Source organism: Shewanella sp. GutCb (genome assembly GCF_002836135.1).
Taxonomy (GTDB): domain Bacteria; phylum Pseudomonadota; class Gammaproteobacteria; order Enterobacterales; family Shewanellaceae; genus Shewanella.
This window is the reverse complement of sequence record NZ_PJBL01000017.1, coordinates 173,014-223,633: the sequence shown is the minus strand read 5'-3', so window position 1 is coordinate 223,633 and position 50,620 is coordinate 173,014. Positions and strand designations below refer to the sequence as shown.

39 protein-coding genes and 1 pseudogene (1 of these 40 cut by a window edge) are annotated in these 50,620 nt (G+C 44.5%); 18 read left to right on the top strand and 22 right to left on the bottom strand.

The window, feature by feature from the left end; translation table 11 throughout:
* The 5 genes from CXF86_RS10490 to hemC all read right to left on the bottom strand — a co-directional run.
* Positions 1-1,799, bottom strand: a 1,799-nt coding sequence (locus CXF86_RS10490; protein WP_145992382.1) for a retention module-containing protein, incomplete at its 3' end; no start/stop codon positions are given.
* A 281-nt stretch (positions 1,800-2,080) separates the two neighbouring features.
* Positions 2,081-3,247, bottom strand: a complete 1,167-nt coding sequence (locus tag CXF86_RS10485) for a heme biosynthesis HemY N-terminal domain-containing protein (protein ID WP_101089761.1) — start codon at positions 3,245-3,247, stop codon at positions 2,081-2,083.
* Positions 3,247-4,398, bottom strand: coding sequence for a uroporphyrinogen-III C-methyltransferase (locus tag CXF86_RS10480; RefSeq protein WP_101089762.1), 1,152 nt, complete (start codon positions 4,396-4,398; stop codon positions 3,247-3,249). The genes CXF86_RS10485 and CXF86_RS10480 overlap by 1 nt, the downstream gene beginning before the upstream one ends.
* 66 nt (positions 4,399-4,464) lie before the next feature.
* Positions 4,465-5,193, bottom strand: a complete 729-nt coding sequence (locus CXF86_RS10475) for a uroporphyrinogen-III synthase (RefSeq protein ID WP_102038919.1) — start codon at positions 5,191-5,193, stop codon at positions 4,465-4,467.
* Positions 5,194-5,202: 9 nt separating this feature from the next.
* The gene (gene hemC, locus CXF86_RS10470; protein ID WP_101089764.1) at positions 5,203-6,135 is read right to left on the bottom strand and encodes a hydroxymethylbilane synthase; all 933 of its coding nucleotides are present in this window, start codon (positions 6,133-6,135) and stop codon (positions 5,203-5,205) included.
* Positions 6,136-6,352: 217 nt separating this feature from the next.
* On the opposite strand from hemC, the gene CXF86_RS10465 reads away from it, so the two are divergent.
* Positions 6,353-8,758 carry a class I adenylate cyclase gene (locus CXF86_RS10465; RefSeq protein WP_180961050.1) on the top strand — a complete coding sequence of 802 codons (2,406 nt, stop codon included), beginning with the start codon at positions 6,353-6,355 and terminating at the stop codon, positions 8,756-8,758.
* Between the two features lie 51 nt (positions 8,759-8,809).
* Here CXF86_RS10465 and cyaY read toward each other — a convergent pair whose 3' ends face one another.
* Entirely contained in the window at positions 8,810-9,139 is a 330-nt protein-coding gene (gene cyaY, locus CXF86_RS10460) for an iron donor protein CyaY (RefSeq protein WP_101089766.1), read from the bottom strand.
* 433 nt (positions 9,140-9,572) lie between these two features.
* Here cyaY and CXF86_RS22715 point away from each other — a divergent pair, with 433 nt between their 5' ends.
* From CXF86_RS22715 to CXF86_RS10435, 6 genes are all read left to right on the top strand, one after another.
* Complete coding sequence (locus CXF86_RS22715) at positions 9,573-9,749, top strand: hypothetical protein (protein ID WP_157822888.1); 177 nt, start codon at positions 9,573-9,575, stop codon at positions 9,747-9,749.
* Positions 9,750-9,753: 4 nt separating this feature from the next.
* Positions 9,754-10,998: a diaminopimelate decarboxylase gene (lysA, locus tag CXF86_RS10455; RefSeq protein ID WP_102038917.1), complete on the top strand. Its 1,245-nt coding sequence runs from the start codon at positions 9,754-9,756 to the stop codon at positions 10,996-10,998.
* A gap of 65 nt (positions 10,999-11,063) precedes the next feature.
* Positions 11,064-11,891 (top strand): diaminopimelate epimerase, encoded by an 828-nt coding sequence (gene dapF, locus CXF86_RS10450; protein WP_101089768.1) that lies wholly within the window; start codon positions 11,064-11,066, stop codon positions 11,889-11,891.
* Positions 11,888-12,520: a DUF484 family protein gene (locus CXF86_RS10445; protein ID WP_101089769.1), complete on the top strand. Its 633-nt coding sequence runs from the start codon at positions 11,888-11,890 to the stop codon at positions 12,518-12,520. Before dapF ends, CXF86_RS10445 begins: the two co-directional genes overlap by 4 nt.
* A gap of 12 nt (positions 12,521-12,532) precedes the next feature.
* Positions 12,533-13,444 carry a tyrosine recombinase XerC gene (gene xerC / locus CXF86_RS10440; RefSeq protein ID WP_102038916.1) on the top strand — a complete coding sequence of 304 codons (912 nt, stop codon included), beginning with the start codon at positions 12,533-12,535 and terminating at the stop codon, positions 13,442-13,444.
* Positions 13,444-14,163, top strand: coding sequence for an HAD-IA family hydrolase (locus tag CXF86_RS10435; RefSeq protein WP_101089771.1), 720 nt, complete (start codon positions 13,444-13,446; stop codon positions 14,161-14,163). The genes xerC and CXF86_RS10435 overlap by 1 nt, the downstream gene beginning before the upstream one ends.
* Positions 14,164-14,210: 47 nt before the next feature.
* Here CXF86_RS10435 and ric read toward each other — a convergent pair whose 3' ends face one another.
* Positions 14,211-14,918 carry an iron-sulfur cluster repair di-iron protein gene (gene ric, locus CXF86_RS10430; RefSeq protein WP_102038915.1) on the bottom strand — a complete coding sequence of 236 codons (708 nt, stop codon included), beginning with the start codon at positions 14,916-14,918 and terminating at the stop codon, positions 14,211-14,213.
* Between the two features lie 651 nt (positions 14,919-15,569).
* Between ric and CXF86_RS10425 the strand changes: the two genes are divergently transcribed.
* The gene (locus CXF86_RS10425) at positions 15,570-17,699 is read left to right on the top strand and encodes a multiheme c-type cytochrome (protein ID WP_102038914.1); all 2,130 of its coding nucleotides are present in this window, start codon (positions 15,570-15,572) and stop codon (positions 17,697-17,699) included.
* Between the two features lie 551 nt (positions 17,700-18,250).
* Complete coding sequence (locus tag CXF86_RS10420; RefSeq protein WP_102038913.1) at positions 18,251-21,265, top strand: UvrD-helicase domain-containing protein; 3,015 nt, start codon at positions 18,251-18,253, stop codon at positions 21,263-21,265.
* 146 nt (positions 21,266-21,411) lie between these two features.
* Here the strand turns inward: CXF86_RS10420 and CXF86_RS10415 are convergent, their stop codons facing one another.
* The 9 genes from CXF86_RS10415 to prmA form a co-directional block, all read right to left on the bottom strand.
* Positions 21,412-22,110, bottom strand: coding sequence for a glutamine amidotransferase-related protein (locus CXF86_RS10415; protein WP_101089775.1), 699 nt, complete (start codon positions 22,108-22,110; stop codon positions 21,412-21,414).
* 93 nt (positions 22,111-22,203) lie between these two features.
* Positions 22,204-23,373 (bottom strand): iron-containing alcohol dehydrogenase, encoded by a 1,170-nt coding sequence (locus CXF86_RS10410; protein ID WP_102038912.1) that lies wholly within the window; start codon positions 23,371-23,373, stop codon positions 22,204-22,206.
* A gap of 41 nt (positions 23,374-23,414) precedes the next feature.
* Complete coding sequence (locus CXF86_RS10405) at positions 23,415-24,830, bottom strand: aldehyde dehydrogenase family protein (protein ID WP_102038911.1); 1,416 nt, start codon at positions 24,828-24,830, stop codon at positions 23,415-23,417.
* 100 nt (positions 24,831-24,930) lie between these two features.
* Positions 24,931-26,298 carry a glutamine synthetase family protein gene (locus CXF86_RS10400; protein WP_102038910.1) on the bottom strand — a complete coding sequence of 456 codons (1,368 nt, stop codon included), beginning with the start codon at positions 26,296-26,298 and terminating at the stop codon, positions 24,931-24,933.
* Positions 26,299-26,467: 169 nt separating this feature from the next.
* On the bottom strand, positions 26,468-27,928 hold the full coding sequence (gene eat / locus CXF86_RS10395; protein ID WP_102038909.1) for an ethanolamine permease: 1,461 nt from the start codon (positions 27,926-27,928) through the stop codon (positions 26,468-26,470).
* Positions 27,929-28,127: 199 nt separating this feature from the next.
* Positions 28,128-29,102 (bottom strand): LysR family transcriptional regulator, encoded by a 975-nt coding sequence (locus CXF86_RS10390; RefSeq protein WP_101089780.1) that lies wholly within the window; start codon positions 29,100-29,102, stop codon positions 28,128-28,130.
* 487 nt (positions 29,103-29,589) lie between these two features.
* Complete coding sequence (gene fis, locus CXF86_RS10385) at positions 29,590-29,895, bottom strand: DNA-binding transcriptional regulator Fis (protein WP_012153658.1); 306 nt, start codon at positions 29,893-29,895, stop codon at positions 29,590-29,592.
* Between the two features lie 14 nt (positions 29,896-29,909).
* The gene (gene dusB / locus CXF86_RS10380; RefSeq protein ID WP_101089781.1) at positions 29,910-30,881 is read right to left on the bottom strand and encodes a tRNA dihydrouridine synthase DusB; all 972 of its coding nucleotides are present in this window, start codon (positions 30,879-30,881) and stop codon (positions 29,910-29,912) included.
* Positions 30,882-31,032: 151 nt separating this feature from the next.
* Positions 31,033-31,914, bottom strand: coding sequence for a 50S ribosomal protein L11 methyltransferase (gene prmA, locus CXF86_RS10375; protein ID WP_101089782.1), 882 nt, complete (start codon positions 31,912-31,914; stop codon positions 31,033-31,035).
* 498 nt (positions 31,915-32,412) lie between these two features.
* Between prmA and CXF86_RS10370 the strand changes: the two genes are divergently transcribed.
* From CXF86_RS10370 to CXF86_RS23155, 6 genes and pseudogenes are all read left to right on the top strand, one after another.
* Positions 32,413-33,117 (top strand): fumarate reductase cytochrome b subunit, encoded by a 705-nt coding sequence (locus CXF86_RS10370; protein ID WP_101089783.1) that lies wholly within the window; start codon positions 32,413-32,415, stop codon positions 33,115-33,117.
* A 149-nt stretch (positions 33,118-33,266) separates the two neighbouring features.
* Positions 33,267-33,941, top strand: a complete 675-nt coding sequence (locus CXF86_RS10365; RefSeq protein WP_102038908.1) for a fumarate reductase cytochrome b subunit — start codon at positions 33,267-33,269, stop codon at positions 33,939-33,941.
* A gap of 90 nt (positions 33,942-34,031) precedes the next feature.
* Positions 34,032-36,029 (top strand): fumarate reductase flavoprotein subunit, encoded by a 1,998-nt coding sequence (locus CXF86_RS10360; protein ID WP_101089785.1) that lies wholly within the window; start codon positions 34,032-34,034, stop codon positions 36,027-36,029.
* A complete protein-coding gene (locus tag CXF86_RS10355; protein ID WP_101089786.1) occupies positions 36,026-36,769 on the top strand; it encodes a fumarate reductase iron-sulfur subunit in 744 nt (247 codons plus the stop codon). The genes CXF86_RS10360 and CXF86_RS10355 overlap by 4 nt, the downstream gene beginning before the upstream one ends.
* A gap of 224 nt (positions 36,770-36,993) precedes the next feature.
* Positions 36,994-37,893: pseudogene (locus CXF86_RS23055) on the top strand (LysR family transcriptional regulator); the annotation flags it as partial.
* Between the two features lie 36 nt (positions 37,894-37,929).
* Positions 37,930-38,397 carry a GNAT family N-acetyltransferase gene (locus CXF86_RS23155; protein WP_308303182.1) on the top strand — a complete coding sequence of 156 codons (468 nt, stop codon included), beginning with the start codon at positions 37,930-37,932 and terminating at the stop codon, positions 38,395-38,397.
* A gap of 101 nt (positions 38,398-38,498) precedes the next feature.
* Here CXF86_RS23155 and rho read toward each other — a convergent pair whose 3' ends face one another.
* Positions 38,499-39,764: a transcription termination factor Rho gene (rho, locus tag CXF86_RS10345; RefSeq protein WP_101089787.1), complete on the bottom strand. Its 1,266-nt coding sequence runs from the start codon at positions 39,762-39,764 to the stop codon at positions 38,499-38,501.
* 234 nt (positions 39,765-39,998) lie between these two features.
* A complete protein-coding gene (trxA, locus tag CXF86_RS10340) occupies positions 39,999-40,325 on the bottom strand; it encodes a thioredoxin TrxA (RefSeq protein ID WP_101089788.1) in 327 nt (108 codons plus the stop codon).
* Positions 40,326-40,733: 408 nt separating this feature from the next.
* Here trxA and rhlB point away from each other — a divergent pair, with 408 nt between their 5' ends.
* The 3 genes from rhlB to CXF86_RS10325 all read left to right on the top strand — a co-directional run bounded on the left by rhlB (position 40,734) and on the right by CXF86_RS10325 (position 46,327).
* Positions 40,734-42,047, top strand: coding sequence for an ATP-dependent RNA helicase RhlB (gene rhlB / locus CXF86_RS10335; protein WP_101089789.1), 1,314 nt, complete (start codon positions 40,734-40,736; stop codon positions 42,045-42,047).
* A gap of 15 nt (positions 42,048-42,062) precedes the next feature.
* The gene (locus CXF86_RS10330; protein WP_102038907.1) at positions 42,063-42,977 is read left to right on the top strand and encodes a Ppx/GppA phosphatase family protein; all 915 of its coding nucleotides are present in this window, start codon (positions 42,063-42,065) and stop codon (positions 42,975-42,977) included.
* Between the two features lie 350 nt (positions 42,978-43,327).
* Positions 43,328-46,327 (top strand): TonB-dependent receptor, encoded by a 3,000-nt coding sequence (locus CXF86_RS10325; protein WP_101089791.1) that lies wholly within the window; start codon positions 43,328-43,330, stop codon positions 46,325-46,327.
* A 59-nt stretch (positions 46,328-46,386) separates the two neighbouring features.
* Here the strand turns inward: CXF86_RS10325 and CXF86_RS10320 are convergent, their stop codons facing one another.
* The 4 genes from CXF86_RS10320 to CXF86_RS10305 all read right to left on the bottom strand — a co-directional run.
* Positions 46,387-46,926 carry a thioredoxin family protein gene (locus CXF86_RS10320; protein WP_101089792.1) on the bottom strand — a complete coding sequence of 180 codons (540 nt, stop codon included), beginning with the start codon at positions 46,924-46,926 and terminating at the stop codon, positions 46,387-46,389.
* Between the two features lie 247 nt (positions 46,927-47,173).
* Complete coding sequence (gene hemB, locus CXF86_RS10315; RefSeq protein ID WP_101089793.1) at positions 47,174-48,184, bottom strand: porphobilinogen synthase; 1,011 nt, start codon at positions 48,182-48,184, stop codon at positions 47,174-47,176.
* A 43-nt stretch (positions 48,185-48,227) separates the two neighbouring features.
* A complete protein-coding gene (locus CXF86_RS10310; protein ID WP_102038906.1) occupies positions 48,228-50,099 on the bottom strand; it encodes a sensor domain-containing diguanylate cyclase in 1,872 nt (623 codons plus the stop codon).
* Positions 50,099-50,620, bottom strand: the 3' portion of a protein-coding gene (locus CXF86_RS10305) for a TatD family hydrolase (RefSeq protein WP_101089795.1). 273 nt of this gene lie beyond the right edge of the window; 522 of the gene's 795 nt are visible here — the last part of the coding sequence; the start codon falls outside the window, past its right edge — the gene reads right to left on this strand; its stop codon occupies positions 50,099-50,101. Before CXF86_RS10305 ends, CXF86_RS10310 begins: the two co-directional genes overlap by 1 nt.

The following is a 50,620-nucleotide window of genomic DNA, read 5'->3' as shown; positions in this document are numbered from 1 at the left end:
CTGGCATTAATGCCGAAGGTACCATAGTCATTGACTTGAGGGACAAAGCCCCAGCTCCAACTGGCTCCGTTATCGACATCACTGGCGGTTAACGTGCCGCCCGTGGTGAGGCTGCCTGGCTCTGGATCATTACCGCCATCCATGACGCCCGCTTCTAGAACTTCGCCAGTCGCATCGGCAATGGTGGAAGTGATCAACGGAATATCGTTGGTGCCGGCCACTGTCACTGTGACCTGTTGGCTAGCCGACAATCCGTATTCATCTGTTACTGTTATATTAAAAGATTCGGTAACGATATCGCCAAAGGCTAAGCTATCAGCTAGTTCATTACTCAGTGTAAAAGACCAGACCCCGGTGTCTTCATCGAGAGTGAATAGTCCGTATGGGGTCTGAGCAGGGCTATCCAAACTCCATGTAAGCACGGCGCCATCATCAACATCCATCGCCGTTAACGTTCCGCTTGTTTGGGCTTGACCGGTTGTCTCAATATTGCCACCGACTAAAACTCCCGCTTCAATCACGTTACCCATGGCATCTTCCAATGAGGAGGTCACTTCTGGTGCGTCATTTTCTCCGGTAATAGTAATGATTAAGGTGAGAGAAACCTGATCACCGTCGGCATCTACCAGAAGGTAGTCAAACGATTCAAATACTTGATCACCCAACGCGAGAGCCTGTATATCGGTGGATTGCTCATTGAGGGTGTAGGTATAGCTGCCATCAGCAGCAATGGTTAATGATCCATAGTTTCCTGCAATTAAGTTTTCAGTGGCTAAATCTATTGAACCTGTCGCGGTGGATACTTGTGTCACCTCCGCTAGGTCAGCTCCTAAGGTGTCGTTAGCTAAAACATTACCTAAAACGCCTTCAAGATTGTCTTCATTGATGGCATTTACATCGTCAAGACCCGATGGAGCATCATCAACAATACTGGCAGTGACGATTGCTGTTGTTATATCCCCTTGATTATCTGTTAATTGTACTAAGAATAGTTCTGATAAAATATCTGATTCACTATGGTCTAATGCACTATTAAGTGTGTAGCTGTAGGTGAGGATTGAATTAATTGGATCATAGCTAGAAATGACAAGTGAGCCGTGTTCACTGGGGATAGTGACGGGGCCAATAAAATTACCATCGACAAATACTTGGACACCGTTAATGGTTAATGCGTTTATTCCAGCTTGCACCGTGACAGAAACGCTTTCAGCTTGTGAAAGTGATGCGATTTGAGGCTCTGAGCCGTCAGAAAGATTTTTCTCAAATAACCGAACCGAACTTGTTGTAATCGTAGGCAGAGAAAACTGCTCTAAGAAGTTTGGTAATTCAGCTATACGAGTAGTTTGTACCTGTTCGAAACCGTCAGTGTTATGTCCTGCACCTGCAATAGTTTCGTCACCCGCACGGTTTACTGATACGAACCCTCCACCTTCATTTGCTGTCGGGCTTGCTTCGCCTGCAGCAGTATCGGGTAGGTTTAGAGTCGGATCTTCACCGCTTAAAATCTGTGCTTGTAACGCTGCAATTTCAGGGTCAATTGTTTCAGTTATTGTGTCAGTCGCTTCAAACCCTGAAGTCGTCACCTCGTTGTTGTCATTGAAGTCTATATGGGTGGCTGTTGTACCATCGCTGTACTGGAGTTTGAATGTTGCATCGACGGCGACATTAAACATAGTATTTTGGCGTAAGGTATCACCCACTTTTAATGAGACCATCTCACCTTGATCGTTTTGGCTGCTAATGACGCCAGAAAGCTCAACAATGGTGGCATCCTGCTTTGAAATATATGTACCCATCATGATTTACTCTACTATCTCATCCGTGAGCTAAATGGAGGATAGTCAGTACTTAGTCATTTTAAATTATTGTACTGACAGTACAAATTTCGTACGTCATTGAAGCGTTGTCAAATAAGCTAAAGTCAAGGTGGGTAAGCGATATGTTTACTGGGTTTGATACCCATTTTTAAAAATTAACTTTATCAACTAGCTAGCTTTGAATAGGGTTTTAGAGGAATTGTTTAAAAGTCAAAAAGCCACTTAAAAGTGGCTTTTATATTCAAAATAAATATAAGCGTTAGCTACATTTTTGCAGCGTTACGTCGAGTTTGTAGTGCTCTGTTAAGTTCGCCTTGATGCTCTTGAGCATCGGCGAGAGCATACAAGTTAGTTATATCATCTTGCAGGTAGCATGCTTTTTGCCACCATATTTTAGCATTGTGGTAGTCGTGATTTTGATGATAGAGCTTAGCTAAACAGATTTGGTAATCAACATTGTCTTCAAAGTGAGATTCAAGCGCGAGTAGCTGTTTTTTAGCTTCAACATCTGCCGGTAAAAGCACTTGTGAAAACGCTTCGAAGATAGGCTTTGAAGGCGCTGCTTTGAGTTGCTTTTGCAGCAACTTTATCGCTTGCTCTTTTTGACCGAAACGGTTTAATCCAATGGCGTATTCTGCAATATAGTCTGCTTGTTTTCTTTCGCCCCGAGATAACCAATGCCAGCATTTTTCCAATTCTTGCTCATTGGTTTTCGATGCGCTTTGCAGTAAGGCAATATTGGTCTCGAGCGAGAGCGTATTAAAGGCTTCTTCAGTAAGGATCTGCTTTTTACTGATAATAGGTAAGATTAACTTAAGTGCCTGCCAGTCTTGTTGTGCTTGGTATAGATCTACAGCAAGTTTTAAAACAGGGACTTTACTCTTACTGGTCGGGTTTAATTTTTCTAGCTCCTTTCGGGCTAAATCGAGCTCACCTTGTTGTAATAAATAACGGGTACGAGTAGTACTTACAGCTTTGACCGCTAACGGTTCCAGTTCCGCTTTTGCTAAATATTCATCACGAGAACTAATGTTATTTTGATGCTGAGCAGCACGGGCTGCAGCAAGTAGATTTAGCGCGGGTATCTCACCTTTTTCCGCGCCTTTAACCATGGCTTTTTCTGCGGCTGGCCAATCTTCTTCTGCTAAGGCTAGGGCGCCCATAAGGGTATGCTTTCTTGCCGCCTTTTTGCGCCATTTTTCAGGTAAAAGGCGACTACCAATAATAAGGTTAAGCACCCACACAACTACAAATTCAACCACTTGTAGCAGACTGTAAAATACAATGAGTGCGATAAAAGCAAATACAATACTGGTTTCAGCTTGGTAGTCTCCAAGGGCAATATAAAGGTATCCTTTATTGCCAGCGAGGAAAGGGCTTACACATAATCCAAGTAAAATAATGCCAAGATAGACGAGAGCACGAACCATTATTGTGTCTCCTCAGTCATCAAATCACCGTATGTCACCAATTGATTTAGTAAGTTAGATGAGTCAAAGCGCTCAATTGACGCAGTTTGAATTTTTAAGGTTTTCAGTGCGTCGAGTGTGGCTAACGCATCAATGACATGTTGATCTTCTAGGTCAAAATATTGGTAAACCCACTTTCTAGCTAATTTAACCGAGTTGCGGTAATTGACTTGATCTTGTCTGTAAAGCGCGAGTTGAGCTTGTAGTAACTTGTTACGTGTATTTTCAACTAGATACCACTGTTGATCAGGCTCTAACAGTGGTGCGGCATCTGTGGTTCGCTTTCTAATAATGACAAAGTCATCGATGAGTGCTTGCCAAGATCTGGCGAGATTTGATTGCCAGTCATCCAGTGAGCCACTTACTTCGGTGTCTTTTAGTTCTTCTGCTGAAAAATGAGTCTCAGCGCGATTTAGCGGTAAGGTTTCTAGCCCTTCAATAAGCGTATCTAGGGTTAATACAGTGCCTGCTATATCGGTATTTTTTATTGATGCGGTTGCTGCTATATCATTTGCTAATGCCTTTCTTAATGGCATTAAAGAGGGATCGCGCATTGACTTAATGCGTTCATCCGCAGCCTTCAGTAAGCTCGTTGCTGTACTTGGATCTTGCTCAAGCCATAACTTCTGCCCCGCGAGTCTGACGAGGTATTTAGCTTCTTCTGCTCGCCAGTGATTGGGGTTACGTTGAGCAATAATCGATACGCGTTCTTGCAACTGCTCTTGCTCGCTTTGAGCGGCTGAAAGGGCTAAATCTACATTAGATTTGAACTGGACTTGTTGCTGTTCTAAAAAAGCGATCCGTTGATTTGGCTGAACAAGTTCTGCTTGTATTTTTTGCTCTAAAGCCAGCGACTGTGCTTTTTGGGCTTCGAGCTGTTGATAAAGATAATACCCGCCTGCCGCCGCTGCAAAAGAGACCATCAGCAAAATAAAAAGGGTAATAATAATCCCCCAAGGAGCTGATTGATTAGATTCAATCGGCGTGTCGTTGACAGCATGCTGTGCGGTACTGGTTTGTGGCTCTGACTTCGCGTCGATAACAGGCTGCGCCGCAATGGTTGTTTCAGGGCTTGGCTCGCTAGAGCTGACGTCAGTGTGCTTGTTTTCCATTAAACAGTCCTTGAAAGCGATGATGCTGCAGTAAAACGAGTACATTACTAATGTTAGTGTGACAGGCTATAAAGATAGCGCAGTCAGCATGGCATTAGTATTAGCGGCTTTAGCATTGGTTACGGTACTTAGACCGTATGCGATAGCTTTGTCATATACTCGGGAGCTTGGGACTATAATATGACAAGTTTGCAGCCATGCAAATAGTTCATTTGGAACAGTTTTGACGAGGTTATCGAGTATATCGCCACTGGTGATGATGATAGTGTCTATACCGAAGGTTTGCCATTGTTGGCAAATATTGGAAATATCTAACTCAGGACAGCCTCTTTGATAGACTTCCCAGTAACTCAAATTGGCTTTTCGTTGGCAAAGTTCAAGCGCTAAATCTTCTCGACCACCCACGCCACGCACAATGACAATATTTTTATCATCCACATGTTTTAGTGTTGCTAAACTGAGTAACCCTTCCGTTTGTTGGCAATCAGCAGGGGCTTTTTCGGCGTTAATACCAAGTGCTTTTAAGGCTAAATAGGTGGCTTCGCCAACGGCAAAGTATTGTGCCGATGATGGCCATTTATCAGTAATTGCAGTTGATGCGAATTTGACAGCATTGGTACTAATGAAGATGAAGATATCAGCTTGCTGTAACGCGCTATCAATCTGTTGATCGTCAAGGTTTGAAGTGGGTTTTACGTGTAATAAAGGCGTCGTAAGGTAAGAGACGTTTCTTAACGATAACGCCTCTTCCATTAACTGATTACGCCCTTGAGGGCGTGTCAGTAGTACTTTCATAAATACGATTTACGCTTTTGCATATACAGCATCAAGAATTGTTTTAGCGCCTTTGGCTAGCAACTCTTCAGCAAGTGCTATACCCAGCTTTTCCGCGTCGTCTTTATGGCCAGATGAAGCCGCTTCAATAATTTGGCTACCATCTGGGTTACCGACTAGACCACGAAGATTTAATATGTCGCCGTCAAGCTCTGCATAAGCACCAATGGGGACTTGGCAGCCACCTTCAAGGCGAGTATTCATTGCGCGCTCAGCAGTGACGCGAAGACGAGTTTCTAAATGCTCAAGTGGGGCTAGTAGCGCTTTTACGCGTGTATCAGCGGTACGACATTCAATACCGACGGCGCCTTGGCCATTAGCGGGTAATGAGTCTTCAGCAGAGATAAAGCTGGTAATTCTGCTTTCAAGTTTTAAACGCTTAAGGCCTGCTGCTGCAAGGATAATCGCATCATAGTTACCCGCATCTAGCTTAGCTAAGCGCGTACCAACGTTACCACGTAGATCTTTGATTTGAAGATCTGGACGTGCTGCACGAATTTGGCATTGACGACGCAAGCTAGAAGTACCAACAACCGCACCTTGAGGCAGTTCATTAATGCTCTTAAAGTCATTTGAAACAAATGCGTCACGGGGATCTTCACGCTCACAAATGACTTCAAGACCTAAGCCTTCAGGAAAGTCGACAGGAACGTCTTTCATTGAATGAACGGCGATATCGGCTCTGTCTTCTAGTATGGCCACTTCAAGTTCTTTCACGAACAAGCCTTTACCACCCACTTTAGCAAGAGGCGTATCTAAGATGATGTCACCTTTAGTGCTCATAGGCAGCAATTCAACGGTGAGGCCTTGATGGATTCTTTCCAGTTCAGCTTTCACAAATTCAGCTTGCCACATGGCAAGAGGGCTCTTACGTGTTGCGATACGGATTACATTTTGAGACATGCAGAATATTCCATCTTAGATCTTAGTTGCACCAATGCTAACATTGCCCGAAAGCAGATGTAACGTTATGCTGCTAATTCTTTGAAGTACACCCCGTTATATCCCGTTAGAAAGTGTGATCTTGATCACGCTCGCTTGCCGTTGAACATTTTGACGTATACATTAGGCATAGCAATTTATATTAAGGAGTGGACTCAGTTTGGCAGAAAAGCTCGATATGCTCGAATGTGCAGCTGAAAGATTGGATTGTATTCGATATGCGCGAGCGAGCGCGTTATTGTCGCCACTTAAACGGTATTTGCTACGCCTAATCCCCGTTTTATTACACCATCATTCAGATAAACTCCCCGGTTATAATGGACCGCTTACGCCCAATGGGATTTTTGATTTCCATTTAAATGCGGAAGATTTTGAAGCTTGTGACACCCTCGATATTACCGTGCCGCCCAATGCCATTAAGCCTAACGCGCTTATAGAGGGTGTTTATAGTATGGGGAGCACGGCTAGCTTTGGGCAAAATTCTCAAAGTGATATTGATGTTTGGCTGATCCACAATAAGTCGATGAGTCAGAGCCAATGTGAGTTATTAGCGCAGAAAGCGAGTTTGTTAACCCAGTGGTTCGCGCAATTTGATTTCGAAGTGAATATCTATTTAGTGCATCCTCAACAATTCGTTATGGGCCAAGATGATCAAAAAGATCTGTACAACAGTATGGGCCATGAGCATAGCGGTAGTGCGCAACATTGGTTGTTGCTTGAAGAGTTTTACCGTAGTCATTTTAAATTAGCCGGAAAGGTGATTGCGTGGTGGCCACAAGCCAAAAAAAGAGCCCATTTACTATCGCTTGGTGATGCTCGGGCATTACCCGCTAGCGAATATTTTGGGGCATCATTGTGGCAGCTATATAAGGGAGTAGAAAAACCGCATAAGGCGTTGCTAAAGGTTCTGCTTTTAGAAGCTTACGCAAGTGAATACCCTCATACTCGTTTAGTGAGTGACCACATTTGGAAGCGCACTCTAGAGGGCGACTTTTCTGCAGGAAACGATGCTTATTATCTATTGTACGAGTCTATTGAAACTTATTTACTAAAGTTGGGTGATGCGAGAAGACTTGAGATCACTCGTCGTTGCTTTTATCTTAAATGCGGTGTGAGGCTCAGTTTCTCTGAACAAGCAAAAGATTGGCGTTATTACAAAATACATCAACTGGTTGAAAACTGGGGCTGGGCAGCAAGCTTAGTTGAAACACTCGATAATTGTGAGTATTGGCATTGTGGTCAGTTGCAGTGGTTTAATGAGCAACTTAATGAGCTAATGCTGGGGAGTTATCAAACGCTGTTGCACTTTGCTTCTGCGCATCGCTTGAGTGAGAGCCTGAGGATTTCAGAATTAGGTCTGTTGACCCGTAAGTTACATACCTACTTTAGTGAAGATGAGCATCAAATTATGACGCTTAATCAACTCTGGAGCCGCTCAATTACAGAAGATCATCTTTCGATTATCTATAGTGAACAGGACAAAAATTACTATTTATATCGATGTGCACCCAATCCCAAACAATTTCTGCAACACAGTGCGGTTTACCATTCCAAGAGCAAAGCTAAGTTGTTGGTGTGGGCGTCACTCAATTGCATTTCAGTGCAAAGCACTCGCTGGTATGAAGTTAAAAAGAGCAAGCGCAGAGCTGAGTTTTTAACTCGAGCGGCCAGGCGTCTTGATGGCTTGATCGATCTTGCTTCAATGAAAGTATCAAAAATGGCGCTTTGTCAGCCTTGGCATTTTAAGAAATTGGTATTTCTGCTCAACTTTAATAGTGATCCAACAGAGCAGTGGCTTGGCCAAGAGATAATGGCTGATTATTTGAATAGTAATATTTTTTCAATGGGCAAGCATAAAACCAATATGCTGGGGTCTATTGATGTTATTAGTTTAAATAGTTGGGGAGAGTGGCATTGTAATCATTTTGAAGGCGAGAAAGCGATTTTAGAAGCGCTGGCTTCAGTGACTCCCGGAATGAGAAGGGCGACGCACGAGGTGTGCATTGAGGTTATTAGCTGCTCAAGTAAGCTTCGCTCGCAAACTGAACGCAGCGTTAAAAACCTGCTAGACAGGGCGGTTCGTTTAACGGATCAAGCTCAAGATTCATCTACCTTGGTTTATCCACTCAAAGTGGGTCCCATCCGCTATGGTATCTTCTTTAATAATCGCGGTATGCATTTCGAAAACCTAAGCGATGCAAAGTCCTTTTACCAGCAGCTTTCAAAAAGAAAATTGGTTGAAATACCGCGACCTGAACTCGGCAATGAACCTTTTTCAAAGCTCCCCTCGGTTATTCAGGACTATGCCGCAAAAGGGGCGGTTCAGTACTTTTTACGCCAACGTGTAGAAGGACTCGATGTGTTTATTCTAGATGAGAATAATGCGTTAAATCATTATGTTCAAGAGGGAGCTGATGTCGAAGGCTTGGTGAGCCAGGTGAGTCATCATCACGCATTTAATGACTCAACATTAGAGAAAGAACAGTTTAATATGCCACAGTTTTTTAAATTGGAACGCGTCAAAGGCCAGCTTATTGCGTTGCCTTTTGGTGTTTCAAAGGAGGCTTACGAGGTGGAGTTTTAAGTTTGGATGGAGGTTTTATAAAAAGAGGAGTTTCCTCCTCCTTAATAAACACTAGATATCTAGCTTTAGCCCACTTTGCTTGAAAATAGATTCGATAACAAACGGCATGAATTCAGTGTCGTTACGCTGATCTAACCATTTACCTTCAATGTAGGCAAAGTGATAACCACCAAACTGCGTTGCTAACCAAATCTCATGCATTGGCTCTTGCTTATTGATCACTATCTTAGAGTTGCCGTTAAATTCTAATTGTAAGACATTACCAGAACCATCGACATCGACGTCAGCATCTTGCTCGTCAATAAGAACCTCTAACGCATTATCAATTGCTTGAAACATTTCATCGGCAAGTTGATGAAATTCGAAATCTGTTATAGCCATGCTAATTATTCCTCAGATTTTTAAGATTGCAGTTAATGTAGCTAATACTACCAATCCAATCTGCGATTACCAATCACATTAATTTTAGGGTTATTGGGTTTTGATGTATTAATACGTAATATATAAAATTTAAGTAACTGTTTAATATCGGTTTAACCCAGTCGTTCACCTGAATTGTAACACCTGTTTGATACAGTAAAATATCGATAAATAAGCGACTAGTGCCTATTAACCCATCACATGGCTATCTTTTAGGTGTTTATCTTAGTAAAACAGCCCCTAAATAACTGTAGAAACAGCGGATATAAATGCGTTATAGGCTTGACTGATAATGGCCTTGTCTGCAAACATCAAGAATAACTATTTTTGCCACACAGCAGGACATTGATATGGGTTGCTCCTGTCTTAGGTCATTGCGCTAAAGGGTCAACCGATGTTGAAAAAAATGAGGCTGTTTTTGTTGGTCGGGCTTGGTAGCCTAGTACTTTTAGGTTGTGGGCAAAAAAGTGCGTTATTTAGAGCGCCGCCGCAAGATGTTAATCAAGCAGAGCAGGATCAAAAGTCGCCAGACGTAGAGCCTAAGCCAAGCGAAGAAAGTAACAAGGACTAAAGACGTGGATCATTTTATATATCAAGCAGAAGAGCTTTACGCCGAACAATGTCAGGTGGCCGAGTTAGCTAAGCAACATGGCACACCTCTTTATATCTATTCGCGAGCAACGCTGGAGCGACATTGGCATGCTTTTGATAATGCGGTTGCTAATCATCCACATCTTATCTGTTATGCGGTTAAAGCGAATTCAAATATTGCAGTATTGAATGTGCTTGCACGTTTGGGCAGCGGTTTTGATATTGTCTCAGGCGGCGAACTTGCTCGAGTGATTGAGGCCGGTGGCGATCCGGCTAAAGTGGTGTTCTCAGGCGTAGGTAAAACGGTCGCTGAGATGGAGATGGCGTTAGAGATTGGTATCTACTGCTTTAACGTAGAGTCTGCCGCTGAACTGGAACAATTAAGTATCGTTGCACATCGAATGGGCAAGATAGCGCCGGTGTCTTTGCGGATCAATCCAGACGTTGATGCGGGCACGCACCCTTACATCTCAACCGGGCTTAAAGAGAATAAGTTTGGTATTGCGATGGAAGAGGCTGAAACTATTTTCTTACGTGCCAAAGTGTTGCCAGCGTTAGACATTAAAGGTGTTGATTGCCATATCGGTTCTCAGTTAACTGAGATTAAGCCGTTTCTAGATGCAATGGATCGCATGTTGGCTTTAATCGATCGTTTAGCGGATCTAGGGGTCGAGATTAAGCATTTCGATGTCGGTGGCGGTCTTGGTGTCACTTACGATGATGAGTTACCACCACAACCCGACGTCTATGCCGCAGCATTACTCGAGCGTTTAGGTGAGCGAGATCTTAAGCTAATTTTCGAACCCGGTAGAGCGATTGCAGCTAACGCCGGTATTTTTGTCACTCAGGTGCTATACCTCAAAGAGAACAGCGAAAAGCGCTTTGCCTTAGTTGATGGTGCCATGAACGATTTAATTAGACCGGCGTTATACAGCGCGTGGCAAAAAATTATTCCGACTATTGACCGTGGCGGCCAGACGCAAAGCTACGATGTGGTGGGACCTGTGTGTGAAACCGGCGACTTTTTAGGTAAAGATCGTCAGCTTAATGTGCAAGCGGGTGACTATTTAGCCATTCGTTCTTCAGGCGCATATGGTTTTACCATGGCGTCGAACTACAATTCACGGCCGCGAGCGGCAGAATTGATGGTTGATGGTGAGAATGCGTACGTGATCCGAGAAAGAGAAAAGCTTGCCCAATTGTGGCAAGGTGAACAATTACTACCGTAAACTCGATCAATAGAATGTAGCGTGATGGACACCGTCCGCTACGGTTACCTTTAAGGAAGTCCATCTTGATTCAATTCACTAAGATGCACGGTTTAGGCAATGACTTTATGGTTGTTGATGGAGTCACACAAAATGTGTTCTTCTCACCGGATCAGATCCGACGTCTAGCAGACCGAAATTTTGGCATCGGCTTCGATCAATTATTATTGGTTGAACCCCCGTACGATCCGGATCTTGATTTTCATTATCGAATTTTTAATGCCGATGGCAGTGAAGTGGAGCAATGCGGTAATGGCGCCCGTTGTTTTGCTCGATTCGTGAGCAATAAAGGCTTAACGCAAAAGCATAAAATCCGTGTGAGTACCTCGTCAGGCAAGATTACCTTGAGACTGGAGCGAGACGGTAAAGTCACGGTTAACATGGGCGTGCCCGTGCTCGAACCGGCTAAAATACCTTTCAACGCAAAAAAGGTGGAAAAGACCTACTTGCTAATGGCGTCCTCAGCGACTTACCTTTGTGGTGCTGTATCGATGGGCAACCCACACTGTGTGATTGACGTTGCTGATGTGGCAAATACTGATGTCGATACTATTGGCGCAGAGTTGACCCAACATGAGCGTTTTCCTAAAGGGGTTAATGTTGGCTTTATGGAAGTGGTTAACGCTGGCTATATCAAACTGCGCGTTTATGAGCGCGGCGCAGCTGAAACATTAGCCTGTGGCACTGGGGCATGTGCTGCGGTGGTGGTGGGTATTTTACAGGGTAAGCTAGACAGAAATGTACGCGTTGATCTGCCTGGTGGCACATTAATGATCAACTGGGATGGCGAAGGTAAGCCGTTATGGATGACTGGGCCTGCAGAGCACGTTTATGATGGACAAATTCCTCAATGACAGATAACACCATGAAGCAACCGCCGTTTGACGAGATCTTGATCCGAGAATACCTGCTGGATAACCCTGATTTTTTTAGCCGTTACCCTGAGTTATTGATTGCGATGCGTATTCCCCATGCTGAACGAGGAGCCGTTTCATTGGTTGAACGTCAGCAAGAATCATTACGTCAGCGAGTCGCGCAGCTTGAAGAGGAGATCACCGCTCTACTGTCAATGGCGTCACGTAACGAGCAGATCTACATGTTTAACAGTGCATTGTCGATGCAGATGCTAAAATGCGAAGATATGGGCGAGTTGCGTCAGGTATTATCAAGCGGCTTAAAAGAGCAGTTTCAATTTAGCCATGTTCGATTAATCACCGTGCATGACATCGACAGTGCGTTGTCTCATATTTGGAGAAAGCGTTTAGATTCAGGTTATTATTTTGGTCGATTAACCATTGAAGAGTCGAAACGTTTGTTTGGTTCCGAGGTCGGCTCAGTCGCTTTATCTCGTTTGTCTAACGAGTGTGGTCAAGTGATATTTGCTATTGCAAGTTCAGATCCTATGCACTTTCATCCCGATATGGATCATCTATTACTTTCTCAACTCAAGCAGTTATTGGACCATCAGTTGTCTAAAATTTAACAGAGAGGCTTTATGGCTGACAATGTATCTTCGGGCACGTCACCTTGGCTTATCGATTTTGAGCGTTATCTGAAAACCGAACGACAAGTGTCAGCCTACACAGTGAGAAATTACTTGTTTGAGCTGAAACGAGTTGAAACATTGTTTTCAGTTAATGATAGCTGGCTAGACTTACAACATGAGTCACTGCAAGCCATACTTGCTAAACTACGCCGTCAAGGATTAAGCCCTCGCTCTTTGTCTCTGACGCTGTCATCGATTAAGCAATTTTTCGATTTCCTGCTAAGAGAGCAACAGATTTCGGTTAACCCCGCACTTAACCTTAGGTCCCCGAAGCAAGGCAAACCTTTACCTAAAAATATGGATATTGATTCCGTTACCCATCTACTCGAAATCGATGCTAATGACCCATTAAGCTATCGAGACAAGGCGATAATGGAGCTGTTTTACTCCTCTGGTTTACGACTTGCAGAGCTTGCAGCACTAGATGTTGTTGATATTAAGTTTTCACAAGCGCAAGTCAAAGTGTTGGGCAAGGGCAGTAAAGAGCGCATCGTACCAATTGGTAAGTTAGCATTGGTTGCGATCACACAATGGCTTGATATTCGGCGTGCTATTGCCTGTGAGGACGACGCTCTGTTTGTGACGGCAAAGGGCCGCCGCTTAGCTCACCGTAGTATTCAAGCAAGGCTGGCTAAGTGGGGCCGAGAGCAGACGCTGGGCATTAAAGTACATCCACACAAGTTACGTCACTCGTTTGCGACCCACATGCTTGAATCCAGTGCTGACTTACGTGCAGTACAGGAGCTGCTTGGACATGCCAATCTGTCGACTACCCAAATCTATACTAGCCTTGATTTTCAACATTTAGCGAAGGTGTATGATGGCGCGCATCCACGAGCGAAAAAGGGCGGTAACAAATAATGAATATCTCTATTCGACCGCAAGCCTTTAGCGTGATTAGCTTTGATCTGGATGATTGTCTCTATGACAATCGACCCATCATTGCCCAAGCTGAAGCAGCCATGCAACAGTTTTTATTGCAGCATTATCCTCGCTCGACCCAATGGCAGTTCAGTGATTGGCGTCAGCTTAAAATGAGCTTATTGGCTGAGCAGCCAGCGCTAAAACACGACACCAGTTTAGCGCGATTGATCTTGCTACAGCATGGGTTAATCGCTCTGGGTTATTCGGCTGCAGAAGCTAAAAAAGGTGCCAAAGCTGGGTTAGAGCACTTTAGATTTTATCGCAGTAATTTTAGTGTGTCGAAAGAGGTTATCGTATTACTGACTTTGCTGAAACAGCACTATCGTTTAATCGCCATCAGTAACGGTAACGTCGATTATCAACGTATAGGATTGGGTGACATATTTGAATTTGCGCTGAGTCCGGGTAATGGATTAAAGCAGAAGCCGGCAAAAGACATGTTTGTTCACGCGGCTCAGAAGCTGGGAACCCCACTGTCCAGTATTCTTCATGTTGGCGATAGCGCCAAAAGTGATGTTGATGGAGCAAGAAAGGCTGGCTGCCAAGCAGTATGGCTAAATCCTGGTTTTGGCGCTAAAGAATACGCTAAGGCGCATCAACAGCTAGCGCATATTACTCTCTCTGATATTCAGTTACTAAAGTGCTTAATTAATTAGATCATATCGATAAGCCAGCTTAACGAGTAAGCTGGCTTAAAATATGTCTATGCCGTTAGTGCAATTGCCTGCGGAAACAAAATAGTATTTTCGATGTGAATATGTTGTTTTAAATCCGCTTCAAATTCTGCAAGAGTCGCATAACAAACTCGCCATGTGGTACAGGCATGTGCTGGCGGTTGAAAACCATTTGTAAGCTCGCTTATCTTGTCAAATACCTGCAGTGCATCATCATGCTCATGCAGCATGGCATTAATCGGGTTGCTGATATGGCCGAAACACGTTTGCGTTTGTGCTTGGCTGTACAGGCCTTGAATTGCCGGAAACAAGATCTGCTCCTCTTTCATTAAATGAGGCATCAAATCATCGACTAATGCATTGATCCAACCTGCTAGTGGCTTAATTTCACTGTGTTTCTCACCATGAGCACGGACCATTTTTTGACTGTATTCAACGAGCAGCGGAGCCTTTTCTCTAACATAGCTATGGTGAGTAGCTTCAATGTAAGTGAGTAAATCTGGCAGTGGCAACTGTGCTAGTCCTTGCTCTGTATCCACATTTGAATCTAAGCTTTGCAGCGCACTTAATACGGCCTCAGCATCTGCATCAAAACGACCTATTGCGCGTTCAAGTGAGATCCCGCCGCCACAGCAGAAGTCGATGCCAAATTGACTGAAAATATGAGCGGTACGAAAATCGTTAGCAACTAACTCTCCAACACGGGTAGCTAGCAGAACTTCTTTTGATTGAGACATGATGGCACTCCAACAACTGCAAATAATATAACATGCATATTATTTGCAGTTTATGTGCTTCACAATGATTACTTGAGTAAAATGCTCGGGTAATCACACTTTTACTCTGGAAATCTTACTTTAGAGGTATGTTGATAACTTGATTGCTAACGGTTTGGTGGCTGAGCATGCCGCCAATTCGTATTGCGTTCAGCATCAACTCTATCTTCATCTTCACAATAATTTTTTCAAATACCTAAAGACCAATACTTATTAAACTTATATCTTAAAATCAACAGCTTAACAAGTTTTTGGTCTGTTAAAAATCATCACCACTACGATTACCGCTGTTGGTAGGCTTATTGTTAGCTGTAAGTTGCAAAATGCTTATTTATTACAGTTCAGTAAAGACTTGTTGCTAACGTTGGTGTGCTTGGGGATATACATCGTGCATCTTGCAAATGTACAGTTTGGTTGTTTAGCTTTTAATCCATAACTAGGTGCTAATATATTATTTTAAATCAATCAGTTAATCTAATACTAAGTTACATCATCTCTGTCACAAATTTAACAAAAATGATCGATTATTAATCTTTAGCTCAGGTTCGATTCAGGTTCAAAGTAAAGAATACACACACCCGATATAGGGTCTTTATAATAAAAGAGATAATGATGATGAACCTCAAACAGCTCAAAGCACCTCTCGCGGTGTTTATGGCATTTGGTATCGCAGCATGCGGATCAGATGGCAAAGATGGGTCCGATGGGTCCGATGGAGTAACTCCACCGGTTTTTGCAACTACTGCTGAAACACTTAACCTTGAGTACCTGACTTACGGTATTGACGAACAAGGCGTTCGCGCTGCTACCTTTCGGTTAACCAATGAGAAGGACCAACTCGTTAAAGGTCTTGGTTCTGTGCGGTTCCTACATAGCCAACTGGCTACGCTTGAGAAAGGTGGCACTCAACGCCAAGGCTTTGGTTATGTTACTTGTAGTGCTAATAATGAAGCAGGCGCTTGCTTAACGGATAATGAAGATGGGACATACACAGTCTTTAACCCTACATCTATATTAGACCTCGATACCTCAGCAAAGGGCTACGAGTTTGATAGTGAAGTACCACAGCGCTTTATGGTTCGTGTTCAAAGCTATGGTGGTTTACCGGTCATTGGCAGTGTTCAAGACATAATGCCAGAGATAGACTTTATGCTTAGCGGCGAAGCTGTCACGACTACCCGCAAGATTGTATCTACTGACTCATGCCTAGCTTGTCATACCGATATTTCGTATGCCCGATATGACTCTTACGACCGTTCACCACATTATGCTAACGACCTTAACGCTTGTGCATCTTGCCACGCGACAGGTGAAAAAGATGGTAAAGGTACTATTAACGAACGTGCGCACCGTTGGCACTTCGATAGTTACCTTACTAACGTTGAATCAACCAAAAATTGCCTCAGCTGCCACGAAAGCGAAAATACAGCCGAACTCCCTAACGCTTCAGATTGGTTAGCGGGTAATGACGCCAAAGCTTGTGCGACTTGTCACTCAGGGGATTACGCACCATCTCACGGTATCGATATGCCAATGACTTGTGGTGGTGTTTGTCACGATGTTGCTGAAATCCATGTTGCACCGGTTGAAGCGCTAGCGACAGCACGTGATATGTTTAGTATTGAAGTTATTAGCGTTGAAGCTACACCGGTCACCAGCACTCGTGGCGGCCACGATTACAATACCGCTGAAATTGCCTTGGTATTAGAGATCCGTGACTCGGCCGGTACTCCCGTGACTGAAATGCCTGACTTTAAAGCTTTACGTGCAACGTTAGCTTGGGACGCATCAACCAACTATAAAATGCTCACTATGGAAACATTAGTGGGCGGTAAGCTTGGTCGTATGGCTGATCATAGCGTTAATGCTAAGTTGAATGAAATGGAAGTTGTTCCGGTTGGCGCTGGTCAGTATGCCTTTGTTATTTCCGGTGCGCTAAACCCAGACCCAACCAAAAATGATACGGGTTTAATCATTCCAACGGGTACTGAGATAGCTAAAGGTGCTGTATCGATTGAATCAACCATTATGATTAACAAAGCAGGTGAGCTGCAGCCATCTGGTACCGATGGTGCTATCCAAAATCGCTTGCGCTCTGTTACATCATTCTTTGACATGCAAGGCTTAGCTGATACCCAGCGTCGCCAGGTTGTAAGTAACGAGCTTTGTGCTGCGTGTCATGGTGACATGGCTTACGGTATGCACTCTCGTCGCAACGATCTTGAACAGCAATGCTCAACTTGTCATAACCCAAATATAGCTATTTGGGATAAAACCTTTAATGCAGCAAAAACTGCACCAGACGATACTGTACTAAACCATCTTGGTTGGTCGGTGTATGTCCACGCGCTTCATGCTGGTGACAGAGAAGAGCAAAATCTAGCAGACGGCGCTATACGTGATTGGAAATATCCTGCAAATATTAAGGATTGCGCAGCGTGTCACGTTAGCGGTTCTGTGAAGCTTGATGATATCCAAAAATCGGGCATGTTTGTTACTCGTGATGCTTATTCTGAAGATGCTGAGTTCACGCTAACGTCTCCAGCGGCGGCAACATGCTGGTCATGTCATAGCGGCGGCGGCGAGCCACTCAAATCACATATGATTAGTAATGGCGCGCTCTTTAATGCACCACTTGACGGTGCTGATATAGAGGGTGATATCGTAGTGCAACAGAACAATCTTGAATCTTGTTCTGTCTGTCACTCAGAAGCTAAGCTCGCTGAGTCTCACAAGCTCTAAATTAGTTACTGTACCTTATAACGTCTCGCCCTGCATTTGAGATTGGCCGCTATCAACCAATAGCGGCTTTTTCACTCGAAAACAAATATAAACAAATGCTAACGCCGCTCGGTGAGCGGCGTGGCTATTTGGAGGGCAAGGCAATTCAGCCAAGAGGGCGGATAGTCGTTCTAACTCAAACTTGGCTAATTCAATAGTTCGTATTGACGTAAGCCATATCTATCGGCGTATTCCTAACGCAAGAGCTGCGTGAATTGAGGGCTAAGGAGTCATCTGCCCTGTTTGTAATTTCAACTTAAATGCTGTTTATTGCGTGATGGAAAAGGCTTTATTCAGCTTCATCATAAAGTTGATACAGCCACTACTGGTGAAAACTATTAAGTGGATCTGGTTACCAACCTTATTGACGTTTGCCCCAACTACCACACCATGCTGCACACTGAAAGCCCGCGATGTATTTCACTAAGCTTAGAAAGATAATTATTAGCAGCGCAAAATTGCGATATAGTGACGTCCAATATGCGTAAAGCCATTTAGTCGTAGGTTTTAAATTGTTGCCACAAAACATCGAAAAAAGTATTAGCCACAGTTGGTTTGGCCAGCTGTATTTAGGCAAATCTAATGCGGTTAAGTTAACTGCTGATGGTATTGAATTTAGCTGTGCTAAAGGCCAGTTTTTAGCGCTGTACCGCAAACCCCAAACTGCAGTTGATAAGGTGCATATATCCTGGCAGCAGCTAATATCTCCACCTGTTTTCTCTCTGAGCTTTTTTGGAACTTTGCTAAGTTTTCAAGTTGATGGTAAGCCACAACAGCTTGCTTTTCTCAGTTATTTAGCCAAATCAAAATTCAAACAACAAGTTGAAGTACTGTGGGCGCAAGCTCATGAACAGCAGTTATGCCGTTTAATCACGCGGATTGAAGCTACCCTCGCTAATCATTATCTACGTGCATCGCTACTAGAGAAGATGCAGTTAAGAATAGCGCGAGAATATAAACGCTGGTTCCCTTGGTGCGAGTCCCTGTGCGATCCCTTATATAAGTCGTTTGAATTATCAACACCGACTAAGCTCGCACTAAATAAGCTACAGCAGTTTTATCGCTGGGATAAAGTGACCATAAAGCAGCTGCGTGAAGGCTATATTCAATCTCAACTGCTTAAGCATGCTGATTTTTTTGACCATATTGAATCTAATCCTTTAACGGATAAGCAGCGACTGGCTTGTGTTATTGATGATGATAACAATTTGCTGCTCGCTGGGGCGGGAACCGGAAAAACCAGTGTCATGGTCGGGCGTGCAGGGTACTTAGTTGAGAGTGGCAAAGCCCAAGCGAGTGAGATCTTATTGCTAGCTTATGGCCGAAAAGCGGCTGATGAGATGGATCAACGGATCAAAGATAAGCTTGGGACTGATGATATTAACGCGAGCACTTTTCACCGTCTGGGGTTAAAGATCATCGCCGCAGTGGAGAGAACTGCGCCCAGTTTGTCGCCATGGGCGGATGATGAAAAAGCCAAAGATAACTGGGTACAACAAACACTCGCTGCACTGCTTGAAGATCAGGACTATCGTCAGCAGCTTTTCGAGTATTTCAGTCAGTTCTATTATGTTGAGAAAAGTCCTTTCGATTTTGACTCCGAAGGCGAATATTTTGAATACCTCAATGACAACGATATTCGTACGCTTAAAGCTGAGAGGGTAAAGAGCTTTGGTGAACTTTATATTGCTAATTGGCTCTTCAGTAATGGTATCGAATATCAGTACGAAGCTAAGTATGAGCATGATGTCAGCAGTATCGATTTTCGCCAATATCAACCGGATTTTTACCTGCCAGAGTATGGCGTTTATATTGAGTATTATGGCGTTGATGAAGCAGACAATACCGCACCTTACATTGATAACAAGGCATACCTTGAATCCATGGCATGGAAGCGCGACCTTCATAGCAACAATGAGACTGCTTGCATTGAGCTATTCTATTACCAACATAAAAAAGGGTTGTTAATTGGCGAGCTAGAACAGGCTTTAACGGCGTTTCAAGTCAAATGTTCGCCGTTACCTGATGCCGCTATCCTTGCGACTTTGCATGAACTAGGACGGGTTACAGAGTTGGCAAAACTCTTTAGCCAACTTATTGGATTGTATAAAGCGGCTTGTGTTGATGATCGCGGACTCGAGAGGGTATTCGACAACGCAGCGGACCCCAAGCAGACACGTAAGGCGTTCGAGTTGCTGGTGCCGATATTAAATCGTTACCAACAACATTTATCTGACTGTGGCGATATTGATTTTGAGGACATGATTGGCAAGGCGATCTCTTATGTTCAAAGTGGTCAATTCATTAGTCCATGGCGCTATATTTTGGTTGATGAGTTTCAAGATATTTCAGAACCAAGAGCTCGCCTAGTGCGCGCGTTACGAGACTCTAGCTCAGCTCACTCCAACAGTAAGGCGTCACTATTTTGTGTCGGTGATGACTGGCAGGCCATTTATCGTTTCACCGGGGCGGATGTGAGCTTAACGACTAAGTTCACTGAATATTTTGGCACAACGGCTGAGACTTATCTCGATCTCACCTTTAGATTTAACAGCAGCATTGGCGAGGTCGCGACCCAATTTGTGACTCAGAATCCGACACAACTAAAGAAGGATATTCGATCGGTTGTTCAAGTCAATCAACCTGCCGTTTCACTTATACAGCGTGGAGATAATGACAAGCCGACGACGGACAATCCCAGCCCCAATGCACTGGAACAAGCATTAACTGCGCTGAGTGCAAGAGCTAACTTGGATGACGATGATCCCAAGCGCAAGCCGACTGTGTATTTACTTGGCCGTTTTTGGTTTCAGTTACCTGACAGAAATGAGCTGAAGCTGCTAAATTCCAAATACCCAAGTTTAACCATTGAATGTCAGTCGTTTCATGCATCTAAAGGTAAAGAGGCCGATTATGTGGTGATTACTGGCATGAAAACCGGTAAGCATGGTTTCCCCTCAAAGAAAGTCACTCCTGCATTACTGGATGCCTTTTTGCCAAAGTCGGAAGCATTTGAATATGCTGAGGAGCGTCGACTGTTTTATGTGGCGTTAACCCGGGCAAAGCACCGGGTATATGTATTGGCTGACATGACGGATGTTAGTCCGTTTGTGGTTGAGCTGCTTCAAGACGGATACCCAATAGTGCAAGCAGAGTTCAGCACCTCTTTAGTACAAAAGTTGTTTGAACAGATCAAATGCGTTCGTTGTACAACGGGGACCCTAAAGCCAAGAACTGGTCAGTTTAAATCCTTCTATTCATGCTCTCACTTTCCCTTGTGCGATCACAAAGAGGAGGGCTGTGATCGTTGTGGTAGCGCGATGACACGTAAACGTTTTACTGGCTTCAAGGTTTGCATTAATGACGACTGCAGCCATACCATACCGCTTTGCAATGTTTGTGGTGGCGATATGGTATTGAGAGAAGGCACTCGAGGGGAGTTTTGGGGTTGCAAGAATTATCGCGGCAAGAAATCACCCAGCTGTCGCAATGCTGTGAATAAATCTAAGGTAGCCCTACCGAGTTAGTTTTGATATTGGCTGGAGCACTTATTCTACCCCTGTGTTGTTGATCTTTGATAAGAGCAGGCCCATACCATAACAGCGTGAGTTTTTTGGGACACAACTAACATCTCTACTTAGAGTTGACCATCAAACCGACGATGGTCATCCTTTTAATATAAGAAGTTCACAAACCAACGAGTCACGAGTTTATCGTCAACTGGAAGCGACAGTGACTCGATGCCAATTTCAACTCTTTGATGGGGGATCCTGTCACGGCGGGCATCCATTAGATCCTCTGAGTAGCTCTTACTAAACTCAGGATGTCCCTGAACACCAAGAAAGTGGTCGTTTATCTGGATCATATAGAAGGGGCAGAAATCACTGGCGGCAATAATCTCAGTATCTTCAGGCAGTTTACTCACTTGATCTTGATGACTTACCACCAAAGATATCGCCTCTGCAGCTCCATCCATCCAAGGTTTTCTCTGAGTGATCATTGATGTAGTCACACCTACGCCCCAGCCTTTTGGAGATTTGATGACCTCACCTCCCAACGCTTTGACCATCATCTGATGACCAAAACAGATCCCAATGAGCTTTTTCTTACAGGCATAGAGTTTGGCGATGAAATGCCTAAACTGGATCACCCAAGCTTCATCATCATTGACCCCATAACGACTTCCTGTCGTAATATAGGCGTCGCATTCATCCAATGAATCGGGGTAGCTGCCATCAATCACTCGGTAAACAGAAAATGCTAATTCAGTGTCTAAATTCTCAAACAGGCGAGTAAACATCATCGGATAATTACCATGTTTAGCTTGCAGTGCTTCGGTGACATCATCGCATTGCAAAATCCCTATTCTCATCGCAATCCTCCTCTGTGAAAAACGTTTTATTACCTGATAAATCTGTTTAATAAAGCAGGCTGAGAGCCACACATTGTGACTCCCAGGCGGGTATTATTTTAATTGACCTTTAACCGCATCACTAAAGAGCAATGAATATTCGGCATCGGTTAATATTATCGGATTGCCTGCGGAAGCCGCGTCTTTGGCTGACATTTTTCCGATCAAAACCGCGTCATCTAAATTGATCCCTATCTCGGCTAAGGTGTGCGGAATATTAAGTTGCTCCCTTAGCGTTAGCACCCAAGACAGAAAACCATCAAAACTCGCGTCATCTAACTCAAGGTATCGCGACAAACGTGTGATGCGCTCCTCTATAACACTGCGGTTTCGTATCAACACATAGGGCATTAAAATCGCATTTAATAATCCATGATGTTTGTTATACAGCGCACCAAGGGAGTGAGCGATAGCATGCATTCCGCCCAAACCACGTTGAAAACTGGTCGCTCCCATAGTCGAAGCTACTAGCATCTGTGTTCTCGCTTCAATGTCTTCACCATTGGTCACAGCTCTTGGAAGGAAGTCTTTCACTAAACGTATCCCCTCAATAGCAATTCCCTCCGCCATAGGGTGATAAAAAGGCGCACAATAGGCTTCTAGATTATGCGACAAGGCGTCTAAACCCGTTGCCGCGGTAATATGAGGTGGCAAGCTTAAGGTTAATATCGGGTCGAGCAAAACATGCGCGGGTAGCATATTGGGATGAAAGATAATGCGTTTAATATGATGAGGTCCATCGGTGTCGGTGATGACTGACGCGCGGCCTACTTCAGAACCCGTCCCTGCAGTGGTGGGCACTGCCACCACTGGAAGCATTAGGCTTTCATCGACAAGAGTCCAATTACTGCCAATATCTTCTGCGGTCCATAAAGAGATCGCTTGCTTCGCTATCATGGCGATTGCTTTTGCTGCATCTAAACTTGAGCCGCCACCGAACGCTACCACACCATCGAAACCGCCAGCGTTTAAAAACAGTGCGCCATCGCGAACATTGTTGCCGGTTGGGTTTCCCTGTATATCAGCAAAAACATCAGCTTCAAGTCCAGCTTCTATGCAATATGCTATTGCCTCTTTGACCATCGACAAACCGGATAAACCAGGGTCGGTGATCAACAGCACTTTGGTCATATTAAGTACTTTGCAACGCTCACCAAGCTGATCTAAACAGCCTTCACCCACTGTGATGGCGGTGGGGAAATTCCAACTTGCATGTAAATCCATCTTTCTACTCCCTTTTGGATCTAGCCTATACGGGCACTGAGTTAAATATGCTTTATATGAAATGACTTAGGCCGAGTCAGCTGCTCAAATCCTAACTGAGATAGAGTGCAGCCACGTCCCGACTGCTTTACCCCAGTCCACGCTAATGCGGGATCTAAATAATCACAGCGATTAAGGAAAAAAGTCCCTGTCTGCAGGCGTTCTCCTAACGCAATCCCGAGGTCGATATCTTGGGTAAAGATACTGGCGGTTAAGCCAAAATCGCTGTCGTTCATTAATGTAATGGCTTGCTCATCACTCGATACTTTCATTATCCCGACCACAGGGCCGAACGACTCCTGTGTCATCACGCTCATAGAGTGATCCACATGGGTTAGGATCTGTGGTGCAAGGTAAGGCGTTCCGTTCTGACTCAGCGGAAACAGTGCTTCGTCTATATGGGCTATGGCACCTTGCTCAATTGCATCAGCTATCTGCTCTCTGACAAAATCCGCCGCTGAGGTGCGCACCATGGGGCCTAAGGTGGCGCTTGGATCATCTGCACGCCCTAACTGGTATTGTTTGGTTAAGGCCACCGCCTTACTGACAAATTCATCATAAGCGTGCTGGTGGACGTAGATGCGCTCAATTCCGCAGCAAGATTGTCCTGAATTGAAAAAAGCACCATCGACTAAGGTCTCAACGGCACTGTCTATATCCGCATCCTCACGGACATAGGCGGGATCTTTGCCGCCAAGCTCTAGACCAACACCAATAAAGCGTCCACAAGCGGCCTTTTCTACCATCTTCCCGCCATAAACAGAGCCGGTAAACGCCACATAATTGATCTGCTCATTGGCGATAAGTTTGGCGGTGTTATCGTGACTCATATGCAAGTATTGAAAAACGCCTTTAGGTAATCCCGCTTCTTTAAAGGCCTGATATAAGCGCTCGGCGCACAGTGGTGTTTGAGCTGAGTGTTTGAGGATCACGCAATTACCCGCCAATAAAGCAGGAATGATGGCATTTATCGCGGTTAAAAAAGGGTAGTTCCAGGGAGCGATAACCAAGACTGTGCCTAAGGATTCACGTTTGATATAACGGGTAAAGCCTGACTTTTCTTCGAGCTGGATATCCGCTAACGCTTGCTCGCAAACCTCAATCATATAGTCACTGCGCTCGGCAACGCCGGCAAGCTCACCGCCGCCGTAACGTATAGGTCGTCCCATCATCCAGCTCAGTTCTTTCGCTATGTCATCTTTATGACTCAATAACTGCTCGATAGCCTGTTTACATAAGGCTTTACGTTGAGATAGCGGGGTCAGTTTCCAGCTTGCCTCAGAACTATTATAGGCTGCCGTTGCTTGCTCGACAGAGGCTAATAGCTGATGCTCGTCAGCGAGCGGACGGCTGACAAAAATGCTGCCATCTATGGGAGATAGGGTGTGCTGCATCTCTGGTTTCGAGAATGATTCCATAAATAAGGTAACTCCATTGCTACAACTTAAATTTCAACTTTAACTTCAAATAAGTGGCTTGCACCATAAAACTCACCGCAGCAGAAAGATGCTTGTGGGCTTAAATAATCTCGAAATAACGCTCCATCTCCCAATCGGTAACATGCTTTCTAAACTCACGCTCTTCCCACTCACGGCTGATGGCGTAATGCTCGACAAAGGTTTCACCAAAACAGCTTTTTGCCGCTGAAGATAGCTTGAATCGTTGCGTCGCATCCCACAGGGTGGCGGGCAGCGCTAATGACGCATCATGGCTCTGCTCGTAAGCGTTACCTTTCACTTGAGCTTGCGGTTCTAACTCGTGCTCTATGCCATAGAGGCCGCTGGCCAGTGCAGCAGCAAGTGCAAGGTAGGGGTTCGCATCGGCTGCACCGAGTCGATATTCAACCCGCTGAGATGACGCCGATCCAGGAATAACCCTCAAAGCCGTGGTTCTGTTTTCAACGCCCCAAGTGGCATCAGTAGGCGCCCAGAATCCGGGGACCATCCTAGAATAACTGTTAATAGTCGGGGCTATCATGCACAGAAATTCAGGCATCAATGCCTGTTGGCCAGCCAAAAAATGCCGTTGTATTTTGCTCATGCTGTGAGTCTGGCTGGGGTCATAAAAAGCCGAGCTACCATCTTTGTTTTGTAATGAGAGGTGAATATGGCCACTTTGCCCCGGATAATCCCCTGACCACTTCGCCATAAAGGTCGCCATCAGATCCCGTCTCTGTGCCAACACCTTCATAAAGGTTTTAAACAGTGCCCCTTTATCGGCCGCCGCTTCGGCATTATCAACCGCAATCGCCGCCTCAATTACGCCTGGGCCTGTTTCGGAATGGATCCCTTCGATAGGAAAATCCATGGTCTCAGACATCGACAAAATAGCTTGATAAAGATCAGAGTGCACAGAGTTACGGATCATTGAGTAACCGAACCAATCTGGGGTTATTGTCTCTAGATTGCGGAAGTTTTTTTCGCGGATTGATTTTGGTGTTTCGTTAAACAAAAAGAACTCATATTCCAATGCCGCAAACGGGTTAAAGCCCATGCTTTCAGCTTTCTCTATCACACGTCTTAGTGTCCCTCGTGGGCAGACAGCTTCAGCTTCTCCGGCAAACTCTGCGATAAACAGCAGCATGCCTTCTTCACCAATTACATCGCGGCAGGTATGGGGTAATATCCGCACTGGTGCATCGGGATAACCTGTGTGCCACCCTGTGTATTTAGCATTGTCATAGAGTTGATCTTTGACGTCCCAACCAAGTACCACATCGCAAAATGCAAAGCCTTTATCTAAGGAAGCTATAAACTTGGACTTAGACATATACTTACCGCGCATCACCCCATCATTATCAAATAGACCAACCTTAATATGGGCTAAACCACGCTCCTCTATAATGGCAATGGCATCGGCAATACTGTTAACTTGTCTGGCTTCCATATTCGCGCTTCCTTATTATTGTTCTTGATAAGATGAACTTGGCTTAGCGCTGCAGTTCATCGTCAGACTTCATTTATTACTTATTATATTTTTTTAATCTTAGTCGCTAAATTTGCAGGGAATAAGCTTGGCTGACAGAATAAAGTGGCTCACTGCCAGCCTCTTAATACTAATTAAGTTCAGACTCAGCTGAGGCGATCATGTCAAACTCCTCCTCAGGTGCCGAAGCCACCAATCGATGACGACTATAGAGGACAAAGTAAGTCACCATTATGAGATAAAAGAGGGCTGACCACATGGCAGCCTGAAGGCTTACCACAAAGGTGGAAGCGAGTGCGACGAGTGAGAGCACTAACGCGATAGAGGATGTGAAAATACCGCCAGGGGTTTTATAAGGTCGTTCAAGATTAGGTTCTTTTTTACGCAGTAAAATATGTGACAAACTCATCATCGCGTAGGAGATAGTAGCGCCAAATACCGCCATGGTGATCATCAAGTCACCTTCACCGGTTAGCGACAACAGAAAGCCCAATATTCCCGGTACGATTAACGCCCAAACAGGCACTTTACGTTTTCCAGACAGCGAGAGGAAACGGGGCAAATAACCGGCGCGGGAGAGGGCGAAAACTTGACGTGAATAGGCATAAATAATAGAGAAGAAGCTGGCAATCAAGCCAAACAGACCGACAATATTAACAAACTTGGCTGCCAGTGAGTCCTGACCATAAACAGATTGCAGTGCCCCCACTAATGGCGCGCCATGGTTTTTCATCGCTTCGGCGCCCGCGCCCCCAGGAGCGAGCAATAACACCGCTGCAGCAAATACGATCAATACCAACATAGAGGCGATAATCCCCTTAGGCATATCTTTCGCTGGGTTCTTCGCTTCCTCAGCGGCCAATGGCACGCCTTCTACCGCAAGAAACAGCCACATCGCAAATGGCAGTGCGGCCCAGATCCCCATATAACCTTCAGGAAGGAAACTGCTGGATCCTGCAACATTAGGGTTGGCCGCAATATCGAATAGATTGGCCGAGTCGAAATGTGGCACCATGCCCACCATAAAGACACCTATAGCGATCACCGCGAGCAGGGTTATCCCCATCATGATCCTCAGTGCTTCACCAGCTCCCCACAGATGCAAACCGACAAACACCACATAGAAGGCCGCATAGACAATCGGCCCGTCTATACCGACAAGCTCATGGACATAACCGCCAATAAAGATAGCGATAGCGGCAGGCGCGATGGCATATTCTAATAAAATAGCTGTGCCGGTGAGAAATCCGCCCCAAGGTCCCATGGCGCGTCTGGCAAAGCTATAGCCACCGCCAGCCGTCGGCAGTGAAGATGACATCTCCGCTAAACTTAATACTAAGCAGATATACATTAAGCCCATCACCAGAGTGGCGATAAGCATTCCGCCAAATCCGCCAAGTTCAAGACCAAAGTTCCATCCGGCAAAATCGCCTGAAATCACATAGGAGATCCCCAGACTGGCCAGCAGTACCCAGCCAGCAACCCCTTTTTTGAGTTGACGTTGGCTCATGTATTCATCGGAAACGGCTTTATACTCAATGCTTTTATTTTTTGTGTTAGGAGCATGTTGTATCTTTGATTCATGTGACATGACACTTCCCTTTATCTTGGTTTGCGAAATGGCCCGGATAATTCGCTTTGAATTAATACCTGACCGAACCTAATAGCCTCCTGGCTTAACGACAACAACAATCATTTGTACTAACGCTGTAGTATTAATAATTTTAATACTATGAAAAACATCAGCGGCTTATTTTTTAGTTTTTAGTCGCAAAAACTCATTCTACGCACTAACCAATATCGATGGCTGATACCAGCCAAGGCAGATCCTTTTCAAGCTCTGGTAGGAAACACTGAGACATGATTTGACAACTGTCTCTGGCCATCTGCTCAGCCAAATCGCTCAGTTCATGCCGTCGAGTGACCAAGGTAAGACGCCTGTTAAAGCCATCGTTAGCAGGAAGAGGCAGGCACCTTACTTGCGCTAAAGGGATCCCACTCTGGTATAAACATAGCGGTGTGGTGATGGTGCAGCCTAGGCCAGACGCGACCATAGAGAGCACGGCAAAGGTATTGTCGAGCTGTAACCTCATGGCAGGCTCAAGGCCAACTCGTCTTAAGTACCGCTCTATATTGGTGCCGATTAAAGAGTCATTGGTGTAGCGCACAAAATCTAGCTTTTGCAGTAAACGATTAATATCATTAATGGAACTCACATCTGCATATTGGCAGCTTAAATTCAGAGGAACCACTAACACAAAAGGCTCGCTTAATATGGGGTAGCGACAGAGGTCATCACAGTCTTCAAGTGCATCATCAGAAATAATAATATCGACCTGACGAGACACCAGCGCATCCGCGTGCATATGAGAGCGACCCGTGGTTAGACTCCAGTTCTCGGTTCGCCTCTTTACCACTTCAATTAACGGCTTACCTAAAGAGGTTGCCAGAGAATCAACCATGGCAATACGCACTAAATGAAGCTGTTCAAATGTCCCCTGAGTAAACACCTTTTGGGTTTGCTCTGCTTGGGAAAGAAGATGGCTAGATTGATCGAAAAAATAACGGCCAGCGATAGTAAGTGCAAGAGGCCGAACACTGCGATCAAGCAGTTCGACCTTAAGGTTCTTTTCTAGCATCGATAGGGTCTGAGAGACTGAAGATTGCGTCAATCCTAAACGTTTAGCCGTCTCTGTCATGCTGCCAGTTTGGGCTGCAATCACAAACACCTGCAAACCTTTTAAATCAAAATCAAATGCTCGCAATGACGTCCCTATTTAGCTTGAATAAAGTGGTGAATAAGCAAAAATATGGCATGAATATCACTCAGTTAGAAGCTTTTTTGATCACAATGGAAGATTAAGCAGCTTACAAGCTTGCTCATTGTGAGAAATTACTTCAGCAACAGGTAATTAAATGGGACAGCGTTAAACATCAAATTATGCCAATGTTTAGCTGAGTTTATTATCATTGGTGTCATCTGAGTTTCATGTGTGTGGCTGAAGCCCTGATCTTTGAGGAGGTGTGGTCGAATGAAGGTTTGGGAAGTTTTAGGCCGTGATAGTCAATCAGTGTTGAAGACTTTGGCGAGCATCTTGTCGGATGAAATATTCTGTGGGTAAGTAGCTGTAGGCTTAGGTGATTTTCGAAAGAGCAACAACACAACGGAGGCATATGGGGGGACGTATAAACAAAAACGGGTTAACCATTTCTGATTAACCCGTTTCGATACAACATATTAAGACGTGAGTCTTAGTTCATGCCGTATTTTTTTAATTTTTTACGCAAAGTACCACGGTTGATACCTAGCATGTTTGCAGCACGAGTTTGGTTGCCGCGAGTATGTTGCATAATGATATCTAGCAGCGGAGCTTCAACTTCGCTTAACACCATTTCATATACTTCTTCAGCTTCTTGCCCGTCCATCTGAGCGAAAAAGTTTGTTACCGCACGCTTTACTGCATCGCGTAATAACTGTGGCTTGATTGCGCCACTTGCGGTTTCGATTTTGCCAACAGTCAGTGGGTGAACTTCAGTGTGAGTTGTTTGATCAAACATTCGTATTCTGCTCTTTATTTATTTGCTGCAAATTCATCAAAATAGTGTTCCACCATGGAACATTGTTCTTCAACGGTCACAAGCTGATTAAACTCAGCTCGAAAAGCGCGTTGTGTTTCTTGGTTTAGATACCATCCAACGTGCTTTCTTGCGAAACGGATGCCTTTATAATCGCCATACAATGCGTAAAGCAGTTTAAGGTGTTCCAGCATCAATTGACGCTTTTCATCCATCTCAACGGGCGCTAGCTTATTACCTGTGTCCAAGTAATGTTGGATTTCCCTAAATATCCAAGGCCGTCCTTGAGCGCCCCGGCCTATCATCAAAGCATCCACACCAGTATAATCCAGCACAAAGCGTGCTTTCTCTGGCGTTAAAATATCTCCATTAGCGACGACAGGTATCGAGATCTGTTTTTTAATTGCTTTAATCGTGTCGTACTCGGCATTGCCTTTGTACATGCACTGTTTTGTTCTGCCGTGAACGGCTAACGAAGCAATGCCACAATCTTCTGCAATCTGGGCGATATGAACACCATTCCTGTGCTCTGGAGCCCACCCCGTTCGAATTTTTAGTGTCACAGGCACATCAACTGCTGCTACTACGGCACGTAGAATTAATTCTACTTGCTGTGGATCTTGCAACAAAGCGGAGCCTGCTAGCTTTCTATTCACTTTTTTTGCTGGACAGCCCATATTGATATCAATGATCTGAGCGCCTTGTTGCACATTCACAACAGCGGCATTCGCCATTAATTCAGGGTCTGAACCGGCTATTTGAACCGAACGTATTCCGTCTTCACCTACGTGTGTCATACGTAAGCGGCTTTTATCGGTATCCCAAACATCAGGATTAGATGAAAGCATCTCTGAAACCGCCATGGCTGCGCCATAACGAATACAAAGATTTCTAAAGGGCTGGTCCGTGACACCTGCCATTGGGGCCACGATCAGCTGATTTTTCAGTCGATAGGGTCCAATCTGCATTTATCAAATCACCTTGCTCGTCAAAGGGGCGCTATAGTACGCCTTTTTCAAGCCTGTGAAAAGGTCAATAAATGACCTGAGGGCAACTTTTTTTCTTGACTTTTGCTAGGTGAGAAGTCTGTCGCGGCGCAGAGTGCGCCGCGTATTACCGTTATTTGCGTATCCCTGTCAAGCGGCTCCAGTCGTCTTTGTGAGCAGGCTCGTCCATGTCGAACCATTTGCTATAAAAGGCTGAAACTTCTTCAGCTTGTTCTTTTAGTAGACCTGAAAGGGCAAGTTGGCCGCCTGGCAACACTTTATCAGCAATTAATGGCGCCAATTCACGTAATGGGCCTGCAAGAATGTTTGCCACTAAGATGTCTGCTTGCAGATCTGCGGGTTGGTCTTCTGGCAGATACAGCGAAAGCCTGTCTTGCACGCCGTTACGCTCTGCATTGGCTTTAGATGCGTCAATTGCTTGGTAATCGATATCGATGCCTGTGACACGTTCAGCCCCTAGCTTGAGCGCAGCGACAGCGAGAATGCCTGAGCCACAACCAAAGTCGATGACGTCTTTATTGCGGTAGTCGAGTCCATCTAGCCACTCTAAACATAAAGCGGTGGTTGGGTGAGTACCTGTGCCGAAGGCAAGGCCGGGATCTAAAATCACGTTGACCGCGGTTGGATCTGGGATCTCACGCCAGCTTGGACAGATCCAAAGGCGGTCACCAAACTTAATTGGGTGGAAGTTATCCATCCATTCACGTTCCCAGTCTTTGTCTTCAACTTGCTCTATCTTATGGCCGAAGTTTTTACCTAAATAAGGCAGCAGTTTTAGACGCTCAACCACAGGTGCTAAATCGTGATCGGCCTCAAAGAGTGCAATGATGACCGTGTGACTCCACAGTGGTGTCTCACCCAAAGTGGGTTCATAGATCGGGGTGTCTTTACCGTCTTCGAAGGTAATGGAAATTGACCCTTCTTCCATCAGCTGATCGCTAAGTGCGTCTGCGTGAGGGCCGTCGGTATCAATTCTTAGTTGGATCCAAGGCATGACAATTCTCGTTAGCTAGATATATCGACGTATTGTATACCCAAACGACCTCAGAATGCAGTATTCAGCATGTCGAAAAGGGAATAACCATTATCTCAATCATTGCTTTGTTCAGCTATCCTACTTGAGCTCTGAAACCAGCGTTTTGAAGTGAGTTGGGTATTTCGTTAAGCTTAAATCAGGTGCAGGACTCTATGGCAATTAGTCACTGTTTTACTTGAGCAATTAGTGACTTATAGTCCGCTTGTAATAACAGTATCTCTCAGGAGGACGTTTAGATTGTTTTGTTTGAAATGTTGCTTCAAGTAGCTGAAAATCATTGGTTAAAAGGTATTACCGCTGTTCTGTGTTTTATGCCTTGTTTGTGATCTTACTCTAATACTCACTTGAAAGAGCGTGAGCAAGATCACGATTGAAAATGCAGTTTCAACGAGGTGATTAACAAGTTGCTAGAGTGTAAATCCCACGACTAGGCATAAGATAAACAAGATAACTACTATGTTAGCATCCTACGTAAGCGCAACCGGACATCCCGCATCAGCTAAAGCGGACAAAATACAAAGCATCACCGGTGTATTGATGGGCTGCTTTCTATTAGCTCATCTACATTTTGAATCTAGCATTTTACTTGGTAAAGAGGCGTTTTATACCGTAGTGCAGTTTCTCGAAGGGGGCATGTTTAGCTCAACGGGACATGGCTTCCCGATTGTCACTAAGGTTTTTTCGGTGTTTATGTTACTGGTGGTGATGGCGCATGCGGCAGTGGCTTTACGTCGTTTCCCTGCGCAAATAGGGCAGTGGCGTGCACTTAGACGTCATATGTCAGTGATTAATCATAAAGACAGCCATGCGTGGTTCTGGCAGCTGATTACGGGCTTTGTGTTGTTCTTCCTTGTGCCTGTACACCTCTTTACCATGATAGCCAATCCAGAAATAGGTCCCCATCTTTCGGCTGACAGAGTCTACAACCAAAATGCTTGGTTGCTATACGCCTTACTGCTACCTGCTGTGGTGATCCACGCGATGATAGGACTTTATCGCGTGGCAGTTAAGTGGGGTTTAACCACTAAACGTACGGGGCTGCGTAAGCTGGCTAAAGGCTTGATTATTTATCTTATCGTCATTGGTCTTATGAGTCTTATATCTTATCTAATCATTGGCAGTGATTTGAGCTTGCCCGTTGAAGCTTATCGCCCTAGTTAGTTACGGCCATATTTTATTAATCGATAAATTAGGTATCGCTGGATTAATTACTTTTTTGTTGATCTACCTCACTGTTGGGAAGTTATTTGTGAGCGACATTGGTTACAGTGTCTTTAAGCGAAAATTCAACAACATGGATAGGGAAGCGAATGAGAATAATAAAAAATCGCGGTAAATTGAGTGGTTGGCTTGATATAAGCCAAAGCGCCAGTGGGGTAGTGCTAGCGGTATTTTTGTGGACGCACCTGTTATTGGTGTCATCCATATTATTGGGTAAAGATGCGATGATATGGGTCGCTAAAACCATGGAACTGAGTTTTTTAACGGCTGACGGTCATGGCTACCCTTGGGTGGTGACGGTCATCGCCGTTGTTATTGCCGCTATCGTATTGGTTCACGTTTTGGTTGCGGCGCACAAAATGCCGCTCAACCTACGTCAACAAAAAGCGCTAAAGCAGCAACTCAGCATGGTGAACCACGGCGACACTCGTTTATGGGTTTGGCAAGCCGTTACTGGCGTGGTGATTTTTTTGCTATTGCCAGTGCATTTGTGGCTCATTGGCGCTGCACCGGAAACCATAGGGCCTTATGGCAGTGCGGATAGAATTTGGCAACAGGGCGTATGGTTACTGTATTTACCTTTACTCTTTTGCGTTGAACTGCATGCAGCCATTGGTGTATATCGTGTTGCGGTTAAGTGGGGTGCCGTCAGAGATCTCAATAGTCGTAGCAGGCTGAAAAAAATAAAAAGCATTATCAGTGCCATCTTTATTGTGGTGGGTATTGCTTCATTGCTGGCCTTTTTGCCTTACGCAAATGGTTAGTCGAAAGCACTTATTAGCACAATGCTGTGTAAATCAAATATTTGAATGTAAGAACCATAAATTGACTCTGTACCCGCTTAAGGAGCACGTGTGAAACTGATATATACCGATTCGTTAGTGATCGGCGCTGGACTTGCTGGATTACGCGTCGCCATCGCCTCAAAAGAGCGTGGGCTAGATACTGTTGTATTGTCATTAGTCCCTGCTAAACGGTCGCATTCGGCTGCGGCGCAAGGTGGCATGCAAGCAAGTCTGGGCAATACCGTGAAAGGTATGGGAGATGATGAAGATGTGCACTTCCAAGATACGGTAAAAGGATCTGATTGGGGTTGCGATCAAGATGTGGCACGTATGTTTGCTCATTGTGCCCCTAAAGCAGTCCGTGAGTTGGCGAATTGGGGCGTACCTTGGACACGTGTTACGGCAGGCCCAAGACAAGTGGTGGTTAACGCCGAGAAAGTCACCCTCGAAGAGGCTGAAGTTGCGCATGGCTTAATTAATGCCCGTGACTTTGGTGGTACTAAAAAATGGCGTACCTGTTACACGGCTGATGGTACCGGTCATTCACTGCTATATGCCGTCGATAACAAAGCGATATCGATGGATATCCCGGTGCATGAGCGCATGGAAGCCTTATCGCTTATCCATGATGGTAAGCGCTGCCATGGCGTAGTAGCACGCTGTCTGGTGACCGGAGAACTACGTGCTTATGTCGCTAAGTCGACCACGATAGCCACCGGTGGTTACGGCCGAATTTATGAAGTATCAACCAATGCCATTATCTGTGAAGGGATAGGCCAAGCACTTGCGCTTGAAACTGGTGTTGCCAAGTTGGGTAACATGGAAGCGGTGCAGTTCCATCCTACAGCCATCGTACCCGTCGGGATCTTAACGACAGAAGGTTGTCGTGGTGACGGCGGCTTATTGCGAGATAAAGATGGTCACCGCTTTATGCCAGACTATGAGCCTGAAAAGAAAGAGTTGGCATCACGTGATGTAGTGTCGCGCCGTATGACCGAACATATGCGCAAAGGTAAAGGCGTTGATAGCCCTTATGGACCGCATCTATGGCTTGATATTACCTTGCTTGGCCGTAAGCATGTTGAAACTAACTTGCGTGAAGTGAAAGAGATCTGTGAGAACTTTTTAGGTATCGATCCTGCTAAGGAGTGGATCCCAGTACGCCCGACTCAACATTATTCAATGGGGGGTATCCGTACCGATTCAACAGGGCAGAATCCGCAGTTAAAAGGCCTGTTTAGTGTAGGTGAAGCCGCTTGTTGGGATATGCACGGCTTTAACCGACTCGGTGGTAATTCTCTTGCTGAAACGGTCGTTGGCGGCATGATTATCGGCAAGTACGTGGCTGATTTCTGCCAGCAAAATACCTTAGAGATTGATACTGGTCTGGTTGAGTCTTTTGTTGGCAAAGTGCAAAGCGAGATTGATGACTTAGTCGATGGTGAAGGGACTGAAAGTCCGTTTGAACTGAAAAAGCAGATGCAACGGATCATGATGGATTACGTGGGCATCTTCCGTAATGGCCCTGAGCTTGAAAAAGCCGTTAACGAGCTACAAGCGTTACTTAAGCGTGCTCAAGCATTAGGCCTTAAATGTAAGAAGCGCCACGCTAACCCAGAGCTTGTAGAAGCACTGCGTGTTAAACGTATGCTGAAAGTTGCGCTAACGGTTGCTGCTGGCGCTGCAGCACGTACTGAGAGCCGCGGAGCACACGCTCGTGAAGATTTCCCGCAGCGTAACGATAAAGACTGGCTAAACCGCACTTTGGCAAGCTGGCCAAACGCAGAAGCGTTATCGCCGACGCTGGAATATGAGCAGTTGGATGTGATGAAGATGGAGTTACCGCCTGGCTACCGTGGTTATGGTATTAACAATGCGATAGCGCATCCTGATACGGGCAAGCGCGAGCAGCAGATCACTGAGATATTGAGTCAGTTAGGTGATGATGCCGATAGGCACGAAAGACAAAATGCCTTAATGCCATTTGAGGTGCCAGAGTCATTAATACCTAAGAATGAGCGTTTGAGTGAAATGTTAGATCAGCAAGTTGCAGGAGAGGCGAAATGAGCCCAGAAGCCACAAAAGGGCGGATGTTAACCTTTAATATATTCCGTTATGATCCACAAGAACCGGGCGATAAGCCTAAAATGGTGAAGTACCAGCTTGAAGAAACACCGGGTATGACGGTCTTTATTGCGCTTAACCGTTTACGTGAAGAACAAGATACCTCGTTGCAATTTGATTTTGTGTGCCGAGCAGGTATTTGTGGCAGTTGCGCTATGGTCATTAACGGTTTTCCGACGTTGGCTTGCCGAACATTAACCCGCAAATACCCGAAAGGTGACATCATGTTGATGCCGCTACCTGGGTTTGAATTGATTGGTGATCTGTCGGTCAATACCGGCAAGTTTATGCGCGAGCTGGCTGAGCGTTTAAAGTTGTGGCTACATCCCATCAGTGATGATTTGGATGTTCACCGCTTAGAAGCGCCGATGGACCCTGTAGAAGCAGCCAAACTCTACGAGCTAGAACGGTGTGTAGAGTGTGGTGTATGTGTATCAGCCTGTGCCACTAAACAGATGCGCGAAACCTTTGTTGGTGCCGTGGGCATGATGAAACTTGCGCGTTTTGAGCTTGATAGCCGTGACGGTCGTGAGCTTGAAGATTATTATCATGTGATTGGTAACCAAGACGGTGTCTTTGGCTGCATGACTTTGCTCGGGTGCCAAGATAATTGCCCTAAGGACCTGCCGCATATGCAGCAGATTGCCTATCTAAGACGAAAAATGGCAGTCACTTTAGTTTAGGTTTATGGGTTGAAAAAAGTGCTCAAACCCCATGGCTATCGACTCTTGTGGGGGACTAAAGACGCTAAACATTAAAGCCTGCACTTGCAGGCTTTTTTTTGGCTGATATAAAAATCACTAACAGTGATGCTCTGATTAAGTAGAATTTTTATTGGTAAAAACGTGGTGATTTAATACAATAAAGTATTAGTAATGGTCGGTCGTTTATAAAGGAATAATTGATAATGCAGCTAAATGATCTAACTCTTTTCGTGAGAGTCGCTGATTGTGGCAGCCTAACGGGCGCCGCGGTTGAGCTGGATATCTCTTCTGCGGTGGCAAGTGCAGGCCTTAAAAGGTTAGAGAAAGAGCTAGGTACAACCTTGTTTATTCGCAGTACTCGCAGCCTTAGGCTAACCGATGCTGGCGAGCGGTATCTGATCCATTGTCGATCGGCATTAGCTGATCTTGACATGGGGCAGCGGGCAATTACCTCGAGCCTGACCCAGATCTCGGGCACCGTGAGTCTAGCCGTACCATCGGATGTTGGCCGTAATATCATATTACCTTGGCTCGATGATTTTCTATCCGAGTATCCAGAACTCAAACTTCGTCTTCATATTGGCGATAACTTGTCTGATTTTTATCGAGACAAAATTGATGTCGCATTACGCTCTGGTAAACCCAAAGATTCATCGCTGGTGGCCTTTAAAATTTGTGACTCCACGCGAGTACTATGTGCTTCGCCTGAGTATATCGAGCGCATGGGAGCGGTTAATAATTTAGAGCAGCTGCAGCAACATAACTGCTTGTTCTTTATGTTAGATGAGCGCACGCATGATCAATGGTTTTTCAGCAAAGAAGGTCAGCAATATAAGGTGCGAGTGACGTCTAATCGAACCTGCAACGATGCTGATGTTGCACGGCGCTGGGCTGTGGCTGGCCAAGGGGTGGTGTTTAAGTCCTGCCTTGATTTAACGGATGATCTTGAATCAGGGCGATTAGTGCCTATGCTAACGGATTACGTTGGTGAAGAGGCCGACCTCTATCTTGTTTGTCCTGGCCGAGAGCATGTGACGCCGGTGGTATTACTGCTCAGAGATATGTTAAGGGTGCGCTCAAAAGCGTGGTTGGCACGGACAAATAGCAGGTTGATTAAAGACATTCCTGACAGGCAACCAATGACAAAAGTTAGGCAAGCCGATGCCGCAGATTTAGACGTTATAAAGACGTTAGCGAGAGAGACGATAGACAAGTGTTATCGTTCCTTCTTAGGTGATGAAGGCGTTGACTGGTTTATCAATGGTGGTGGTTCAGACAAAGAGATTATTGAACATCTTGAAAATATCATGCTGCTTGAGGTGGATGGAAAAATACAAGGCTTCTGCGCTGCTGAAGAGGGATTCATCCATCTCTTGATGATCCATCCTCAATTACAGCAAACCGGTTTAGGGGGGTATCTATTAGCGCAGGTTGAGAGTATGCAACGAGATGAAGGTTATGAACACCTGCGGTTAGAAATCTTTAAAGGCAATGAGCAAGCGCTCAAATTCTATGTTAAACATGGCTGGTCCATTGTGGGAGAGGAGCAAGATGCATCGTTTGGACTGGTAAGAGTCTTTATGCGGAAAATACTAGACCGATTGTGAAAATAACAGCGTGCAAGAATAACCATAAAAAATGGACATAAAAAAACCGCATAAATGCGGTTTTTTAGCAGTTGAGACGTTAGAGCTAGATCTTAGTAGAGTTAGGTCTTAGCGCGTTTCATTGCTGTGAAAAATTCTTCGTTCGTTTTGGTCATAGCCAATTTGTCGATTAAGAATTCCATACCAGTGACTTCATCCATTGGGTGCAAGATTTTACGCAAGATCCACATTTTCTGAAGTTCATCTGTTGTAGTGAGTTTCTCTTCGCGACGCGTACCAGAGCGATTGAAATCAATGGCTGGGAATACACGTTTTTCAGCGGCTTTACGAGAAAGGTGTAACTCTTGGTTACCAGTACCTTTAAACTCTTCGTAAATAACTTCGTCCATCTTAGAGCCTGTATCAACCAACGCAGTGGCGATAATAGTCAAGCTGCCGCCATGTTCGATGTTACGAGCTGCACCAAAGAAGCGCTTAGGACGATGCAGAGCATTAGCGTCAACACCACCAGTAAGAACTTTACCTGATGATGGGATCACAGTGTTGTATGCACGAGCAAGACGAGTAATAGAGTCGAGTAAGATAACAACATCTTTCTTGTGCTCTACAAGACGCTTAGCTTTTTCAATGACCATCTCAGCCACTTGTACGTGACGGCTTGCTGGCTCATCGAAAGTAGAAGCAATAACTTCACCTTTCACCATACGTTGCATTTCGGTAACTTCTTCAGGACGTTCGTCAATGAGCAGTACCATTAGCACAACATCTGGATTGTTATAAGCAATGCTTTGCGCCATATTTTGCAATAATAGCGTCTTACCCGCTTTTGGCGGCGCAACAATCAAACCACGTTGACCTTTACCGATAGGAGAGCATAGGTCCAAAATACGTGAAGTGATATCTTCCGTAGAACCATTACCACGTTCCATACGCATACGTTCTTCAGCATGCAGTGGCGTTAGGTTTTCAAAAAGGATCTTGTTGCGAGAGTTTTCAGGCTTATCGAAGTTAACTTCGGTAACTTTTAGCAGAGCAAAATAACGTTCGCCCTCTTTTGGCGGGCGAATCTTGCCAAAAATGCTGTCACCAGTACGCATGTTGAAGCGACGAATTTGGCTAGGTGAGATATAAATATCATCAGGACCCGCTAAATAAGACCCATCAGAGCTACGTAAGAAACCAAAACCGTCCTGCAAAATCTCTAATACACCACCACCGAAAATATCTTCACCGCTTTTCGCGTGGGCCTTTAGGATTGAGAAAATGATGTCCTGCTTACGAGCGCGGGCCATATTTTCTAGCTTCATGTCTTGGGCTAGTTGTACTAAATCTGAAATCGGTGTGTCTTTTAATTCTGATAAATTCATCTTGGGGGGTCTTGTTTTCACGTGACTATGCCATCTTAGATCAATGGGTATGAAGCTTATTGAGTATCGATCGGATAGCGGGAAGTGGGTTAGTTAGAATCTCTTTGGTTATTAAAGTAGCACTAACAAGGCAGGGCGTCTAGAAATTTAATTAAACCCGACACATTTTCTTGTTGAAGCTGTGTCGGGAATCACTCAATCTAGCTTTAGTGGGCAGGTTTAGCCTCTAAAGTCTTACAGTTGTCCGTCGATAAACTCTCTTAGTTGAGTTTTTGAAAGTGCGCCTACTTTCGTTGCCGCTAACTCACCCGCTTTAAATAAAAGCAGAGTTGGAATGCCACGAACACCGTATTTAGCCGGTGATACGTTGTTTTGGTCAACGTTTAACTTAGCAACAGTGATCTTGCCTGCATACTCTTCAGCTACGTCATCTAAGATTGGGGCAATCATTTTACAAGGACCACACCATTCTGCCCAAAAATCAACCAGAACTGGTAGTTCAGAGTTAATTACGTCATTTTCGAAGCTATCGTCGCTTAAGTATACAATCTTGTCGCTCATGTTGTTCTCCAGTTTGGTTGCCATTGCTGGTTTGTTAATGGCTTAACCTGTATATTGGGTCGGTAAAATAGCTTTTCAAGCTATTAAAGTTAATCATTTATTAAAGACGCCACTCGAAGCGATCGTAAAACGCTTTAGACAAGTCGATCAATTGTAGGCATAGTGAGCCTAAGTCGACGACGACTAACGCCTAAAAGCGTATTTAGTTCGCCCTATAGAGAACGTTTAATACACGCTAAAATTCCAAGCATCATAATAAAAAGAGGGAATAGTGATTCCGTCACCGATGCTAATAATACCGTGAAAACCGTTTCTCTGAGTGAGCCCCAATTTTCAGCGATAACAATTCTACCGTTATTTCAAACGATCGAGTTCCTTATTGCAACCTTTTACAGGTAAGCCTGCGCTATGAGCGATACACATTTATCTACAAAAAAGTTTGCCGACTTCCCGCTACAGAAAGAAGTACAACTGGCACTGGACGAAGTAGGCTTTGATTTTTGTACGCCTATTCAAGCATTATCATTGCCGATTTTATTAGAGAAAAAAGATATAGCAGGGCAAGCGCAAACGGGTACAGGTAAAACCCTTGCCTTTTTAGTCGCCACGTTTAATCACCTATTAACTGAACCCGTTCCTGCTGATCGTCAGATCAGTCAGCCACGAGCCATCATTATGGCGCCAACACGTGAGCTTGCGATTCAAATCGCTAAAGATGCCAACTTACTTGCTAAACATACTGGCCTTAAAGTCGGTATCGTTTATGGCGGTGAAGGCTATGACGCACAGCGTAAAGTGCTTGATAAAGGTATTGATATCTTAATTGGCACCACGGGTCGTATTATCGATTATGTTCGCCAAGGTGTTATTAACGTAAGTGCGATTCAAGCGGTTGTGCTTGATGAAGCGGATCGTATGTTCGACTTGGGCTTCATTAAAGATATTCGTTTCTTGTTTAGACGTATGCCTGATGCTAAATCGCGCTTAAATATGTTGTTTTCAGCCACGCTTTCAATGAAAGTGCAAGAGCTGGCTTACGACCATATGAATGAGCCTGTGAAAGTTGAAGTTGAACCAGACGAGAAAACCTCGAAGAATATTAAAGAGGAGATCTTCTATCCATCTATGGAAGAGAAGATGCCACTTCTACTCTCACTGCTTGAGGAAGATTGGCCAGAAAAGGCGATTGTTTTCTCTAACACTAAACACAGCTGTGAAAAAGTGTGGTCATGGCTTGAAGGTGATGGACATCGTGTTGGTTTACTGACCGGTGATGTGCCACAGAAGAAGCGTTTACGTATTCTGGAGCAGTTTACTAACGGTGAAATAGATGTTTTGGTCGCAACAGATGTTGCTGCTCGAGGTCTACATATTGCTGATGTTTCGCATGTATATAACTACGATCTACCTGATGACTGTGAAGATTACGTGCACCGTATTGGTCGTACTGGTCGCGCAGGTAAGAAGGGAGTGTCAGTTAGCTTTGCATGTGAAGAGTACGCATTAAACTTGCCTGCGATTGAGAGCTATATTAAGCATTCGGTACCAGTAACCTCATATGATAGTGAAGCGCTGCTTGATGATATTCCAGCACCGAAGCGTATTCACCGTAAGCCGAGCAGTCATACGCGTAATACACGTGATCGCAATGGCTCTCGTCCACAAGGCGGGCATCGTAACAGTGGTCCGCGTCGTCATGACACGACACGCAGACATTCGTAACAGAGATTTCGCTTAATGAGCGCTCCTTGCTACGCAGCTATAACGTTAGGCTCAAATAGTTTTAATATGATGGTGGCTAAAACCGTTAGTCATCATCCACAAATTATTGCCAAATATAAACGTAAAGTACGTTTAGCTGAAGGGATCGAAGCTGACGGGTTGCTTAATTCGTCAGTCATGACGCGAGGCATTGACTGCCTCGCTATGTTCGCTGAAATGCTTAAGAAAGAGGGTGTCTCAGCGGATAATGTCGAGGTCATTGCGACAGCGACTTTAAGAAAAATCAGCAACGCTGATGACTTTTGCCAACAAGCACTCACTGTATTACCTCATCCCATCCGTATTATCTCTGGTATCGAAGAAGCTGATCTTATTTATCAAGGTATGGCTGCGACGACTGAAGGTCGTGGGCGGCGGTTAGTGATTGATATCGGTGGTGCTAGTACCGAATTTATTATTGGTGACGGTAATAAGGTGCTGTTAAAAACCAGTTTACCAATGGGTTGCGTTACTTTTAATCATAGCTTCTTTAACCAATTTCCTTTTCAACCATCCGATTTTGATCATGTTAGACACCATGTTGAAAACATACTGGGAGAATATCAGCAGCAACTAAGCAGGCTTGGCTGGCATAGTGTTGTAGGTGCTTCAGGTAGCGTACAGTCGGTTGTTGAGCTGCTCTGCGCTCGAGGTGAGTCGACAGCCATAACCTTGGATGTCCTGTATAGATTGAAGCAAGAAATTCTGGCACAAAACTCCGTATCCATGCTCGACATTGAAGGTTTAAAGCCGGAAAGAGCCCCGACTTTCGCCGCTGGAATTGCTATTTTACTCGCTTTATTTGAGTTGCTTAATATTGAAACGTTACAGCTTTCAGGTGGCGCCTTACGTGAAGGGATTTTGCATCAACTCGCCCAACGCTGCGGTTAAATAGTCTCTGCTAACATCCAAGTTGTAACCCTTTCCCAAGAACACCAAAACAATCCATATAACTTTATATTATTTCAGATTGTTCTTAGTTGCATTGATGTTTTTGACTGATTTAAGAACTTCGCCCTTCATTATTCAACGTATTCTCGAAGTACTTCACTTAATAAAACCAATAATTTCAATGTTTTATTCCCACTCTAAATCTATGGATAAAATAAATTGTATACATTATGCTAACAATGTTAGTGTGATGTTGCAATTAAGGGCGAGCTCAGTTGTTGGCGATCAACGCTAAAAAAAACAAAAAAGTTTGCACAATAACTATAGATAGGACTAAGGGAAATTAGGTTATGGACGGAAATAACGCTTTAAAGCGATTTACGCCGAGAAAGACACTCGCAGCGATTGCTGTTGGATCAGTGTTAATGTTTTCTGCACCAGCTGCTATTGCAGCTGATACTAGTATTGTTAAAGGTCATGTCATCAACGCCACTGGTGCTGACTTGTCGAACGCAACGATTACACTTAAGCACAAAGCTAAAGGGCTAGTGTTCACTGTTGAAACAAACGCCAATGGTGATTACCTGCTGCGTAATGTCCCTGTTGGTGATTACGACATCACCATTAGTAAAGATGGCTTTGTTCAAAATCAAGAAAATGGCGTCCGAGTCAGTATTGGGCAATCGGTTATTTTGGATGGTCAGTTAACGGAAGCAGGCGCTGACAATATAGAGCGAATTTCCGTAACGGGTAGCATGATCCGTCGTGTCGATACTGCTTCATCAACCTCTGGCTTAACGTTTAGTCAAGATGAGCTGCAAACCATGCCTGTTAATACGGGCTTTGAAAGTATTGCACTGCTAGCCCCCGGCACTGCAGCGCCTGGTGGAGATAGTTTTAAAGGCGCATCTAGTTTTGGTGGTTCATCAGCCGCTGAAAATGGATACTATTTTAATGGGCTCAATGTAACGAGTATTCGTACGGGTTTAGGATCAATTCGTCTACCTTGGGAAGCGATTTCTCAAACACAAATAAAAACGGGTGGTGTGAGCCCTGAATACGGTGGTGCATTGGGCGGTATTGTAAACGCTGTTTCTAAATCGGGTGAAAACGAATTTAAATTTGGTGCTGAAGCACGCTGGGATCCATCTTCATTACGTTCATCTCATGACAATATATACCAATCAAGCGGTGAAATAGACACTAACACTCAACAAGATAGCTATGACTTTAAAGAGTTACAGTTATGGGCGAGCGGAGCAATTATAGAAGACTCACTATTCTTCTATGGTTTGTTTGCGCCAAGACGCGAAGATCAAGACTGGGCTGGTCAAACGACTAAAACTAACCGTGAACGCGAAGAAGATCGTTGGTTTGCTAAACTTGATTGGTACATGACAGAAAATCATTCAATTGGCTTTTCTGCCATGAACAACAAGCGTACTTGGACGAATAAGACTTACGCTTATGATTGGGAAACCAATGTTGTTGGTGAACAGCAAGGCGTAGATGCACCTGGTGAAGATGGTGGTAAAGTTTATAGTTTGAACTACAACGGTTATCTTACCGATACATTCTCAGTTTCAGCAGTTGTCGGACGAGTGCAAGAGGATGTTGAAAATGTCGTGGCCTCTACTAATCCTGGAGTATGGGACTACCGAAATGGTTCTACGACATTAAGCCAGCATACTAACTCGACGGTATCAGAAGAGCATTATCAACGTGATCAAGCGAGAATTGATTTCAGCTGGGACTTAGACAACCACGCGATTCAATTTGGTGTTGATTATACCAAGGTCAAAGTTGATTACTCTTCATCTCAAAATGGTATGGGAGATGCTCAAGGTTGGTGGTCAATTTATACGGCAGGTGCGGATGATAACTCTGGCCAAGTTCAGGGCGAAGACTATGTAGAGCGCCGCGTACGTAACCGTTTCACTGATTCTGATGTGACTTCAACCGCTTTCTATATCAATGACTCGTGGCAGGCGACTGACAATTTGGTATTAAATCTTGGTTTACGTTATAGCGAATTTGAAAACACAGTCTCAGATGGTCGCGCATACGTAGAGATGGAAGATCAGTTTGCCCCCCGTGTCCAAGCTATTTATGACTTATTTGGTGATGGTAGCGCAAAAGTGTTTGCTACCTATGGTCGTTATTTTCAACCTGTATCAGCAAATATGAATATTACTCAGGGCTCATCTTCTATTGAATGGTTCGAATATTCAGAGCTTGATCAAGTTGATGGTGACGGTCATCCAGTGATTACTGGGGATGGTTCACCGAGTCGTGGGGCAATGCTGAGGGATCGTTGGTATCGTCAAAAAGGAATTACTGAGCCTGGTTTGATCGCTTCATCTTCTCTTAAATCTATGTACTCAGATGAGTTTACGTTAGGTTACCAGCAAGAAGTATTTGAAACGATGACGGCGGGTGTTCGTGGTATATACCGTAACTTAGGCCGCAGCGTCGAAGATACTGATGTTGGTCCAGTATTGAGTAAGAAACTTAAAGAGTTAGGTATTGAAGATAATGTAGGTCAGAGCTCTTACTATGTGCTGCTAAATCCTGGTGAAGATGTGGGTATAGCATATGATTTCGATGGCGATGGTACTGTCGATAATGTGAATTTGACTGCAGAAGAGATGGCATTGCCTGAAGCTGAGCGTAAATATGTAGCTATGGAGTTCACACTTGATGGCGCTGTTACTGACGATTTACGTATTAACTCATCGTACACCTGGTCGCATAGCTATGGTAATACCGAAGGTTTAGTTAAGACGGATAATAATCAGGCTGATCCAGGTTGGACAACCTCTTATGATTATGGCGACTTGATGGATCATTCAAATGGTGATTTACCGAATGACCATACACATGCATTTAAGGTCAGTGGTGCTTATAACATTACCGATGAGTTTATCTTTGGTTTTGTAACGCGTGTGACTTCGGGTCGTCCACAGAGTTATTTCTCACAGCATCCAGAAGGCGTGGGTAGTTGTACTGCGGGTAATCCGTGGGATGACTGTATCAGCCGTTATTATGATCAAGCGTCGCACTATGATGAAAATGGAAACCCTGCACCACGCGGTGAAGCGGGTAACTTGCCTTGGGTAACGAATATCGATTTATCTTTGACTTACATGACCGATATTTTTGAGGGTGACTTCTCCATCAAGGGAACTGTTTACAATGTATTAGACTCTGATTCGGCAATTAACATTAATGAAGAAAGAGCACGCTATGCAGATACAGCGTCAGGGCTTGAATTAAACCCTGATTACGGCATGGTTACAGACCGTCAAGAAGAGCGTTTCTTTTCAGTTGTGGCACGTTACGAGTTTTAAATAACGTGTAAATAAAAAGGCCGCTTTTTGCGGCCTTTTTTATGTTTTTAAAGGTAGAGTTACGAGGCTTTTAAAATGGCCGCGAGATCTTTCTCTAAAGACACTTTAGGTCTTTCGACAATACGACCAATCTCTTCATCTTTTTGTGAAACGATGAAAGTCGGTATACGTGAGAAATCATAGTGTTTAGCCAAGCCTTTTGGATCTTCTTTAGCTCTATCAACACCAATGTATTTCACCGTGATCAGAGGGTTATTAACCTGCTCCATTATACGAATAAGTCGCGGCGTTTCACGGTGACAATCTGGGCACCATGTACCAATAATAACGGTGATTTCAGTTGCCTCAGTGACAGCCTGTAACTGCGCTACTGTTGCTTTGTCGGCTTTGTAATCAGTATATTCTTGATTGAACCAATCAAGCACGTTGAGTTGTTCGGTTGTAACGCTACCAGTTAAGATCACTTCTTGTTTCTCCTCACTACAAGTGGCCATAAAGCCCTCTTGTTGGCCTTCGAATGCACAGCCGCCACTAGCCATACTCTGGCTACTAAAAAATAAAACGGTGGTGGCAAGCAATGCTTTGACGTTATTGTGCATGATTATACCTCTAGCAAGAAGAAATGAATTCTGCTTTATTCAATCATGTCTTAACTAATGGGTGAAGCATGGGCTAGAAGGACTGTTATATCGATCACTGCATGATTGTTCGTTTAGTGGCAGGAGTCACACAATAGAGACTAAGCTCTAAAAGTGGAACCGAAATATTGAACTTTATAGGGGGGATTTGACGTTAGAAATAAAAATGCCACTCGCTAGGGAGTGGCATTTCTGCATCTATAAACGGTTATTTATCTTCTTTTAACCACTGCGCAGCGCGCTTGGCAAAGTAAGTCAGGACACCATTTGCACCCGCACGTTTAAAGCAAAGTAATGACTCCATTACAATCGCTTTTTCAGCTAACCAACCATTTTGAATCGCGGCCATATGCATCGCATATTCACCACTGACTTGGTAAGCAAACGTTGGCACGGCAAGCTCAGTCTTAACGCGACGGACGATATCAAGATAAGGCATACCAGGCTTAACCATTACCATGTCTGCGCCTTCTTGAATGTCGAGAGCAACTTCATGCAGTGCTTCGTCACTGTTAGCAGGATCCATTTGATAGCTATGCTTGTTGCCACCCTTTAGATTACCCGCTGAACCGACTGCATCACGGAAAGGACCATAGTAGTTTGATGAATACTTGGCAGAGTATGCCATGATCTGTGTGTTGACATAACCAGCGGCTTCAAGCGCTTTGCGAATAGCACCAATACGGCCATCCATCATATCTGAAGGTGCGATAATATCAGCACCGGCTTCAGCATGAGAAAGTGCCTGTTTAACTAAAATATCGGTAGTGATGTCATTGATGATATAGCCAGTTTCATCAATGATGCCATCTTGACCATGAGTGGTAAACGGGTCCAGTGCGACGTCAGTCATCACGCCTAGCTGTGGGAAAGCCTCTTTCAATGCACGCACGGCACGTTGTGCTAGCGCGTCGGCATTATAAGCTTCCTCAGCCATCAGGGTTTTCTTCTCTGAAGGCGTGACAGGAAATAGTGCAATAAGTGGGATCCCAAGTTCAACTAATTCTGCCGCTTCTTTAAGCAGTAGGTCAATTGAAAGGCGCTCTACACCAGGCATAGAAGCAACTTGCTCTGTACGATTATTCCCTTCCAGCACAAACATCGGATAAATTAAGTCATTTACAGAGAGTTGGTTTTCAGCCATGAGACGACGACTAAACTCATGTTTGCGCATACGACGCATTCTACGCTGTGGGTAGGCACTAGTAATAATATTCACATTCGACTCCAGACTTTTTGATGATGTCAATTTTGCTCAGGGCTCAATCTTGCTCAGGGCTGTATAGCATAACGCGATTACGCCCTTCGTTCTTTGCGCGATAAAGTGCTTTATCGGCTTGGTCTAATAACAATGTTGTATGTTGTTCGGATGAAACGATTTCAACGCTCACTCCAATACTGACGGTTAGAGGAATGGTTATTTTTCCCCAACTAATCGGTAATTCAAAAATAGCTTTCCTTATGGTCTCAGCAACTTGCAGGGCGCCTTCTTGATTCGTATTCGGTAATATAATAGCAAACTCTTCACCACCAAAACGTGATACCAGATCGGTTGGTCGCTTTAATTTTCGCTTAAGTTCATCAGCGATAACTCGCAAGGCTTGGTCGCCGGCAAGGTGTCCATGAGTGTCATTAATCGACTTAAAGTGGTCTATATCTAGCATGAGGATAGCCATTGGCGTTTGTTGTCGACGGCTTATGCGGCCTTCTGCAAGGATACGCTTATCAAACGAATTTCTATTTTTTACACCTGTAAGGCTATCAATCGTAGTTTGTTCCGTCAGCTTTTGATTTGCTTCGTTGAGCTCTCTTAGTGCAATTTCTAATTCTAATGTTCGCTCTTGAACCATCTTTCCAAGTTGCTCGCTACTTCGAGCCTCTATTCGAAGTGCATCTTCTCGGGTTATTTTCACTCTTTCTGCTTGAATTAACGCTTCTTTCTGGATCTGCAGTTTAGACAGGCGTTCATCGTTATAGCGTATCGCTAGTAGTGCCGCCATGAATAGAATTTCGAAGCTTAATCCAAGCATGAAGGGAGTATTAGCTTGCAGCTCAAGTTCGATATAACCCATATACATCATGCCGGAAATTAAGGCTCCTAGCATCATACAGGCCCAGCCAATAGCGAATAACTTAGCCAGTTTATGGCCTCTAAATCCTTGAACGAGTGCGATATACATCAGTATTAAACTGCTGAGCATGACTACGCAGACATCCATTTTTAGCGCTAGGTTGTAGTCGAGTAATAATCCAATAAAAAGCAGGAAGATTGAAATGGCCGCACCGACCCGGCAGATCCGTAGCATCGGCTGGCTATGGTACTTAAGCTGCATGACTTTCTCTGAAAACAGAAAGGCAAATGCCATCGATAAACATAATAGTACAGGCAAAATAAACGTTTGTACTATCGGTAAATTAGGCCAAATAAAACGAAAGGCGATACCGTGTAAAGCGGCGACAAATAGCGTCAAAGAGAGCACATAACCTGCATAATAGGTGTAACTAAATGAGTGTGAGCTAATGGCAATAAAGAGGCTGAAAATCCCAATCGCTGTTAAGACACCTATTTGGAAGCCATAGAGTAATGATTGCTGCTCAGCACTTTGATAGTAGGCGTTATCGGTCCAAAGCGTGAGTGGAATACTTGAAGACCCCGCAGTGCTTATTTTTAAGTAAAAGGTATGAAAATCATTATTTTTACTGCTAAACGGGTACGAAAAATCATTACTAACAATGGGCCTTCGAGAGAAAGGGATACTGTCACCCATAACGACTTTGTTGACTAAACGGTGTCGATTGAAGTGATATAACTCAATCAGATCCAAGTGGGGGTTGGTTATTGATAATATTCTATGGGTTACAAAAGAACCGCTGCTGTGCACGCTAAACTTGACCCAAAATTGCCTGTTACTTAGACCGCGAATAATATCCGGCGTGAATTTATCCCAACGTGTTGATGACAACTGGCTGACTTGGAATACGTCCGTGTTTGGCGTTACTGGTGTGTAATAGACCCAGTCATTTAAGGCTTGCTCTGTAGGGGTATGGCTATCGAGCGTTAAGATGTTTTCGGCGTTTGTACAGCTTGATATAAAAAGCATCGCGATGGCTATAAAACGAATGAATAGCCGCATTAATACGTTAAACCAAAAAAGGAACGGCTGTTTTGATAAGTTTGTAGTGCAAAATCATCAATCTGTTGCCCACGAAGATTCGCAATATACTCAGCGATATAAGGTAAGTATTTAGGTTGGTTCTTACTTGATTTCGGTTTTGGTCGCATGCTTCTTGGCAATAAATAGGGGCTATCAGTTTCAATTACAATACGATTGTCAGGAATAAATGGCACTAGCTCGGCTAGCTCCTGACCTCGACGTTCATCACACACCCAGCCGGTGATCCCTATGTGTAAGTCTTGTTCTAGATAAGCCTCTAGACTTTCCCGGTTCCCTGTAAAACAGTGCAGTAGCGCCGCGGGTAATGCTGAGCGGTATTCTTTTAATATGGTGAGGAAATCTGTATGAGCGTCTCGTTCATGCATCAATACTGGCATTTTTAGCTCAACTGCCAGATCAAGTTGCTGAGCAAAAGCCTGCCTTTGTTTGGCTCTCGGTGAGAAATCTCGATTATAGTCCAGACCGCATTCTCCAATGGC

What these genes read in the sequence shown, in the direction of transcription:
- CXF86_RS10475 (WP_102038919.1), bottom strand. Translation starts at nt 5,193, where the DNA reads ATGAAAGTACTACTGACACGCCCTCAAGGGCGTAATCAGTTAATGGAA.
- rho (WP_101089787.1), bottom strand. Translation starts at nt 39,764, where the DNA reads ATGAATTTATCAGAATTAAAAGACACACCGATTTCAGATTTAGTACAA.
- prmA (WP_101089782.1), bottom strand. Translation starts at nt 31,914, where the DNA reads ATGCCTTGGATCCAACTAAGAATTGATACCGACGGCCCTCACGCAGAC.
- rhlB (WP_101089789.1), top strand. Translation starts at nt 40,734, where the DNA reads ATGAGCGATACACATTTATCTACAAAAAAGTTTGCCGACTTCCCGCTA.
- CXF86_RS10425 (WP_102038914.1), top strand. Translation starts at nt 15,570, where the DNA reads ATGATGAACCTCAAACAGCTCAAAGCACCTCTCGCGGTGTTTATGGCA.
- dusB (WP_101089781.1), bottom strand. Translation starts at nt 30,881, where the DNA reads ATGCAGATTGGACCCTATCGACTGAAAAATCAGCTGATCGTGGCCCCA.
- xerC (WP_102038916.1), top strand. Translation starts at nt 12,533, where the DNA reads ATGGCTGACAATGTATCTTCGGGCACGTCACCTTGGCTTATCGATTTT.
- eat (WP_102038909.1), bottom strand. Translation starts at nt 27,928, where the DNA reads ATGTCACATGAATCAAAGATACAACATGCTCCTAACACAAAAAATAAA.
- CXF86_RS10405 (WP_102038911.1), bottom strand. Translation starts at nt 24,830, where the DNA reads ATGGAATCATTCTCGAAACCAGAGATGCAGCACACCCTATCTCCCATA.
- CXF86_RS10320 (WP_101089792.1), bottom strand. Translation starts at nt 46,926, where the DNA reads ATGCACAATAACGTCAAAGCATTGCTTGCCACCACCGTTTTATTTTTT.
- CXF86_RS10330 (WP_102038907.1), top strand. Translation starts at nt 42,063, where the DNA reads ATGAGCGCTCCTTGCTACGCAGCTATAACGTTAGGCTCAAATAGTTTT.
- CXF86_RS22715 (WP_157822888.1), top strand. Translation starts at nt 9,573, where the DNA reads ATGTTGAAAAAAATGAGGCTGTTTTTGTTGGTCGGGCTTGGTAGCCTA.
- CXF86_RS10365 (WP_102038908.1), top strand. Translation starts at nt 33,267, where the DNA reads ATGAGAATAATAAAAAATCGCGGTAAATTGAGTGGTTGGCTTGATATA.
- hemC (WP_101089764.1), bottom strand. Translation starts at nt 6,135, where the DNA reads ATGTCTCAAAATGTAATCCGTATCGCAACACGTAAGAGCCCTCTTGCC.
- CXF86_RS10410 (WP_102038912.1), bottom strand. Translation starts at nt 23,373, where the DNA reads ATGGATTTACATGCAAGTTGGAATTTCCCCACCGCCATCACAGTGGGT.
- trxA (WP_101089788.1), bottom strand. Translation starts at nt 40,325, where the DNA reads ATGAGCGACAAGATTGTATACTTAAGCGACGATAGCTTCGAAAATGAC.
- CXF86_RS10415 (WP_101089775.1), bottom strand. Translation starts at nt 22,110, where the DNA reads ATGAGAATAGGGATTTTGCAATGCGATGATGTCACCGAAGCACTGCAA.
- fis (WP_012153658.1), bottom strand. Translation starts at nt 29,895, where the DNA reads ATGTTTGATCAAACAACTCACACTGAAGTTCACCCACTGACTGTTGGC.
- CXF86_RS10485 (WP_101089761.1), bottom strand. Translation starts at nt 3,247, where the DNA reads ATGGTTCGTGCTCTCGTCTATCTTGGCATTATTTTACTTGGATTATGT.
- CXF86_RS10355 (WP_101089786.1), top strand. Translation starts at nt 36,026, where the DNA reads ATGAGCCCAGAAGCCACAAAAGGGCGGATGTTAACCTTTAATATATTC.
- cyaY (WP_101089766.1), bottom strand. Translation starts at nt 9,139, where the DNA reads ATGGCTATAACAGATTTCGAATTTCATCAACTTGCCGATGAAATGTTT.
- ric (WP_102038915.1), bottom strand. Translation starts at nt 14,918, where the DNA reads ATGTCTCAATCAAAAGAAGTTCTGCTAGCTACCCGTGTTGGAGAGTTA.
- CXF86_RS10465 (WP_180961050.1), top strand. Translation starts at nt 6,353, where the DNA reads ATGCTCGAATGTGCAGCTGAAAGATTGGATTGTATTCGATATGCGCGA.
- CXF86_RS10435 (WP_101089771.1), top strand. Translation starts at nt 13,444, where the DNA reads ATGAATATCTCTATTCGACCGCAAGCCTTTAGCGTGATTAGCTTTGAT.
- CXF86_RS10370 (WP_101089783.1), top strand. Translation starts at nt 32,413, where the DNA reads ATGTTAGCATCCTACGTAAGCGCAACCGGACATCCCGCATCAGCTAAA.
- CXF86_RS10400 (WP_102038910.1), bottom strand. Translation starts at nt 26,298, where the DNA reads ATGGAAGCCAGACAAGTTAACAGTATTGCCGATGCCATTGCCATTATA.
- CXF86_RS10310 (WP_102038906.1), bottom strand. Translation starts at nt 50,099, where the DNA reads ATGCGGCTATTCATTCGTTTTATAGCCATCGCGATGCTTTTTATATCA.
- CXF86_RS23155 (WP_308303182.1), top strand. Translation starts at nt 37,930, where the DNA reads ATGACAAAAGTTAGGCAAGCCGATGCCGCAGATTTAGACGTTATAAAG.
- CXF86_RS10325 (WP_101089791.1), top strand. Translation starts at nt 43,328, where the DNA reads ATGGACGGAAATAACGCTTTAAAGCGATTTACGCCGAGAAAGACACTC.
- CXF86_RS10445 (WP_101089769.1), top strand. Translation starts at nt 11,888, where the DNA reads ATGACAGATAACACCATGAAGCAACCGCCGTTTGACGAGATCTTGATC.
- CXF86_RS10480 (WP_101089762.1), bottom strand. Translation starts at nt 4,398, where the DNA reads ATGGAAAACAAGCACACTGACGTCAGCTCTAGCGAGCCAAGCCCTGAA.